The 57,671-nt window shown below is 39.8% G+C and carries 62 protein-coding genes and 3 pseudogenes (1 of these 65 running past the window's edge); 11 read left to right on the top strand and 54 right to left on the bottom strand.

Annotation, left to right across the window (positions count from 1 at the left end):
- From JCM14822_RS06630 to JCM14822_RS06465, 37 genes and pseudogenes are all read right to left on the bottom strand, one after another.
- On the bottom strand, positions 1-2,393 hold the 5' portion of the coding sequence (locus JCM14822_RS06630; protein ID WP_054740780.1) for a phage tail spike protein. 133 nt of this gene lie to the left of the window's left edge; 2,393 of the gene's 2,526 nt are visible here — the first part of the coding sequence; it begins with the start codon at positions 2,391-2,393; its stop codon lies beyond the left edge, outside the window.
- 6 nt (positions 2,394-2,399) lie between these two features.
- Positions 2,400-3,122: a distal tail protein Dit gene (locus JCM14822_RS06625; protein ID WP_330377378.1), complete on the bottom strand. Its 723-nt coding sequence runs from the start codon at positions 3,120-3,122 to the stop codon at positions 2,400-2,402.
- Between the two features lie 68 nt (positions 3,123-3,190).
- Positions 3,191-6,187 carry a phage tail tape measure protein gene (locus tag JCM14822_RS06620; protein WP_054740776.1) on the bottom strand — a complete coding sequence of 999 codons (2,997 nt, stop codon included), beginning with the start codon at positions 6,185-6,187 and terminating at the stop codon, positions 3,191-3,193.
- A 63-nt stretch (positions 6,188-6,250) separates the two neighbouring features.
- Entirely contained in the window at positions 6,251-6,418 is a 168-nt protein-coding gene (locus JCM14822_RS20930) for a hypothetical protein (protein WP_172674782.1), read from the bottom strand.
- Positions 6,415-6,792, bottom strand: a complete 378-nt coding sequence (locus JCM14822_RS06615) for a hypothetical protein (RefSeq protein WP_054740775.1) — start codon at positions 6,790-6,792, stop codon at positions 6,415-6,417. The genes JCM14822_RS20930 and JCM14822_RS06615 overlap by 4 nt, the downstream gene beginning before the upstream one ends.
- Before the next feature lie 3 nt (positions 6,793-6,795).
- Positions 6,796-7,380 (bottom strand): major tail protein, encoded by a 585-nt coding sequence (locus JCM14822_RS06610; RefSeq protein WP_054740773.1) that lies wholly within the window; start codon positions 7,378-7,380, stop codon positions 6,796-6,798.
- Positions 7,381-7,393: 13 nt separating this feature from the next.
- On the bottom strand, positions 7,394-7,711 hold the full coding sequence (locus tag JCM14822_RS06605) for a hypothetical protein (protein WP_054740771.1): 318 nt from the start codon (positions 7,709-7,711) through the stop codon (positions 7,394-7,396).
- Positions 7,711-8,091 (bottom strand): HK97 gp10 family phage protein, encoded by a 381-nt coding sequence (locus JCM14822_RS06600; protein ID WP_054740769.1) that lies wholly within the window; start codon positions 8,089-8,091, stop codon positions 7,711-7,713. Before JCM14822_RS06600 ends, JCM14822_RS06605 begins: the two co-directional genes overlap by 1 nt.
- 1 nt (position 8,092) lies before the next feature.
- Positions 8,093-8,425 (bottom strand): phage head closure protein, encoded by a 333-nt coding sequence (locus JCM14822_RS06595; protein ID WP_054740767.1) that lies wholly within the window; start codon positions 8,423-8,425, stop codon positions 8,093-8,095.
- The gene (locus JCM14822_RS06590; protein WP_054740765.1) at positions 8,425-8,706 is read right to left on the bottom strand and encodes a head-tail connector protein; all 282 of its coding nucleotides are present in this window, start codon (positions 8,704-8,706) and stop codon (positions 8,425-8,427) included. The genes JCM14822_RS06595 and JCM14822_RS06590 overlap by 1 nt, the downstream gene beginning before the upstream one ends.
- A gap of 67 nt (positions 8,707-8,773) precedes the next feature.
- Entirely contained in the window at positions 8,774-10,003 is a 1,230-nt protein-coding gene (locus tag JCM14822_RS06585; protein ID WP_054740763.1) for a phage major capsid protein, read from the bottom strand.
- A gap of 15 nt (positions 10,004-10,018) precedes the next feature.
- On the bottom strand, positions 10,019-10,819 hold the full coding sequence (locus JCM14822_RS06580; protein ID WP_054740761.1) for a head maturation protease, ClpP-related: 801 nt from the start codon (positions 10,817-10,819) through the stop codon (positions 10,019-10,021).
- Positions 10,746-12,073 (bottom strand): annotated as a pseudogene (locus tag JCM14822_RS06575) (phage portal protein). The gene JCM14822_RS06580 and the pseudogene JCM14822_RS06575 overlap by 74 nt, the downstream one beginning before the upstream one ends.
- Positions 12,074-12,150: 77 nt before the next feature.
- Positions 12,151-12,693, bottom strand: coding sequence for a hypothetical protein (locus JCM14822_RS06570; RefSeq protein WP_054740759.1), 543 nt, complete (start codon positions 12,691-12,693; stop codon positions 12,151-12,153).
- Between the two features lie 95 nt (positions 12,694-12,788).
- Positions 12,789-14,354 (bottom strand): terminase TerL endonuclease subunit, encoded by a 1,566-nt coding sequence (locus tag JCM14822_RS06565; protein WP_330377377.1) that lies wholly within the window; start codon positions 14,352-14,354, stop codon positions 12,789-12,791.
- A 106-nt stretch (positions 14,355-14,460) separates the two neighbouring features.
- Positions 14,461-14,628, bottom strand: a complete 168-nt coding sequence (locus JCM14822_RS20925; RefSeq protein WP_172674781.1) for a hypothetical protein — start codon at positions 14,626-14,628, stop codon at positions 14,461-14,463.
- Positions 14,629-14,637: 9 nt separating this feature from the next.
- The gene (locus JCM14822_RS06560; protein WP_054740757.1) at positions 14,638-14,832 is read right to left on the bottom strand and encodes a hypothetical protein; all 195 of its coding nucleotides are present in this window, start codon (positions 14,830-14,832) and stop codon (positions 14,638-14,640) included.
- A 159-nt stretch (positions 14,833-14,991) separates the two neighbouring features.
- Positions 14,992-15,216, bottom strand: coding sequence for a hypothetical protein (locus JCM14822_RS06555; RefSeq protein WP_054740755.1), 225 nt, complete (start codon positions 15,214-15,216; stop codon positions 14,992-14,994).
- Positions 15,217-15,318: 102 nt separating this feature from the next.
- Positions 15,319-15,492 (bottom strand): DUF5049 domain-containing protein, encoded by a 174-nt coding sequence (locus JCM14822_RS19185; RefSeq protein ID WP_083461305.1) that lies wholly within the window; start codon positions 15,490-15,492, stop codon positions 15,319-15,321.
- A 14-nt stretch (positions 15,493-15,506) separates the two neighbouring features.
- The gene (locus JCM14822_RS06550) at positions 15,507-15,710 is read right to left on the bottom strand and encodes a hypothetical protein (RefSeq protein ID WP_054740753.1); all 204 of its coding nucleotides are present in this window, start codon (positions 15,708-15,710) and stop codon (positions 15,507-15,509) included.
- 197 nt (positions 15,711-15,907) lie between these two features.
- Positions 15,908-16,168, bottom strand: a complete 261-nt coding sequence (locus JCM14822_RS25370) for a gamma-glutamylcyclotransferase family protein (protein ID WP_330377372.1) — start codon at positions 16,166-16,168, stop codon at positions 15,908-15,910.
- A gap of 83 nt (positions 16,169-16,251) precedes the next feature.
- Positions 16,252-17,196, bottom strand: a complete 945-nt coding sequence (locus JCM14822_RS06540) for an amidoligase family protein (protein WP_054740751.1) — start codon at positions 17,194-17,196, stop codon at positions 16,252-16,254.
- Positions 17,197-17,323: 127 nt separating this feature from the next.
- Positions 17,324-17,722 carry a DUF4314 domain-containing protein gene (locus JCM14822_RS23065; RefSeq protein ID WP_054740749.1) on the bottom strand — a complete coding sequence of 133 codons (399 nt, stop codon included), beginning with the start codon at positions 17,720-17,722 and terminating at the stop codon, positions 17,324-17,326.
- The gene (locus JCM14822_RS06530) at positions 17,722-18,423 is read right to left on the bottom strand and encodes a hypothetical protein (RefSeq protein ID WP_054740747.1); all 702 of its coding nucleotides are present in this window, start codon (positions 18,421-18,423) and stop codon (positions 17,722-17,724) included. Before JCM14822_RS06530 ends, JCM14822_RS23065 begins: the two co-directional genes overlap by 1 nt.
- Before the next feature lie 96 nt (positions 18,424-18,519).
- Positions 18,520-20,373, bottom strand: a pseudogene (locus JCM14822_RS25365) (DNA cytosine methyltransferase).
- On the bottom strand, positions 20,357-21,634 hold the full coding sequence (locus JCM14822_RS06520; protein ID WP_054740746.1) for a site-specific DNA-methyltransferase: 1,278 nt from the start codon (positions 21,632-21,634) through the stop codon (positions 20,357-20,359). The pseudogene JCM14822_RS25365 and the gene JCM14822_RS06520 overlap by 17 nt, the downstream one beginning before the upstream one ends.
- 20 nt (positions 21,635-21,654) lie before the next feature.
- The gene (locus JCM14822_RS06515) at positions 21,655-22,200 is read right to left on the bottom strand and encodes a P27 family phage terminase small subunit (protein ID WP_054740744.1); all 546 of its coding nucleotides are present in this window, start codon (positions 22,198-22,200) and stop codon (positions 21,655-21,657) included.
- Positions 22,201-22,317: 117 nt separating this feature from the next.
- Positions 22,318-23,007 carry an HNH endonuclease gene (locus JCM14822_RS06510; RefSeq protein WP_157047663.1) on the bottom strand — a complete coding sequence of 230 codons (690 nt, stop codon included), beginning with the start codon at positions 23,005-23,007 and terminating at the stop codon, positions 22,318-22,320.
- Positions 22,965-23,198 carry a hypothetical protein gene (locus JCM14822_RS20920; protein WP_172674780.1) on the bottom strand — a complete coding sequence of 78 codons (234 nt, stop codon included), beginning with the start codon at positions 23,196-23,198 and terminating at the stop codon, positions 22,965-22,967. The genes JCM14822_RS06510 and JCM14822_RS20920 overlap by 43 nt, the downstream gene beginning before the upstream one ends.
- Complete coding sequence (locus JCM14822_RS06505; RefSeq protein ID WP_054740740.1) at positions 23,134-23,511, bottom strand: HNH endonuclease signature motif containing protein; 378 nt, start codon at positions 23,509-23,511, stop codon at positions 23,134-23,136. Before JCM14822_RS06505 ends, JCM14822_RS20920 begins: the two co-directional genes overlap by 65 nt.
- A gap of 210 nt (positions 23,512-23,721) precedes the next feature.
- Positions 23,722-24,168 (bottom strand): DUF1492 domain-containing protein, encoded by a 447-nt coding sequence (locus JCM14822_RS06500; protein ID WP_054740738.1) that lies wholly within the window; start codon positions 24,166-24,168, stop codon positions 23,722-23,724.
- Positions 24,158-24,403, bottom strand: a complete 246-nt coding sequence (locus JCM14822_RS06495; RefSeq protein ID WP_054740736.1) for a hypothetical protein — start codon at positions 24,401-24,403, stop codon at positions 24,158-24,160. The genes JCM14822_RS06500 and JCM14822_RS06495 overlap by 11 nt, the downstream gene beginning before the upstream one ends.
- Positions 24,404-24,477: 74 nt before the next feature.
- Positions 24,478-25,833, bottom strand: a complete 1,356-nt coding sequence (locus tag JCM14822_RS06490) for a DEAD/DEAH box helicase (protein WP_054740734.1) — start codon at positions 25,831-25,833, stop codon at positions 24,478-24,480.
- Positions 25,834-26,320: 487 nt separating this feature from the next.
- Positions 26,321-28,609 carry a phage/plasmid primase, P4 family gene (locus JCM14822_RS06480; RefSeq protein WP_054740732.1) on the bottom strand — a complete coding sequence of 763 codons (2,289 nt, stop codon included), beginning with the start codon at positions 28,607-28,609 and terminating at the stop codon, positions 26,321-26,323.
- Between the two features lie 3 nt (positions 28,610-28,612).
- Positions 28,613-29,035 carry a DUF7768 domain-containing protein gene (locus JCM14822_RS06475; protein ID WP_054740730.1) on the bottom strand — a complete coding sequence of 141 codons (423 nt, stop codon included), beginning with the start codon at positions 29,033-29,035 and terminating at the stop codon, positions 28,613-28,615.
- 304 nt (positions 29,036-29,339) lie between these two features.
- Positions 29,340-29,990, bottom strand: a complete 651-nt coding sequence (locus tag JCM14822_RS06470) for a hypothetical protein (RefSeq protein WP_157047662.1) — start codon at positions 29,988-29,990, stop codon at positions 29,340-29,342.
- The gene (locus JCM14822_RS06465) at positions 29,954-30,535 is read right to left on the bottom strand and encodes a hypothetical protein (RefSeq protein ID WP_157047661.1); all 582 of its coding nucleotides are present in this window, start codon (positions 30,533-30,535) and stop codon (positions 29,954-29,956) included. The genes JCM14822_RS06470 and JCM14822_RS06465 overlap by 37 nt, the downstream gene beginning before the upstream one ends.
- Before the next feature lie 295 nt (positions 30,536-30,830).
- Between JCM14822_RS06465 and JCM14822_RS20100 the strand changes: the two genes are divergently transcribed.
- The 6 genes and pseudogenes from JCM14822_RS20100 (at position 30,831) to JCM14822_RS06440 (ending at position 36,315) form a co-directional block, all read left to right on the top strand.
- A complete protein-coding gene (locus tag JCM14822_RS20100; RefSeq protein ID WP_156059324.1) occupies positions 30,831-30,995 on the top strand; it encodes a hypothetical protein in 165 nt (54 codons plus the stop codon).
- Positions 30,979-31,362 carry a hypothetical protein gene (locus JCM14822_RS21690; protein WP_242861428.1) on the top strand — a complete coding sequence of 128 codons (384 nt, stop codon included), beginning with the start codon at positions 30,979-30,981 and terminating at the stop codon, positions 31,360-31,362. Before JCM14822_RS20100 ends, JCM14822_RS21690 begins: the two co-directional genes overlap by 17 nt.
- A pseudogene (locus JCM14822_RS06455) lies at positions 31,359-32,500 on the top strand (DUF2800 domain-containing protein). Before JCM14822_RS21690 ends, JCM14822_RS06455 begins: the two are co-directional and overlap by 4 nt.
- A 13-nt stretch (positions 32,501-32,513) precedes the next feature.
- On the top strand, positions 32,514-33,077 hold the full coding sequence (locus JCM14822_RS06450; protein WP_054740824.1) for a DUF2815 family protein: 564 nt from the start codon (positions 32,514-32,516) through the stop codon (positions 33,075-33,077).
- 99 nt (positions 33,078-33,176) lie between these two features.
- Positions 33,177-34,334 (top strand): methionine adenosyltransferase, encoded by a 1,158-nt coding sequence (metK, locus tag JCM14822_RS06445; RefSeq protein ID WP_083461304.1) that lies wholly within the window; start codon positions 33,177-33,179, stop codon positions 34,332-34,334.
- Position 34,335: 1 nt separating this feature from the next.
- Positions 34,336-36,315 carry a DNA polymerase gene (locus JCM14822_RS06440; protein WP_054740822.1) on the top strand — a complete coding sequence of 660 codons (1,980 nt, stop codon included), beginning with the start codon at positions 34,336-34,338 and terminating at the stop codon, positions 36,313-36,315.
- Between the two features lie 46 nt (positions 36,316-36,361).
- On the opposite strand, the gene JCM14822_RS06435 is transcribed toward JCM14822_RS06440, so the two are convergent.
- Entirely contained in the window at positions 36,362-37,006 is a 645-nt protein-coding gene (locus tag JCM14822_RS06435) for a hypothetical protein (RefSeq protein WP_054740724.1), read from the bottom strand.
- 456 nt (positions 37,007-37,462) lie between these two features.
- On the opposite strand from JCM14822_RS06435, the gene JCM14822_RS06430 reads away from it, so the two are divergent.
- The gene (locus JCM14822_RS06430; RefSeq protein ID WP_054740722.1) at positions 37,463-38,086 is read left to right on the top strand and encodes a helix-turn-helix domain-containing protein; all 624 of its coding nucleotides are present in this window, start codon (positions 37,463-37,465) and stop codon (positions 38,084-38,086) included.
- A gap of 117 nt (positions 38,087-38,203) precedes the next feature.
- On the opposite strand, the gene JCM14822_RS06425 is transcribed toward JCM14822_RS06430, so the two are convergent.
- The 10 genes from JCM14822_RS06425 to JCM14822_RS06385 form a co-directional block, all read right to left on the bottom strand.
- The gene (locus JCM14822_RS06425; RefSeq protein ID WP_054740720.1) at positions 38,204-38,389 is read right to left on the bottom strand and encodes a hypothetical protein; all 186 of its coding nucleotides are present in this window, start codon (positions 38,387-38,389) and stop codon (positions 38,204-38,206) included.
- A gap of 13 nt (positions 38,390-38,402) precedes the next feature.
- Complete coding sequence (locus JCM14822_RS06420) at positions 38,403-39,509, bottom strand: hypothetical protein (protein WP_054740718.1); 1,107 nt, start codon at positions 39,507-39,509, stop codon at positions 38,403-38,405.
- A 353-nt stretch (positions 39,510-39,862) separates the two neighbouring features.
- Positions 39,863-40,015 (bottom strand): hypothetical protein, encoded by a 153-nt coding sequence (locus JCM14822_RS20095; protein WP_157047660.1) that lies wholly within the window; start codon positions 40,013-40,015, stop codon positions 39,863-39,865.
- Positions 40,012-41,484 carry an LlaJI family restriction endonuclease gene (locus JCM14822_RS06415; protein ID WP_054740716.1) on the bottom strand — a complete coding sequence of 491 codons (1,473 nt, stop codon included), beginning with the start codon at positions 41,482-41,484 and terminating at the stop codon, positions 40,012-40,014. Before JCM14822_RS06415 ends, JCM14822_RS20095 begins: the two co-directional genes overlap by 4 nt.
- On the bottom strand, positions 41,484-44,744 hold the full coding sequence (locus JCM14822_RS06410) for an McrB family protein (protein ID WP_054740714.1): 3,261 nt from the start codon (positions 44,742-44,744) through the stop codon (positions 41,484-41,486). The genes JCM14822_RS06415 and JCM14822_RS06410 overlap by 1 nt, the downstream gene beginning before the upstream one ends.
- Positions 44,745-44,798: 54 nt before the next feature.
- Entirely contained in the window at positions 44,799-46,025 is a 1,227-nt protein-coding gene (locus JCM14822_RS06405) for a DNA cytosine methyltransferase (RefSeq protein WP_054740712.1), read from the bottom strand.
- A complete protein-coding gene (locus tag JCM14822_RS06400) occupies positions 46,015-47,115 on the bottom strand; it encodes a DNA cytosine methyltransferase (RefSeq protein WP_054740711.1) in 1,101 nt (366 codons plus the stop codon). Before JCM14822_RS06400 ends, JCM14822_RS06405 begins: the two co-directional genes overlap by 11 nt.
- A gap of 38 nt (positions 47,116-47,153) precedes the next feature.
- Positions 47,154-47,345: a MerR family transcriptional regulator gene (locus JCM14822_RS06395; protein ID WP_054740709.1), complete on the bottom strand. Its 192-nt coding sequence runs from the start codon at positions 47,343-47,345 to the stop codon at positions 47,154-47,156.
- A gap of 354 nt (positions 47,346-47,699) precedes the next feature.
- Positions 47,700-48,896: a 23S rRNA (uracil(1939)-C(5))-methyltransferase RlmD gene (gene rlmD, locus JCM14822_RS06390; RefSeq protein ID WP_054740707.1), complete on the bottom strand. Its 1,197-nt coding sequence runs from the start codon at positions 48,894-48,896 to the stop codon at positions 47,700-47,702.
- A gap of 149 nt (positions 48,897-49,045) precedes the next feature.
- Positions 49,046-49,273 (bottom strand): hypothetical protein, encoded by a 228-nt coding sequence (locus JCM14822_RS06385; protein ID WP_054740705.1) that lies wholly within the window; start codon positions 49,271-49,273, stop codon positions 49,046-49,048.
- Between the two features lie 120 nt (positions 49,274-49,393).
- Between JCM14822_RS06385 and JCM14822_RS06380 the strand changes: the two genes are divergently transcribed.
- Together JCM14822_RS06380 and JCM14822_RS06375 are read left to right on the top strand one after the other, a co-directional pair.
- On the top strand, positions 49,394-49,786 hold the full coding sequence (locus tag JCM14822_RS06380) for a hypothetical protein (protein ID WP_054740703.1): 393 nt from the start codon (positions 49,394-49,396) through the stop codon (positions 49,784-49,786).
- Between the two features lie 126 nt (positions 49,787-49,912).
- Positions 49,913-50,245, top strand: a complete 333-nt coding sequence (locus tag JCM14822_RS06375) for a hypothetical protein (RefSeq protein ID WP_054740701.1) — start codon at positions 49,913-49,915, stop codon at positions 50,243-50,245.
- A gap of 224 nt (positions 50,246-50,469) precedes the next feature.
- On the opposite strand, the gene JCM14822_RS06370 is transcribed toward JCM14822_RS06375, so the two are convergent.
- The 4 genes from JCM14822_RS06370 to JCM14822_RS20085 all read right to left on the bottom strand — a co-directional run bounded on the left by JCM14822_RS06370 (position 50,470) and on the right by JCM14822_RS20085 (position 53,767).
- The gene (locus tag JCM14822_RS06370; RefSeq protein WP_054740699.1) at positions 50,470-52,431 is read right to left on the bottom strand and encodes an endo-1,4-beta-xylanase; all 1,962 of its coding nucleotides are present in this window, start codon (positions 52,429-52,431) and stop codon (positions 50,470-50,472) included.
- A gap of 379 nt (positions 52,432-52,810) precedes the next feature.
- On the bottom strand, positions 52,811-53,143 hold the full coding sequence (locus tag JCM14822_RS19180) for a transposase (protein ID WP_278287187.1): 333 nt from the start codon (positions 53,141-53,143) through the stop codon (positions 52,811-52,813).
- Between the two features lie 87 nt (positions 53,144-53,230).
- Complete coding sequence (locus JCM14822_RS06360; RefSeq protein ID WP_054740695.1) at positions 53,231-53,587, bottom strand: hypothetical protein; 357 nt, start codon at positions 53,585-53,587, stop codon at positions 53,231-53,233.
- 39 nt (positions 53,588-53,626) lie between these two features.
- On the bottom strand, positions 53,627-53,767 hold the full coding sequence (locus tag JCM14822_RS20085) for a hypothetical protein (protein WP_157047659.1): 141 nt from the start codon (positions 53,765-53,767) through the stop codon (positions 53,627-53,629).
- A 94-nt stretch (positions 53,768-53,861) separates the two neighbouring features.
- Between JCM14822_RS20085 and JCM14822_RS06355 the strand changes: the two genes are divergently transcribed.
- A complete protein-coding gene (locus JCM14822_RS06355) occupies positions 53,862-54,137 on the top strand; it encodes a transposase (RefSeq protein ID WP_157047658.1) in 276 nt (91 codons plus the stop codon).
- A 54-nt stretch (positions 54,138-54,191) separates the two neighbouring features.
- Here JCM14822_RS06355 and JCM14822_RS06350 read toward each other — a convergent pair whose 3' ends face one another.
- A complete protein-coding gene (locus tag JCM14822_RS06350; RefSeq protein ID WP_054740691.1) occupies positions 54,192-54,965 on the bottom strand; it encodes an arginase family protein in 774 nt (257 codons plus the stop codon).
- Between the two features lie 170 nt (positions 54,966-55,135).
- Here JCM14822_RS06350 and pepT point away from each other — a divergent pair, with 170 nt between their 5' ends.
- A complete protein-coding gene (gene pepT, locus JCM14822_RS06345) occupies positions 55,136-56,365 on the top strand; it encodes a peptidase T (protein ID WP_054740688.1) in 1,230 nt (409 codons plus the stop codon).
- 61 nt (positions 56,366-56,426) lie between these two features.
- Here pepT and JCM14822_RS06340 read toward each other — a convergent pair whose 3' ends face one another.
- On the bottom strand, positions 56,427-57,296 hold the full coding sequence (locus JCM14822_RS06340; protein WP_330377375.1) for a cysteine synthase family protein: 870 nt from the start codon (positions 57,294-57,296) through the stop codon (positions 56,427-56,429).
- Positions 57,297-57,671: the final 375 nt, after the last annotated feature.

The following is a 57,671-nucleotide window of genomic DNA, read 5'->3' as shown; positions in this document are numbered from 1 at the left end:
TCTCGGTTGGCAGGATATACCGTTTGAGAAAGACTCTTTGTCATACCAGACACACCCTCTGCCTTAAAGGATGCTGTTCCACTTGCACCTGTAGTTCCATCTGCATCAAATCCAGAAGAAGTCCAATAGGCAAGACCATCATCAGCACGGGAATTACGCAATAAATTAAATGGTACAAGTTCTGCAATATCATCACTCGATACCACGCTTACACCTTCCAAGGAATCTGCAGCATTATCCCACTTACTTGTGGAGCTGCCGAGATTTTTTAGTGTGGTTGATAATTCAAGCACCGTATTCCAAGGCTCCTGCAGATTGTATTCCCTTCGCACAATTCTTGTTGTAACAGAAAGTCCTAAATCCTTATCCTCAACACGGACATAATCTCCAAGTTCCCAAGCCTCGTGTTCATATCCTGTCAGCACCGATAAATCCATAGCTTTAAGCACATACGATATTGTCGGCTTGCAATAATCTGCAAGTCGCATCTCGGCATATTCTTTCATCTGATATGGATTTGTAAATGAAGAACAATCCAAAGACGAAACTCTTATATCTGAAGAATACTTGTAATTCTCCACATAGGGCTTTCCACCATTGATATCAGCAAAAGTCATGCCTCCTGATCCGTATGCATATAACCTAGTGACAAGTCCTGTGGTATCCACAGTTCTTTCAATCTCCTTTAGGTTTTTGCCATACATAAATACAGCACCACTATTCTTACCACTTAATGTCAGAAGATGTACCTGCTTATTCGGGCAATCAAATACAAGGTCTCCACCATGAATATCTGCCACAGCCCTTAAAATGGATAAAGCATTCTTTTCGGTAGAAGTCCATGTTCGTTTCGTAGAAACATTAACCTTTCCAACAGACCACTCTGTTCCCTCTAAGGCATATGCCATAGGAACATCTGCTTTTTCAGCATCAAAGGTCTTTTCCTCTTTTCGCAAAGAATATGCCAAGTCATAGAACTCTGCCTCTGCATATACTTCTGTAACAGAATTACCCGATGCATCTTTGCTATCAACAACTGTTCGAATCGTATATACATCCTCTACTATCTGGATTTTCTTCTCATTATCGATGTACTGGCGTTTACTATCTTCAAATGGAATGGAAAAGGTAAGTGTATCTTCTCCATTGATTTCTCCAGTTACAATAATGTCATAGGCATTCTCCAAGACCGCCTCCCAAGCACCATTTCTATCCAAAACAATAGGTCTTGCATAGCCGATTTTCTCATATGGTGGCTTTGGAATATCATAAATCTTAATGTCTATGAGTCTTGGAGTCTTTGATGTATCTTCTGTGGTAAGCGTCACTCTAAAACGGATATATTTACAATTTGCATTCTTTAGTTTCCCATCAGAACCAAGAGTAGCCCAATCACTCCAATCAATCAGATTGTTGCTTGTAGATACTTCCACTAAAGATATAGCTGTAACTCCTGCCACACACTCACTTGTCACAGCAACCTTCCCTGTACCGGAAAGATTGCATTCCACAGCTTTTGAATAAAGGACTCCGCTTTCAGGATATACGCCAGAAGTCTTTCGAAGTGTAACAGCACCCTCTGTCGATAAAGCATCCACTTTTCCTGTTGTATCTCCACCATTGGCAAAAACTGTGGCACGGAAATAATCTGCCAGATCATTCGCTGTAAGGTTTGAATCACAGTCCAAAAACCAATCATCAACACCACCTGCAAACCAATATGAGTTTGAGTGCATTCCGATAACCAAATCAGCTGTGCATGAAGGATTAAGTGCACCCGAAATAGTCTCGGCTGATGAAATCCAAAACTCTCCACTACTTCTGTCCCCAAGAACCATCCAAGCCTTTTTATTATTCGGTTCAATGATTGCTGCAATAAAATACCAGCCACCATTTATCATGTTAAATGTTGGAGTGAAAGACTTATCCAAAATCAAAGACCCACCCGAAGAATAAAGCATAAGCCTTGGCTTTCCTCGAATAAGCGAAATATAAAAAATAGGCTGCCCCGGACCACTTCTGGTATTAAAAATTGGAGTGTATGTATTTCCTACAGAATAGGTTGTAGGACTAATCCATCCGCCACAAATAATACGCTCACCGATGTTTGCAAAAATGCTCCCATCATTCGTACATTTAAGATAGGTCTTTTCTGTAGCAGGGTTATTGATATTGAATCTAAAATAATTACCATCATGTCCACCACGGAGGGATGCTGTTGTACCACTCCATCCGTTAATGAACATATTTCTTCCATTTCCAGAAGAATCAGCAAGTTCTGTATTGCCGTCTGGGGCAGATTCATTAAATCTCCATAAACCATCCTTCGCAAACTCAACCGGGAACTCTCCAGTAAAATCAGTCTGCATATTTAATATGGTTTTTAAAGTCATTCATCATCACCTCCATCGGCTTTTTGCTTGTATTTCAAGCTTTGTAAATTCTGCATTTGTAACAGCTACAGAAATAAGATTATTTCCAACTTTCAAGGTTGGGAAATTCAAATCGGCTATGTATGGAAGTCCATTTTGCACTTTGTTTCCTTCCTCATCCTCAATCCAAGCTGTCATCTTACTCGTATCTACTACAAATGTTTCCGTAGGCTTAAGGTTTACATTTGAAATCTGTAATTCCTCGCCATTTGTTGTAATCGTGATATTGTTTCCTGCTCCTGATTCAAAAGTGCCGTTCACTCGATAAATAGGATATGATTCAAGATTACCAAGCACTCTTGTAGCTGTATGCTCTCCCTCTGATGTGATTAAGAACACCTCATCCTCTGTCGCATATCCAAATGGATCTGGACAGAAAAATGTAAGTTCAAAGGTAGATGAAAGTCGAACCATTCTCTCAAAGGACACACCACTTTGAAGTCTTGCATAATATACTCTCCCTGGTTCCGTATCAAGAATCAGTTCGCACAAACCTTTACTTGGATTTAGCCATTCTACAATCTCATCCTTGCGTTGCAGGAATGCCTCCTGCGACAGCATCGGAGGAATGAAACAGGTTATTTCTATCACACGCTCGGAGAACACACACCCAAGGTCAAGTAGTCCGTCTTTTCCAGCCATTGTAAGAGTGTTATTTCTTAAGTCTGGAATTCGATTTTCTGTTGTCATTCTTGTGGCAATTCCCATACTCTTGGAAGTAATACCATCAAAAGTAAATCCCACTGTCTCATCCTCCTTTATAAATATCCGTTAGCACGTCTGCCCTGCTGTAGCTGTCTGTATAGCTGTTGCGATATCTTTTTAATGTCATCATCATTTCGTACTGTCATTTCCTTAATTTCAATCAAAGGACCTGCAACAGAACCTGTATCAGATGAACTTGAAGTGCTACTTGTTTCGATAGCAAAATCAGATGGATTTACACTAGCCACAGGACTAATAACCATATCCTGCGATACCCCTTCCACAGCCTTTGCCACTACCTTCTTACTTTTTTCTATTCCCTTTGCAAGTCCGTCCATGAAATCAGGCATCCAAGACTCATAGTCTGTAAGAGGTCCTTCATCTGGCACTGAGAAGTGAAGGAATGACTTAATCTTATCTGCCACTCCCTTGACTGCATCTCCTACCGCACTCATGCAGGATTTGATACCATTTACAATTCCCATAATCATATCCTTACCCCACTGCAAAGCCTGTGAAGGAAGGCTGGTAATATAACTGACTGCCGTCTGGAATCCACTCTTAATTGCCGATGCTATATTTCCAACTGTGGTTTTAATAGCAGAAAGGATATTATTAAACACCGTGCTGACTGTGGTCTTAATGCCATTTACAATCGTGGTAATCGTGGTTTTTATGACATTCCAAAGATTACTAATTGTATTTCTGATGGTATTCATAACCGTTGATACCGTTGTACTGATTGCATTCCATACAGTGGTTATAATGGTCTTTATAGCATTGATTACTGTAGTAACCGCTGTTTGAATAGCCGTCCACACTGTAGAAAATGTTGTCTTTATGGTATTTAATATCGTGGAAAAGAATGTCGATATCGCGTTCCAAATCGTAGTGATTACGGTTTGTATCGCAGTAAATACCGTTGTAATAACCAGCTTGTACGCATTGATATAGGTTGTAATTGCTGTCTTTATCACTTCAAGTACAGTAGTGAAAATATTCTTGATACCTTCCCAAACCGTAGTAAAGAAACCCGTGATTGCTGTCCATACCGTGGTGATTCCTGTCTTTATTGCTTCCCATGCGTTTGATATCGCTGTCTTTATTGCTTCAAGCGCCCCATCAATGAAGTTCCTGAATCCTTCGCAGTTGTCATACAAAAGCTTGAATGCCCCGGCAAACGGATTCACTAACAAAAGAAGTAACCCTTGCCAGTTGTTCTTTACAAAATCAATGATTGCCATAAAGAACCCTTTGATAGCTTCAACTGCTGTAGAAATAACTGACTTGATTCCTTCCCATAAGTTAATCCAGAACTGTCTGAATCCATCACACTTGTTCCAAAGCACAACGAATATTGCTATTAGAGCAACAATAGCTGCAATAATCAGAACATATGGATTCGCGGCACATACAGCATTAAAGGCTGCCATAGCACCTTGCACAGCTTTTAAGGCTCCACCAAGTTTCGGAATAACCGTCATAATTGTTCCAACCGAAGATATGATCTTTCCAACAACAATCAGCACGGGACCAATAGCCGCAACCACAAGTGCAATCGTAACGATTACTTTCTTTGTTCCTTCATCAAGTGAATTGAGCCAATCAACAACATTCTGAACCACTCCAACGATACTTTTTATTGCAGGCATCAGTAACTGACCAAAAGAAATAGCCAGTCCTTCAAGGGCTGACTTTAAGAGTGTTAACTGACCTTGCAAATTGTCGAGTTGGGTATCTGCCATCTGCTGTGCTGCTCCGGCACTGTTTGTAATAGATCCTTGCAGACTATCCCAAGTCTCTCCTGTATTTGCTAATAAAGCATTTACAGAAGAAAGGTCTGTCTTATTAAAAATTGTGCTGATAATGTTTGCTTTTTCTTCCGAGGTCATTCCATCCATTGATGTATTAAGGTCACCCAAAATATCATTCATGGATCTCATATTACCTTCAGAATCATATACAGATACACCAAGTGCCTCCATCTGGGCTGCGGCCTTGTCGGTAGGGTTCTGCAATGACAGGATAATATTTCGAAGATGTGTACCACCTTCTGCACCCTTGATACCGTTGTTAGCCAAAATACCAAGAGCCGTATTTAGTTCTGCCGTTCCACCCTTTATCGATTTGGCTGTTGCGCCAATAGTAAGAATACCTTCTCCTAACTGTGCAACGGATGTATTGGTAGATGAAGCTGTCTTTGCCATCTGGTCAACCATTGTATCGGCTTCAGATGTTTCCATACCAAGGGCAGACATCGCATCTGTTACCATATCCGATGCAGATGCAAGGTCAATTCCACCTGCTGCCGCAAGGTTAAGTACAGTAGGAAGAGTATCTGCCATTTCCTGTGTGCTATATCCTGCAAGCGCAAGGTAATTTAATGCCTCAGCACACTCACTTGCTGAAAAGGCGGTTGATGCACCCATCTCCTTTGCAAGATCATTTAAGGCATCCATTGTATTTACGCTCTGTCCGTTAAGGGTTGACATGGAGTCTTTGGTAATACCCATAGTGGCCTGTACCTGTGACATGGAACTCTCAAAATTCGCAGCCGTTGTAATAGATGCTGTTCCAAGTGCTGTAACGGTAGCCGTAACAGGTAGCATCTTCTTTCCTGCCTCTTGCATACCATCACCGACTGTTTTCATCTTCTCTCCGGCATTTCCAATCTTCTGTAATGCCGTAGCTGACTGATTGGCGGCTGTCTCTAGCTTCTTTAGGTCAGCCTCTGTTTCTATGATTTCTCTTTGAAGTGCATCATACTGTTCCTGCGAAATATCTCCATTTTCAAGTGCTGTGTTAGCCTGCTCTGCTGCCGTTTTCAAAGTCTCAAGTTTCTGCTTGGTTTCATTAACGGCTTGTGCCAGGAGTTTTTCCTTCTGTGCAAGAAGTTCTGTATTACCTGGATCCATTTTTAAGAGTTTCTCTACATCCTTAAGCTGACTCTGTGTAGATTTAATTTCTCCATTTAAGCCTTTAAGGGCAGTCTGCAGCTTGGTAGTATCTCCACCAATCTCAACGGTAATACCCTGTATTCTACTTGCCATCGGTCTTCCTCCTCTCCTAAATAATCACAATAAAAGCACCGACATTTCTGCCGATGCTCTTCCTTAAAATCTGTCAAAATCTTGCTGTGTGGCTAATTCCTTATAGCCTTTATAATCATCATTTCCATTCTCCGCATACATATCATTCACAAGCCCAATCGTAAGAAGGTCAAGGTCACGAATGCTTATTCCAAGCTGTACGCATCTTAAAAGGAATAATGGGGTTGTCATTTCCCTGTCAGTTGGGCGAAGTTTTTTTTAGACTCCACATCCGTCTGAACATTAAGGCCCCATAACTCAATAATGCTTGGCAACACCTGGTAAATAGAAAAGGTGTTAAAATCATCCAACCACTCTTCTGGTGTGTCTGGGATTGACGGGTCTGCGTGCTTGGCCATTACATACGCAATGTTCTCAAACATCTCAAGGGAGAATAAATCAAGGTTGGAGTTTGTCTCGTCCCCATCTCCCACTGCCTTCTCCAATGAACGAAGGTCTTTATAAATATCTCTGTTGAATTTGATTCTATAAATTCTAGGGATAGCTGCAGATGCCTTAAATGGCACCTGCTTTCCATCTATCTCCACTTTCTTCATAATGCTCATGGATTATTCCTCGCTTCCTTTAGTAGTGGATGTAAGATACACCTCGTTGTACCAGTTCTGATAAACCTCATCTGTGGTATCATCTCCTGTCTTTGCCTTAACAAATCCGTTTTCAAGTGGTGTAGCTGTAAGGGTAAGTGTCTCAGTCTGAACTTCGATTTCATCCTCATTGGTCTGTGACTCAATGGAAGGACGGCTTGCCGCACACTTATAAAGGACATGACGGATTTTTCTTACATCTCCATCAAACTCAAACAAAAGTGCAAAGTTCGCTGTCTCTGCATTTGCATCCTCAATGAGGACCTTATTGTCATCGAGTTTCTCCTTAAGCACATCCACACGGAATGATTCAGGAACCATTGCAATTTCAAGGTCACCTTCATAACCCATGTTGTTGGAAATCGTGTAATACGCATATCCATCCGCATAGAAGTTACTAGGCTCTCCATTTGCATCAAGTCCAATCGATACAGCACCCGGAATAGCAACAGGCGTGCCGTATGATACATTGCCCTGCTCATCGATAGTAAGCAATGCGTAATGTACATTTTTAAGGTTGTACTTTACCTTGTTCTTCTTATTAGCCATCGTTAATTCCTCCTTATACTGGCATTTCAAACTCAAAGGCTACTTCATAGAGTTTTTCTTCCTCAATCCATACCTCGTTTTTTGCATAAAAAATACCGTGGCTATCAAGCACGGCTGTTACCTTTTCCTCTATAGCCGGATTCTTAAAATCCGTATATAGCTCAATTCTCACACCACTTACCTTGTAATATACAACTCCATCTGCAGCGAAATTATCATCTTCCGGCAACAGATAACAGATAAATGGTGGATCAGGACTTTCTCCCTCTGCGAAATGATCATACGCATAGGAAAGCCCAATCTCTTCCATAATTCTTATTACCTCTTCCATCATGAACCTCCAAGTGCTCTTTTAATGTCTGCCTCAAGGTCTTTTGCTGCTTTTTCCTCTGCAGGTGCGATGTGTGGGATTGCCTTTGTCCTTCCACCGCCTCTTTTAGCATGACCCTTTTCAAGCAGGTGTGCCAGCTGATACTTCTTTGGAGAATGTACTGTAAGTTCCAAAGATTCAGAAGTTTCTTTCGTGGTCTTTACAGTCCAGCTCTTCGAATAGGCACCTGTTTTCTTTGGAGCATTTGCTTGGATGTCCTTTTTTACCGACCTTCCAGCTTTTCTTACAGCGGTCTTCATATCGGCAGTTGCAAGGTTCTTATACTCGGTAAGTCCCTTCATGATTTCTTCCGCAAGATTATCAACTGTTACATTTGCCATGCTATCTCCTCACTTTCTGGCATCTGAATTTCAGACACTTATTTTTGAAATTCATGTGGTCAATAAAAGTTATGTTGTACAGTTCTCCGTTAAATAGCACCCGAAGTTTTGTCGGGTCAGCATCCTTTAGTGCCTTGCAATAGCGAACTGTAAATGCAATGTCCGCATCATAAAAAGTATTTGCTGCGATGTTTTTCTCCGAACCACTCTCGCCACTTACCGTGGCATAGCAGGAATAATAATCAATCCACTCATTTTTATGATTTCCTATGGCATCCTTTGTGACCTCATTCTTCTGAAAAGTAATCCTTACATTAAGCAATGCTACTTCCATTAAAATCCCACCTTTCTGATGCCGGAAAGAAGTGAGCGAAGCGTCATCTCCAGTTTGTGGTGGTCAGCATCTTCCCTATGCTCGTACTGATATGCAACCGCATACATGACCGCTACCTTTGCTGTATCCTTGCGTCTAAATACAGACCTGCACTTTATCCTTGCAATATCCATGCACAAACGCTCGGAAGAAATAATAAGATTTTCAATAAGAGCATCATCATCATCAAAATCAATACGAAGATACTGTTTCATCTCTTCTACAGATATGATAAGTTCCATAGAAAATCATTCCTCCTTCCAAAATGGAAATGGTCCTATCCTAAGATAAGACCACCTCCGTCAGATACTATTTTGTTGTAGAAGCTGTGGCAGTACCCGCCTTCTGCTGGAGAACCTTGATAGCTTCAGGAAGGATTAACTTACCATCCACTCTCTTGGATGCAAGGAAACCAACCTGGCCAAGATCTGCATATCTCTCATTAAGACGCTTGAAAGATACACCCTGTCTGTCACCAATCCAGTAGTAAGAGAAGTCACCGAACATGACTGTCTTTGCTCCGGCTGCGATTTCAGGTGCATAAGGAGATGTGATGACTCTCTTACCAAGAATAGTATCGTACTCCTTCTCTCTTAATGCAGGCTGCCATAAATACTGACCGTTTGAATCCTTAAGCTTTCTGATTGCAGCAACTGTCGAATCATTCATGAGCCATACAGCATTCTTACGGTAAGGTGACTTAAGGCTGTAGTAAAGGTCGATAAGTTCATCTGCTGTGATAGCTGTTGCACTACCTGCAGTAACACCGATATCTGCACCACCTGTAGCGTTAAGAATACCAGTAGGCTTCTTGCTACCATCACCGATAAGGAATGCTTCCTCTTCCTTGTTACCGATACGTCTTGCAAACTCTGACTGGAAATATGCCTCAAGGTCAAATGCAGAGTCATTTAAGAGTTCCTCAGATACCTTGATGATTGTACCGACCTTGTGAGCATCAATCTGCTCTGCACCAAATACATCATCACTCTCTCCGTAAGCTGCACCTTCATCAATCCAGTTCGCTACACCCTTTGTTGTAACGATAGGAATCTTGTGAAGACCGTTTGAAGTAGTAAATACGTGTGCAAGGTTACGCACAACACCATCCTCTTCAAGTGCCTGAATAAGAGTCTTTTCAAACTCGTCTGGTACAAGGTATCCACCTTCTGAATCAGTTCCTTCAGAAAGCATATTACGAACCTCGTATGAAACACCATCCTTTGCACGAACCTGATCCCAGAATGCCTTCTTGTATGCGTCAGAAGCACGACCTGTCTTTTCGTCCTTCTTCTTGTTGTCAGGCTTTTCTGTAATAGGTGTTGCTGTAGGAGCTGCCATCTCACGCTCCATTGCATCCATTCTCTCCTGACGCTCGATTTCATGACCGAGGTCTACAATCTCCTGCTCCATTCTCTCATAGGTCTGTGTGTCTTCTGCTGAAAGAATGCCCTTCTCGTTTCTGTGGGAGTCAAGAAATGCCTTTGTCTGCTCCCATGCCTTTGCACGCTGTGTGCGTAATTCATTAATCTTACTCATTGTTCAAATTCCTCCTTAAGGTTTAATTAGACTGAGTCTCTTTTCGAGTTCCTCAATTGATGTGCCAGTCTCTTCTTCATTAACTGGCATAGTTACATTGGCAGGTTTTTCTGCCGGGATTACTGCTGCCTGTGCAGGTGTTTTCTTCACTGCCTCATCCTTTGGCTTAAAGTGAGTCATCAGCTTGTTCATAAGCCTTGTCTCTGTTTCTTTGCCCGAGAATGCATATGCAGGAATGTCATCCGCACTCTTTTTCTCATCCACCAAAATGTCATCTGCAAAACCAAGTTCGATTGCTTTATTTGCATTCATCCAAGTTTCCGAATCCATAAGGTGTGACAGCTTTGCACGAGACATACTTGTTTTAATCTCGTAGGCATTGATAATGCTTTCCTTGACCTCATCAAGCATCTCGATTGCTTTCTCCATGTCCTCGTGATTTCCGTAGGCCATAGTCATTGGGTTATGAATCATCATTAAGGCTGTAGGTGCCATAAGCACTGTTGTGCCTGCCATTGCAATAACGGAGGCTGCACTGGCAGCGATTCCATCAATCTTGACCGTCACATCACCCTGATAATCCATAAGCATGGTGTAAATCTGGCTTGCCGCAATGCAGTCTCCGCCAGGGGAATTGAGCCAAACTGTTACAGGACCACTTCCGGCAAAAAGCTCATCGTGGAACATCTTAGGAGTCACATCATCGTCAAACCATGATGTTTCTGCGATTGTTCCATATAGCTCAAGAACTCTTTCCTGACCTTCGTCCGTTCCTGCTTGGTTTTTCCAATTCCAGAACTTCTTCTGTTTCTTCATCAGAATCTGTCTCCTCCTTTTCTTTATTTGCATAAGCCGCCCCCGCATCATTTAGGGGCATCATATTGCCATTAACTAAATACAGATCACCGCCGAGTTCTGAAGGAATCCTGTCCAGGTCTTCCAACTCTCTGATATCATTTGCACTCATCCATCCGTTCTGCCTTGCTGTGGCATAACCGTTCATACGGCTTGCATAATCCCCTCGAAGGAGACCTTCCACATTCAGCTTAAAGAAGTAATCTTTCTTCTCCTCTTCTGATAGAAGTGTCTTAAAAAGTGCCTGCTCCCAACGGATGACCCAAGGGTCAAGAGTGTATTTCACGAACTCAAGTGACTGCTGCTCAATATTAGAAAAGCTCGACTTCTCAAGGTCACCGACCATATGTGGCGGTACTCTGAAAATTCGAGCTATCTCATTAATCTGAAATTTTCTTGTTTCCAAAAACTGTGCTTCATTTGGAGATATGGAAATCGGAGTATATTTAAGTCCTTCTTCCAATACAGCAACCTTGTGGCTATTGGAACTACCACCGAAGGCTGCATTCCAACTATCTCTTACTTTCGCAGGGTCTTTTAATGTCCCCGGATGTTCAAGCACACCAGAAGGTGCTGCTCCATTGGCATAAAACTTTGAACCATACTCCTCTGCGGCAATTGCAAGTCCTATCGCATTCTTGGCCATTGCTATCGGAGAATATCCAACCAAACCATCAAAGCCAAGACCAGGAACATGAAGCACATCGGAAGGGTCAAGCACAACCGTACTTCCTTCCATCGTTGGCGCATCATCACTGCTTTTTGTGTATCTGTAATAAAGGTGTCCCTTCTCATCACGATCCACACTCATTCGATCTGGCATGAGCGGATACAGTGCTATGACTTCTCCTTTGCCATTCCTTATAATCTGTGCATAGGCATTGCCCCACAGTAATAGGTGCGTCATAAGCGTTTCCCTAAAAATGAATGATGTCATTTCAGGATTTGGTTCATCATGCAAGAGTCTGAACAATGGGTGGTCGTAGGCTTTTTCCTTGCCACCGTCTGCGTTGTATCTGTATACATTAAGCGGCAGACTTGCGATAGCCTCTGATAAGATACGGACACAGGAATAAACTGCCGTCATCTGCATGGCACTTCGTTCATTCACTCTTTTGCCTGATGTTGAAGTTCCCATGAAAAACTGTAGGCACTTCCTGATGTTCTGTTTGTAGGGGCATCTCGACCCTTAAAAATTCCACTAAATAATCCCATTTCAATCGTCTCCTAATTCTTGCATGAAAATACCCGGCATCTCTGCCGGGCACTCATGACTTATGTTACTGCTTCGATTAAGCCTTTCTAAGTAAGATGCTTCCTACATTTACCCAACGACCGCTTGGAGCAAGGTCGATGAATCCGCATCCCTGGAACTTATAAGTCTTACCAGCTGCAGTTGTTACGCTCTCAACGGCACAGTAGCTCATATGAGAAGCACCTCTAGTGCAACTAGAAGTAAGCACTACAGTAGAACCTGCAGGAAGGTCACAACACTTAGAGCCGTCAGCATAATATGCAGTAGTTGCATACTGAACTTTTCTCTTTCTCGTGCTAACCTTCACCCAAGAAGTACCGTTTGATGCATAATCCGCAAAATTAACAAGATTGTTATAATACTTCTTGTAAACACCCATAACCATCTTGTGATTTGGATCAAGTACTACAGCAGGAATATCATTTCCTTCCCAACCTGTTCCTGGTACGGTGCCTTCCACGAAGCACTCATTCTTTGTGATAGTAGCAATCTTGGTGTTTGTTGCAGTTCCTGCCCCATTGAAGCTGTACACAGGAATTGACTCACCTGATAAATTAATCTGCCATCCACTAACTGCCATTTCTATTTCCTCCTTAAATTAAATGATATTTATAACTAACTTGAATTGCTCCATACGATGTAGCGCTCCATCCATGTCTCATTTCAAGATTGTTATCAAAAAACAAGCAACCCTCTTGTGTCATAGACGCTTTCAGAAGTGTCATTTCCACAACGGATTGCTCTGTCGAGTGCCATGATACAGGCTATGGCACCGTCAATCTTCTCTGTACTTTTTGCTTTATCAGCCTTAATATTTCCGGCTGGGTCAGTACGAATAAAAATGTTATCCATATTCCAACGAAGAACCGGGTGTCCTCCGTGGGCAATCTTCTGTTCAAGGGTCAGCTTCATAAGTTCCTTTGTAGGTGGTGACATGGATGCAAATCCCTGTCCCATTGCCACTACATTGAAACCCATATTCTCAAGGTTCTGCACCATCTGAACTGCTCCCCATCTATCGAATGCAATCTCACGGATGTTGTATTTCTCTCCAAGCTGTTCTATGAATTTTTCAATGAATCCATAATGAACAACATTTCCTTCCGTGGTTTGGATATAGCCTTGTCTCTCCCAAAGGTCATAATTCACATGATCCCTTCGGACTCGCAAATCAAGTGTTTCTTCCGGCAACCAAAAATAAGGAAGAACATAGTATTTGTCATTCTCGCTCTGTGGTGGAAACACAAGACAAAAGGATGTAAGGTCGGTTGTACTTGAAAGGTCAAGTCCTCCGTAACATACACGCCCTTCCAGTTCTTCTGGGTCAACCGGGAATGCACAGGCATCCCACTTATCCATTGGCATCCAACGGACAGCCTGTTTTACCCACTGATTAAGCCTAAGTTGACGGAAGCTGTTCTCCTCTGCAGGATTCTGCTTTGCAGATTCACACGCAGCTACTACCTTTTCCATCTGAATGGTTTCTCCAAGAGATGGATTTGCTTTCTTCCATACAGTAGGATCTGTCCAGTCATCATCATCTGCCGCACCATATATAACTGGATAAAATGTCGGGTCAGTTTTGCGACCCTCGATAATATCAAGTGCCTTCTGATGCAATTCATAGCAGATGGAATTGGTATCATTTCCCGCTGTAGTGATAAGGAAATACAGTGGCTGTTCACGGGCATCACCAGAACCCTTGGTAAGTACGTCATATAATTTTCTGTTTGGCTGTGCGTGTACCTCATCAAGCACCAGTCCGCTAACATTAAGACCGTGCTTGGTTCCAACTTCAGCTGACAGCACTTGATAAAATCCATTGTTGTAAAGATTATCAATTCTCTTTGTTGCACCCTTTATCTTGCTTCTCTTTTCAAGGGCAGGTGTCATTTCACACATGACCCTTCCAACATCGAAAACAATGGATGCCTGCTGTCTGTCTGCAGCCGCACCATACACTTCCGGGGATGCCTCACCATCTCCAAACAGAAGGTACAAAGCAATTGCAGCCGCAAGTTCTGACTTACCATTCTTCTTTGGAATTTCAACATATGCTGTTGTGAACTGTCTCTTCCCATTCGGCTTTAATATCCCGAATAAGTTTCTTATGATTTCTTCCTGCCAGGGCATCAATATGAAAGGCTTACCCGCCCACTTGCCTTTGGTATGGCAAAGGCACTGTATGAAGTTCACAACATAATCCGCTTGCTCTTCATCGTAATATGACCCTTCGGCCATAAACTTGGTGGGAACAAACTTCTTTTTTCTCTTTGCCACACTCATCTCTCCTTCCACGAAAAAAGGACTCCGAAGAGTCCCATTCCATAATCTATGTTTTTTTTTTCTATTTTCTGATTGCTACAAATCCGAACTGATCAAATAATGCATGAGGGTCAATCTGGTAGATTTCCCACCCTTCAACCTCTCCGATGTAGCTTTCCCCGCCAAGAAGGCTTTCAACCTTCAAGGCATGGCATCTTGTTTTGTTGTAGGAAAAAATAATCTCATTCATGGCAGCCTCCTAGCACATTCCGTCAAGCGCGTTGTATTCTTCAAGTTTTCTGCTGTACTCCTGTGCAATGCACTGTCTTCTGAATGCGTTCTTTTCGCATCTGCCCTTCTTGTAAAGGTCCTCAAGCTCTGCCTTTCTTCTCTTCAAAACCTCTATCTCGTTTCCCTCTTCAATCTCGATTATGTCCTTCTCAAATCTTGTCATGGCTGTTGCCCTCCTTTGTTTTGTTGTACTATATATCACTCTAAATGCACATAATAGCAACGATTACCTGGGGCATATATTACACAAATATGTGTAAGTAAAATCCGGGAACAATTGTGTATATTTAGTATCTTGTACTTTTGTGTGCGTCAAGGTTCTTCAAAAACGCATCAACCTCTGCAAGGTCTGTAAGGAAATCCTCGTATGCACCAAGGCCGCTTTCTTTGATGATTCTGTAAGCACCCTGTCTTGTCTTAAGAACTCCCAGCTTGTTTTCTTTGGCAATCTTGCAAGCTTCTTGGTAAGTTTTCCAAGGCTTTCGATTTCCTTGTCTGCTCCCTTTTCAAATCCGCTCTTGCATCCTGTTTTATCAATGTATCTCATGTCCGTTTCCTCCGCTTTCTATGTTTCCCTTTTGGTATGTACATATATCACTCTAAACGCACATAATAGCAAGTTAATAATCGAGAAAAGTGTAACTTTTTTCTACTCCCCGGATGTTATGAAATGCACATATTCATCGGTGTTCGTATCGATAAAAGCTGCAAGTTCAGGACACTCCAGTTCCACTGCAATTGCCTTTACCATTCCAAGGTCAAACATATTGCAAAGTGCTGTATCTCTGACCTTAATAATCTGATCCTTAATATGTTCTGGCATCGTATCACTCCTTCCTACTGTCCAGTATGCTGATGGATGGTATCAAGGATTTTCTCCTGCTCCTCCACATCAATTCCTATACTCTCAAGCGCCTCTCTTGTTCCACAGTCCGGGCAGATGGCTGTTACCCCATCTGCTCTGGAAAGTGCTGAAGGCTCGGAATAAATTCTTCCACAGTGTGGACATTTCTTTGGCTGTATTCTTTCATTAATCTTCATGGCATTCCCTCCTGCTTTTTCTGATTGCCTCAAACAAAATGTTCTCATCAAATTCAAATGCCCTGTACCCTTCAAGGCAAGTCTCGACATAATGGTAACTTGGTATGCCAAGTTCTCTGTCCTCGTGCATGATGTACACATAGACCTTTCTCTGCCTTACCTTCCCGGTTCTGATTCCGACAATCGGCAGTTCCATTTCAGCTTTGTAATAAAAGCTTGGGAACTTCGTACCTGTCAAGAGCCGCCTCGTCAGCCTCTGTGGTTTCCCACACGGCCACAGGAACGCTCTCCCCTTCCTTTGGTTCGATTGTTAAATAAGATCCCGTCTTGCTCCCCTTAAAAAGGAGTTCATAATCCGGCACAACTGATGTTCCGATGATTCTTGCTCCCGGACATCGCATTTTCATTTGTCTGATGTTTAGGTTGCTGCCATAGGCAATGTAATATCTTTTCTGCATAATGCATCCATCCTTTCCGAAGGAAACACCCTTCTACCACCTTAAGACCGCCGAAGCGGTCATCCTTTTAAAGTGGCAGGAGGCTATGCCCTTGCTGTTCTGAATGCTGTGTCTCCATCAAGTCTCTTTGTAAGAATCTCTCTTGCTGTTTTGAACTCGTCCCCGATGAACCCAAGTCTAAGGAGCCAAGTTCTCATTGCGTATTTTGGATTCTCGTTCTGCTGTGGCTTTGAGCTTGCACTTCTTACTTCCTTTGCCATCTGGCTAAGTGCTAGGCAAAGCTGAATGTAGGCTTTAAGCTGTCCGGCATGGAGTCCGTTTAATTTTCCGTCTGCAGGTGCATCGAATTGGAAAAGTCTGAACTCGATTGTTCCCTTTGTGAAGGTTGCGTGGTAGTTAAGCATGTGGTATCGGCTGTCGTTGTAATGTTGGCTTCTTCCGTAGTTGCAACCCTGTGAGCCGTACCAAATGTCTGCAAGCTGGCTCATTGTCTTTGGCTTTTTCTTGTTGACCTGCTTTAAGAACTCTGGGTCAACCGTTCTGCAATATCTGCTCATTCTTCTGTGGTCAAGGTCGAGTGCCTTTGCAATTAGGTCTTCGTGGCTTGCCATGATGTTTGCAAGGTTTCTCATGGTCTGTGGTGTGTGTCCCTTGGCTCCGATGTGAATGTGTACCCCGCATCCTCTTGTGGCATCCGATTTTGCTCCGGCGTGTCTTAACTGTCTTATAAGTTCCTGCAAGGTTTCCATGTCTGCGTAGGTAAGGATTGGTGTTACCAATTCGCATTTCTCACTGTCGCATCCGGCAATGCTCACATCCTTTTGGAATTTCCATTCCCTTCCCTGCTCGTCCCAAGCGCTCCAAGTGTAGTAGCCGTTTCTTTCTGCTGTGTTCTGATATCTTCCTGTTCCGAAAAACTTCGCTGCAAGCCTTGCTGCCTTTTCTCTTGTGATGCTGTTCATTTCGACCTCAACTCCGATGGTCTGCTTTTTCATTTCCTCGATCTGGTTTGTAATTTTCTCGTTCATTGTATGTACCTCCAAAAGTGTAATTCGTTTTTTGTTGTGTACATATATCACTCTAAAGCACACTAATTGGAATACCATTACTGGACAAAGATACACACTTTATATTGTGTATCTTTCCAGATGGTTATTACTCTTCAGAATCGGTGCAGACTGCCTTTCCCATCGCAAGTTCCGATACGATTTTTGCGTACCTGCTTTGCTCACTTCCTTCAGAAGATGCCATTGCCTTAAGATAAAATTCCATCGCATCATCACGGCTGTCCCAAGTTTCCTCATCGTTGTAACAAATGACCTTGACGGTATCGAGTTTCTTGCAGGAGTCTTCTCCGTAAACAACCCCAAGGCAGCATCCGTTGTCCCAATGAACATGAATCGTTCCTGTGTCATCCACACTTGTGACCGTTCCCTTAAGTCCGGCTGTCATTTCTGTTCTGTATGGGTCTTCCATATGGATAAGTTCCACCCTTGACCCTTCTGTGTACTGCTCCTTAACTCGCTCCACTATTTTTCTGTCCGGGAAATACATTACTGCTCGCCTCCCTTCTCTTTGTTCTTGAATGCTGATGAGCCTTCAAGTTTGGAAAGAAGGATTTTTCTGTCTGCCTTGAACTCATCCCCGATAAATCCAAGTCTTAAAAGGAAACACCTGAATGCGTATTTCTCATTCTCGTTTTCCTTTGCCTTGGAAGAAATTCTCTTCTGGTTCTTACTCATCTCGCAAATGGCTGATATGAACTTGGTGTAGGCAAGTGCCTCTTCCGGCTTTGCTTCTTCAAACCAAGGGAAAGAAATGTTCTCCTCGTCAATGGAAAATCCAAGGTCTGCAATTCCAAGTGCCTTCTTTATCAAATCTCCTTTGGCATCCAGTAGGTTTGCAAGATTTCCAACCGCTACCTTTTCAAGTGGAATGGTAACCGTAAGTCCAATTGGCTCGTCTGCCCCCTTATTCGCCCCAGTTTCGGCTTCTTTTGCCCCCATTTGGTTATTCTCCCATTCTGCAGGTGAAACCCCTGTGGCCAAAACACAAGCATCAATTACCTTTGCGCTTTCGTCAATCCCGGCATCCCCAAGGAATGATAAGGTTCCGTCCTTTTCCACTCTGTATGCTCCGATTTCATAAGCTGCACTTGGCATTCCCATGTACTTTGCTTTGCAGCCAAGTTCCTTCTCAATTGCTTTGACCATTGCCTTTCGGCTGTCTCCTGTTACATTAAAATGTAGTACCATGCTATGTACCTCCTTGTTTTTTGGTATGTACATATATCACTCTAAACCCCAGTAATAGCAACAATTATGTGCAATTACTGGGATAAAATAGTGACCTTAATTTTGGCTCTCAAGTTGTGCATAATACATAATGCCTGAAAGCACAAAATAAACATTCGGAAGTGCCACACCATTGCCCCACATCTTATATTCTGCTGAATCAGCCTGTGGGTCTTTAAGCCATTTGATGATCTGTGAATCTGTCTTTGGCTTGGTTGCTTTTCCGATTGCATTAGCATGGACTTCAAAAACCTCTCTCCACTTTGCGATATCCTCTTTGGTAGGCTCTTCTATTCCTAGTTCATCACACCACCAATCCGGGAATCCCTGCAGTCTTGCACATTCAGTCGGTGTAAGCCTGCGCACGATATAATCCGTTTCGGTTTCATCATTTACAATCGGTGGATCTTTATAATCAGTAGCCACAAGTGTATTTGCACACTCCTCATTTGCCTCTGTAAAGAAGGATGCCTTTGAGGATGAGAACTTTGGATGCGCCACACCACTTGCTCCCGCTGCCACAATGGTCGGTTCGACTTCCTCTTCTATCTGAAAGCTGAACTTTGCATTGTATCCCTGGTTCATAGCAGGTCTTCCAATTCCAAATGCAGGCTCTCCCACAAAGTTCTCTTCCGGGTTCTTCATCATCTGACTGGATGGACTTGGGCCCGTCATTGGCAGAAAGCGTGGCATGAACATCTGCAAATGCAACTGCGTGCTGCTCGGTTGCATTTAATGTGTACATGACATCCGATTCCTTATATCCGTCCCCCTTATGGGAAGGTCTGCTGCCATTGCCTTCAATAGCAACAACGGCCACACCACCTTGATTGCAAGTTGGATTTCCACCATTGGCATCAAGGGTTCGTGATGTGTCTGCCTCATAAAATCCACTGTTCGGATTATCCGACTTCATGGAATTACTGTTCTTTGCACAGATACCAAATGCCCTCGGTTGGAATAAGGTCTGGTCATTATTTGTACCAAGTGTTGCTGACAGGTCATCCTGAATTAAGGCACCCTTGCCACCACCTTCACATCCGCATCTGATTTTTAGTGTCTTTGGAGTCTGAACCACAAAAGGCTGATTATTGCCACCTGTTCCAAAAGTAGAAAGAATGGTCTGCGATACCTCAAGGGGTCCTGTGTATCTGCTGTCCTGTGAGTGGTTCTCAAACATCAAACCGCCATTGCTTGTTTCTCCAAGGCTTTCTTTAGTACGACAGGTAGTTCTTTGCCACGACTTGAAGCTCTGCGCAGAATACCCTGACAAGCCTTCGGACTCAAATAATATTTTTCCGGCACTCCCTCCATCAAAATCTGCGACAAGGTAGATACGTTGTCTTCTCTGGGGAACGCCCCAATACTGAGCATCGAGGAGTCTCCATGCGATACTGAAGCCGTCTCCATGATGCGTCCTGCGTTTTCCCATTTTGAAGGTTTAGATACAGACACTTGCTCGTCTTTGATTTTGCAGATTTCAGTAAGGACTGCCTTGAAGTCCTCACCCTTGTTTGAGGAGAATGCTCCTGGGACATTTTCCCAGACAATGTATCTTGGATATTTTCCATCTGTTGCCTCCCTCATTTCCTTAATGATTCTGATTGCTTCATAAAAAAGACTTGAACGTGAACCATCCAAGCCATCTCTTTTCCCCGCCACGCTCATATCCTGACAGGGACTTCCAAAAGTGATAATATCCACAGGCTCAACTTCTGAACCCTTAAGTTTGGATATATCACCGTAGTGTTTCATATTAGGAAATCGAACCGTTGTGACCCTTACAGGAAATGGCTCAATCTCCGATGCCCATATAGGTGTGATACCAGCTAGTGTTCCACCCAATGGAAAACCCCCGGAACCATCAAAGAGGCTACCGAGGGTTAATGTCTTTTTATTCTGTTGTTCCATCTCCAAAGTCAACCTCCTTTACAAGATCTGCATACATAAGCTTCTCTCCATTTCGGATGACATACACATTGGCTGCATCATCCGTATCCTCAACATATCTACGAAGAATGACTGATGCATACTTTTCATCAAGTTCCATCGTATGGCAGATTCTGTTTGTCTGCTCACAAGTCATAAGCGTTGAACCACTACCACCAAAGGTATCAATTACAATCGCATTCTCCTGACTTGAATTGCCGATAGGATATGCAAGCAAATCAAGTGGCTTACTTGTCGGATGGTTCTTGTTCTTCTTTGGCTTATCAAAATTCCAAATGGTGGTCTGACTTCTTCCGGCATTCTTGCTCCAGTAGTGTTTTCCATTCTGAAGGAAACCATAAAGGACTGGTTCGTGCTGCCACTGATAATCACTGCGACCAAGCACCAATGAATTCTTTACCCAGATACAGCATCCTGCCAAATGAAATCCTGCATCAACAAATGCCTTTCTGAAATTCAGTCCTTCTGTATCTGCATGGAATACATAAGCTGCACCACCCTTTTCAAGATGTGCGGCCATATTCTTGAATGCCGATAAAAGGAACTCATAGAACTTTTCGTTTTCCATCTTATCGTTTTTGATTGATAATCCGTCAGAACTTTCAAAAGCTACATTATAAGGCGGGTCTGTAATAATGAGGTTGGCTTTCTTTCCATCCATAAGGGTTGCTACATCCTCTTCCGAAGTTGCATCACCGCACATAAGTCTGTGTCTGCCAACCACCCATACATCTCCCTTTTCTACAAAGGCTGCCTTCTCAAGCGCATCTGACAAATCAAAGTCATCATCCTGGGTGTCGGAAGTATCTGCACCTGCAAACAAATCCGAAATCTCATCTTCATTAAAACCTGTGAGCGAAACATCAAAGTCCATTCCTTCCAATGCTTCAATCTCAAGTCTCAAAAGTTCCTCATCCCATCCAGCATCCTGGGCATATCTGTTATCAGCAAGGATATATGCTTTCTTCTGTGCCTCGGTAAGATAATCAACAAGTACACAAGGCACTTCTGTGATTCCTTCTTCCTTTGCCGCCATCAGTCTTCCGTGTCCGGCTATTACATTTTTATCCTGATCAATGATGACAGGATTTACAAAACCGAACTCACGAAGAGACGAGCGCAGCTTATTGACCTGCTCCTGGGAATGAGTTCTTGCATTATTTACATATGGTATAAGCTCACTCACTTTTACCATCTGCATTTGTGTAGTTGTTTTACTCACTGCGTTACTCCTTCCATAAATTATTGTTTGTTCCTTGTCCTTAAGAGAATCTCCATCGGATCAGCATCAGCCAAATTGAAATCTGTCGAGCAGTTTTCCTTTACCACTTGGAAAATCTGATACCATATGGCATTGGTCTGTTTCATATACTGATTGGACATTGCTACATAAGGAGAGGCACAAGCAGCTCCTGTTGTAGGATGCTTTGCAAGGAAACCATAATCTGTGATTGCCTTTTCACACTGCTGCCATCTCGCTAAACACATAGCGAACTGTTCGAGCAGGTGATTGCTCACAAGTTTCTCGCATCCTCTTTCCTTAAGCCAGAGCCATGTTTCCTTAAACACTTCATCTGCAATAAGGACATCACCGTTTTTCTGAACGGCTGATAGGTAGTCTTTTGGATTTGGAACATCTGCTCCATCAAGATTTGCTCCCGTTGGCATTTCCATAACCTTCAGTTTTCTTCCGCCGGGATTTCCTGCTACTACCTTTTCAGTAAGAGCCTTGGATTTGCGTCCACTTCCCGGTCTCTGACCACCTCTTGCTGTACCATCTTTGGCCATTTTTTCTCACCTCGATTCTTCGGGTCCTTAATACCCCGTTTGATTTCGCAATTTTTCCACACGAAGGGGCGGCACCGTTGCCTGAATTACTACCGTAGAGATTTAGACCGGGCCAGGTCATCCTGTCCCAGCCATCAAGGATTTATAATTATCAAATATGTTTTTCCAATAATTATTCTCCTTGGCTTTCTCTTCCCAATTAATAACGTAAGGCTCTGCCGACTGACACTTGAGGGAATTGCACACTCTATGTGCAAGCTGACAGTTATCCATTGAATGGTATCCACCCAAGGACAATGGTTCGATGTGATCTATGGTTCCACCCCAGTAATCATCAACGAACTTATCTTCATGAACAGGGAGACCGCAGATTTGACAGACACCACCGTCACGCTTAAAGACAGCTTCATAGGAAACTGTACCAACAGACTTTGTAGCAATCTGCTTTTCTCTTCGTTTCTTCTGTTCCTTCTGACCTTCCTTGTGTCTTGTAGTCTGATGCTCTTTCCTTCGCTCGTATTTATCTGCACAAGATTGGCAACAAAAAACAGAGCGGGGATTTCCACACTCTGTCTTAAACTCTGTATTACATTCTTTGCAGATAAAAACTTTAGGAATAAACTCCTCCGCCCATCTCTGCCTTTGAAGTCTTTTATTTCCTTCATAGCCACACTCTTTAGAACAATACTTTTGATGTGCAACATTCGCTTCAAATGGCTTGTTGCACCATTCACATATCTTTGTAATCTTCTTTCTAGGCGGTTTTATTTTCTTTGGGTGTTCCTTTGAATAGCTGCTCGCTGACATTCCGTAGAACAGAACCTTTTTCTGAAAGCATCTGGTTTCCAGAACGGCTCTCCACAATAATCACACTTGTAATATTTTCTTTGTGGATGTTCCTCATCTATGAAATCAGCAACTCTTGAATTATCCTTATTCATAAGAATCACTTCTCCTTCCGTGCCATCTGTCTCCACGCTCGGCATGTATCTTTGCATGACATGACTTGCACAAGGAAATCAGATTGCTCCTGTCATGTGTGCCACCTTCTGCAAGAGGAATCTTGTGATGTACTTCTTCTACTTCAACAAGGACTCCCTTCTCGTAACAAACCTCACAGAAAGGATGAGTCTTAACATAACTGTCACGGATGCGTTTCCACGCACGACCATATCGTCTCCTAGTGTTAGGGTCTCGCTGGTACTTCTCGTAACGTCTGTTCTCTTCCTTCTGATGTTCCTCGCAGAACCTACTCTCGGTCAGCTTGGGACATCCGGGATGGTGGCATGGGTGTTTCGCTTTTCTTGGCATTCTTCCTGCACCTCCACTGTCTTAATTTGTAACGAAGGATGTAAAAGCACTGTTCCAAATAACCAACTTTTCTATATCCCACTATTTCCACCTCCGTCTTTGCGGCATAATAAAAGCCCTCACAGTGGGGTTGCCACCATGAAGGCTTATGCCGATTTCTCATTTTCGCTTTTCGCTGATTATACAATATCACAAAGGACACCATTGCATTTAATTGCAAACCATAGCAATTTTCAAATTTATACAATTTTTTGGAAGAACCATTCTTCCGATTGCTTTGTTATGCCATCTCTGAACTGTGGTCGCATCCACATTTAGCATATCAGCTATCCTTGGCCACGAGTAATTATGGATGTAACGGTATTTAAGAACCATCTGATATTCGTTCTTGTCCACTTGGCTGATGACCTCTCGTATCTGCTGCTTTACCTCCAACAGCAAAGACATCTCGGTCATTATCTTTTCTTCCAGCTCCATCAACTTCTCAAGGGTGCGAACATATGGGGCATCGGTGTTTCTGCTTGCATTGAAATGCTCCTCAAAGCCGGGACTTGAAATTGTCTCTGCCATAAGCCTTAACTCTTCGCATTCCAATGTGTCAGATTTAATTCTCTGATCTAATAAATAGGCTTGGTTTAAAAATTCCTTAACTGTCATGACTATCATCCTCCTCATCCAGTTTTGTGATAAGGAACTCTGGGTCAATATCAGTTAATGTAGAAAACCAACGGGAACGGAAGAAATTAAGACACTCGGATTTGGTAATCTCCGCATCCTTATTCCTTCTTCCCTTCTTCAATTTTTTATTTGCATCTCTATAATCCTTAACGGCCTGCAAAATGATTTCATTCGCAAGTCTCTCGTAAGGATCTAAGTTTGAATTACTGCTCATACCAGGTTCCTCCGATTTAATAAAGTAATTTCCCACGGATTGACTCTGATTGACTCGGTGCTGTTCGCACTCATTTACAGTTCTGCTCTGACTGCATCGATTAAGGCAGACTGTGTATTGTCCTTTTGCCTTAAAGCCTTCATGACTCTTTCATCAATGCTGTCTTTTGCAATAATGTGCTGTACCACAACGGTTTTGGAACTCTGACCCTGTCTCCATAATCTCGCATTGGTCTGTTGGTAAAGTTCCAAAGACCAAGTAAGTCCAAACCACACAAGTGTTGAACCACCACTCTGAAGATTTAAGCCATGTCCTGCTGATGCCGGATGGATTAAGCCAACGGCATACTCACCTTTGTTCCATTTCTCAATACTTTCGGCACTACCGATTTTGGAATATGGAACTTTTAACTTTTCAAGCAGCTTTACGATTCTTTCCAAATCGTGCTTATACCAATAAGCCACTAATATTGGATTTCCGTTTGCAGATTCGATAATGTCCTCCAATGCATCCAATTTTCTGTCATGGATATGCATGGTATTTTCATCATCTGTATAAACGGCTCCATTTGCCATCTGTGACAGCTTATTTGAAAGTGCTGCCGCATTAGCTGCAGTTACCTCTCCTTCTGGCATCTGAATAATAAGGTCATTTTTCAGTTCATCGTATTTCTTCCTTTCCTTCTCATCGAGATACACGGGATACTCGTTTATAATGAGTTCCGGCATAGCAAGATGGTCGATGGCTTTCATGGAAATCGTAATATCTGAAATCCTTCTGTAGATTTCTTCCTCTGCACCAGGAAGTGCTTTATAGGAATACACGATATTTCCATTAAATCTGTCTGGTCTAAAAAATGCCGTTCTGTATCTTCCAATAAACTGAAATAATCTCTCACCCATATCAAGGCATCTGAATTCATAGTGAAGATCCATGAGACCGTTTGATGATGGTGTTCCTGTAAGTCCGATTACTCTCTTAAGCCTTGGTCGAAGTTTCAGAAATGCCTTTGTTCTTTGTGATGCTGCCTTGAATGAAGAAAGCTCATCAAGGACTGCCATGTCAAAATCAAGATATTTCTTATCCTGCTGTAAAAGCCAAGGAAGATTCTCTCTGTTTATAATGTAGATATCTGCATCTGCACTTAAAGCTGCCATTCTTTCTTTTGGAGTTCCAAGAACTACCGAATATTTCAGATTCTGCAAATGATCCCATTTCTTTATCTCATTCGGCCATGTACTTCTTGCCACACGAAGGGGTGCGACCACTAGCACTTTCCTTATAAGGAACTCGTCATTTATTAACTTGTCGATTGCTGTCAGTGTAATGACTGTTTTGCCAAGACCCATATCAAGGATTGCAGCTGTGATGGGATGTTCCAAAATATAGTCAATGGCATATTGCTGATAATCATGCGGATTGAATTGCATCAAGGATACCTCCTATCTGTCTGCTTCATCAAGGACATATACCTTTAATCCAAGCGCCGATATTTGCTTATGTCTGTGGAGTTGTAATTTTCTTGGTTTCTTCCCCGGAGCCTTTACTTCCACAAAGCCGACCTTCCCATCAGCATTAAAATAATGCGGTCAGGCCACCCTGCTGTGCCGGAGTTCCACTTTTCACAAAGACCTCCACGCTTCTTTGTCTCTGTCACTAATTTTCTTTCGATGTAACTTTCACGCATCGCAAACCTCCATCAAATCTTTAAAACGTGACACCCATTTCAGTCATTTCCTAAAACCCCCTTATATAAAATTTTTTATATTTTTTTCTTATATAGGACTTTTTAGATATGACTGTAATGAGTGGCACAAAACACTAATTTCAAAATAGAAAAGTTTATGAAATGACCTTCGTGAGCGTCACTTCCTCGCATTTTCCATAAAAGTTTCTTGTATTAACTGACACCGACTGTCACGAATCCAAAAAGTCCTGTCCTTCCTTAAGCTTTAGACCCACAATCATTCTGCCTGTGTTTCTTCTCTGCTTTCTGAACCCGGCTTTTTCCAAAGCACCATAAAAATCAGAGGTACTGCGGACATATTCGCCCGTCTGCATACACGCAAAACGGTACTGCTGATAAAGGTCTCCTGACTTTTCCTCAAAGGCAGGGTCCACATCGCAGTGATCCTCAATGAACTGCCCAAGCCAGTCATTGGCCTCACGATAGCGGTCTATTGCAGACTGTACCACCTTTGGCAAATCTGTATGGAAGTTCGCATCGATAGATTTCTTTGCACCTTCAATAATCCATTTCATGATGGCGGGACCTGCCTGGTCATACAGATAATCTGCATAGTTCTTAATGTCGGACTTCCCGGTAATCTTCGCATTAAATGGAATGACGATAAGTCTTCTCCAGATACCATCATCATTGGCACCAACCCTTGGAAGGTGGTTCGTATAAAGCACGAGTGTATGCGAAGGCACGAAATGGAATGGATCCTTATACTTCTTCTCTGCCTGTATCTCATCAGTGGAGCAAAGCTGTTTTACGGTAGCAGTGTTTAATCTCACACCTTCTTCCATCTCGGATGCAATGATGAGACGTTTGCCTTTAAGCTCTGCCATTTCAGGCTTTACATTTCTCTTGCATCCCATCGTAAGAGCCTCTGCCGATATCTTTCCTGCATAGCTTCCAAGCACACGGAAGATGGTATTCCAAAAGGTAGACTTACCATTGGCACCACCGCCATAAGCAATAATCATGTGTTCCTGGTACACCTTACCGATTGCAGCCATACCGACTGTCATCTGCACATACTCGATAAGTTCTTTATCTGAACAAAAGAAGGTATCAAGTGCATCACTCCAAATCTGCTCTCCCTTATCTCCCGGCGAGCAATTCGTAATCTTCGTGATGAGGTCTTCTGGATTATGTGGCAACTCTCCTGCCATTCCTTTTTCAAGGTCAAATGTGGCATATGGTGTATTAAGGAGATTAGGGTCTTTATCTAACTCCGATACATCAATGGCGAGCATTGGCTTTGCTGCATTCTGGAAATTAACGATGTTCTTGTAATTGCGATAACGCAGTACGAATTTCAAATAAGTCTGTGCGCCCATAAGAGCAAACAACAGTCCCATCGAATTATCCGGCACAGCCTTTTCGAGTTGCTTACCACCCGACTTAACATTCTCTTCAGATACACCTGCACCAAGGAGTGCTTGTTCTGCAATCTCCACCTGTTCCCTAGCATCAGCAAGCTGAAGGTCAAGAAAATCCTCTGCCGCACCAAGTGCCATCTGTCTGTCCTCTCTCCAACACTCACCATCAAAACGAAGGTAATCGGTAGCTGTTGTGTATTTAAGTTCAGAACCATATTCCTTTGCGAGAACCTTCGCTTCTCCAATATCCGAATAATCCTCTGGCTTTAATCCGGCATCAAACTCTGCGTTGAATTCTTCTGGTGGAACATAGCCTTCCTGACTCTGTATCTTCTTTGCAAATCCAACTGCACTGTTCCATATGGTTTTAAGCTCTCTGTCATCAAGAGGTGGGTCACACTTTGCTGCTCTTTCAAGAAAGAGGTCATGTGCCTTATCTGTGATTCCGAATTTCTTTAAGACCTTACCTGCGAACAAACTTAAAGTGTTATTTCTGCTACCTTCGTGAATGACACCGCCACCAGTCTGGTACTCTTCCTTTTCCACTGCCTCTTCGATGTAATCATCCTCATCGAGAGTTTCATCGATCTGAAGAAAGCCTTCATTCCAAATGATGTCATCAGCATCACAGGATGAACCGAAAAAGAATCTCGCAGCATCCATAGCGTTATCATCAAGAAATGGGAACTTCTTCTGAATTGCTCTTTTTACTGCTGCGTACATGGTCGAATCCTTGTATGGCTGACAAGGAAAATAAATATGCTGTCTTGGTTTTGCAGGCTTGCTTCCTTTAGGGAGCATATTATGACGGCTTGGAACAATGACATGATCTACATCTGCAAGCATCTCCGATAACTTCTCCGCTGTTATAAATTCAGACGGATTATCAGTGTGGTCATTGTCGTTATCCATGAAGAAGCCGTTCGCCTCCATGAAATTTTCATTACTTCTGTAATTGTTTTTGTACTTTGCACAAACGTGGTCCTTCTCGATAGCCTCAACCATTTTCTCTTTGCTATCTACTACCACTTCATGCGGATATACACAGTTACTGGGAATGCCAGTACAATCTGCCGTATATAAAATAAGTTCCATTGTTTAGTCCTCCTCGTCTTTGCTAACTTCCTGGCATTCTTCCGTAAAATAACGAATCTTCATTTTCTTCTGCTTGGCCTTATCAATCTCTGCTGCCATTCCACTAGAGATGTTCTTTCCGAATACCCATAGCTGTTCGCATCTGCCGAGGAACACCATATCCATAAAAAGTGCCAAGTCTCTTTCTGTCTTTTCAGACATGAACTGTGGCAACAATAAATGTGGTGCTAATGGAACTGCACCCTGGTCTACAGCAAAGCGGCTATAGTCTCTCGCCCTTTGTGTGTTCCCTTCGATGTCTCCTGAAAATGGAGAACAGATATAAACAAGCGGTCTCCACTTGTGAAGTTCCTTCTCTATTTCATTTACAGCCATCTGTGGTACTGGATCATAGTAGCCTTCCGAGTTGTATTTACTTATTCCCATAGGACTTCTCTCCTTTCCTCAATTAGTAAGAACCGATGGTCTTCCGACAGCTATGTATTGGAATGACCCAAAACTGCTAATTTCAGGAGAGAAATTTTGAAAAAAGGCAAAAAAATAACACCGCCATGTTTTTTGCACATAGCGATGTCATTTTTAACATTCCAAATATTCCGTTGTTATTTTTCCACACCCGATGTTGTTCCCACATAGGGATGTGGAATTCAACATCAAATAATATGATGCTCCTTTAGTAAAGCCTCTACTGTTTCATATTTCTTTTTCTTATATGAAATCTCAATCAGCTTTATATTATTATCCTTTGCATATTTTCTTTTCTCTTCATCATTCCTTTGTTGGATAGCAAACCTTCGCTCCCCACCAAATTCCTCAACTGGCATAAAGTGTTGTTCGCCTGGCATTCAATTAAAGCTATCAGCTTTTCTTCCTTATAAATGCCAAAATCAAATCGCAGTGGTGTTTCATTGTCTATTCCATATACACCTTCAGCTTCTACTTCCACTTTATAATCAACGCCATTTTTTATAAGAAGATCATTTACAATCCATTGGAATGAAGATATCGGATGACAGTCACAAGAAACTGCACTCCAATATCCGCCGTAAGCTCTATAGCCATATTCAGTCGGAGGATAAATGCCAAACTTATCACAGGTCACGAGCTTCTCTTTTCCACATACATAACATTTACAACGATACTGCTTATAGACAGTAATATCCCTATATTTCTTTTGATGCCTCTGTGTGTAATATGGAATCGGCGCACTTTCCAAAGCATCATCCACGCACTCAAACACTTCTAAAGATTCATATGTTAATCCCACATAATCAACATCGTAGTTGTCGGCATGTCTTCTTGGAATTGCTGCAATAATCTGTGCATCCTTTTCTGCCTGCTTAATCAGTTCCTTTCTTCGCTTATCATCCAAGCATCGCAATAAGCCTCTGCCGGGATAACAGCATCCTTATCATCCACAAGACATACAGACTCATCCTTCTCGTACTTTTTCCTTTTATTATAGTTAGCATTATTAGCCCTTACAGAATAGGTAAACTTTGATGAGCAGTACACAGGCTTATAACAAACCATCGGCTTAACCTGCAGTGTTTCTTCTGAATAATATCGTATTTTGCCACATTTCTTACATCGGCATTTATAATGTTTTATTTCCTTATCTTTAAGTAATCTTGCAATTGCCTCGTCAAAGTAGTCTGGTGTAATGGAATCACTAGAAACCTTAAATGAGTATGGCTTGTAAACATAAGCTACTATTGTTTCTGATTTTCCATTTCTATTACTGAACCAATTTCTGTGTTCATATCTTCCTTCTTCAGCAGCCTTAACAAACTCTGCTTTTTCTTCTTTTATATTAGAAATTCTTTCATCCATAACCTGCAAATATTCTGCGCCTTCATCAAGGACCTGCAAGCATCCGAATTTCATACCAACTGTCGCATCTATCTTTTCAACAGGAGTATCCAAAATAAGAATCACCCTCTCTTTTATTCTTCAAAAGCCTCTCCCGGCTCTTTCTTTCATTATATCGACAAGGTCATTTTATTTCATTAAAAATATGCCCTCTCATAAAAATTCAAAAATATTTTCTCTGAAATTAGCAGTTTTCCCCTTTTTCAATACATAACCCCTGAAAGCTGATAACGAAATTGCTACTGAAAAAAATTTTTCAAAAAGTTTTCTCGAAATTAGCAGTTTTATCAATTTTCAATACATAGCTGTCAGAAAGGGCAAGACCCATTCGGAAAGGAAGGTGCTGCAGATGCAGAAAGAAATGAATGTATCTGATGAGTCTCTCGACCAGGAACTACCAGACGAGGAACTCATCGACACGCTGATAGCCATAAGCGTGGTTTCAAAAAGACTGGCTCACAAGTTAAGAGTAATAAAGGAAAAAGGAGAACAAGAAGATGGATCACATGAATGAGTTTTATGAACTTCTCGATGGCATCGTTGATTGCGCCGAGAAAATTGCAAAGCTTGGCAGACTCGTCAGAGAGTTCGTGCCACAGTTTGTTGAAGTAATCCCTCAGAAGCCTGTTGCTATTGAAGCAAAGGAAACCAAGAAGACAAAGGCTATCGAGGATAACACAAAGAAGGCTGCTCCGGCAAAGAAGGAAGAAGAACCTACCTACACATTTGAAGATGTAAGGAAAGCATTCTCCGCCAAGTCACATGCCGGATTTACCACAGAGGTAAAAGCACTTATTTCAAAATATGGTGCGGCACGACTTTCTGATATTAAAGAATCTGACTACGCAGCTCTCATGGCTGACTTGGAGGTGATTGGATGAGTTCACACGCATTTCTCTCACCGTCAGCAAGCCATCGTTGGCTGAACTGTCCACCGAGTGCAAAACTGTGTGCTGCTCTTCCAGATCAGACAAGTCCTTATGCAGCACAGGGTACGGATGCTCACGAACTGTGTGCCTACCTTGTAGAGAAAGCATTAGGCAGAGATGTTAAAGACCCTACAGAATCACTTTCATACTACGATGCAGAAATGCAGACCTGTGCTGAAGGATATGCAGAATTTGTAATGCAGGAATATGAACTTGCAAAACAGACCTGCCCGGACACGGATGTTCTTATTGAACAGAAGGTGGACTTTTCAAAATGGGTCGAGGGTGGAACCGGTACAGCCGACTGTATTCTTCTTTCGGATGGCACGGCAGAAATCATTGATTACAAGCACGGTCTTGGAGTCATGGTAAGTGCTGAATCTGAAGAGTTCGGTGGAAACCCACAGCTTATGTGCTATGCACTCGGTCTGATTGATATGTTTGATGGCATCTACAACATCGATACCATTCGCATGGCTATCTATCAGCCAAGAAGAGACAACGTCAGTATCTGCCAGATGAGTAAGGATGACCTTATGAAATGGGCAGAAGAAACTCTCGCTCCTACCGCTATTCTCGCTACCAAAGGAGAAGGCGAGTTTAAGGCAGGTGACCACTGCCAGTTCTGTAAGGTAAAGGCTACCTGCAGAAAGAGAGCCGAGTACAACTTGGAAATGGCCAAGTACGATTTTGAAGTTCCTGCTACCCTTGAAGATCATGAAATCGAGGCAATTTTAATGAAGGTCGACCAGCTGACTTCATGGGCAGAGGATGTAAAGGAGTACGCACTTAACCAGGCATTGCAGGGTAAAGAGTATGAGCATTTCAAGGTTGTAGAAGGTCGCAGCAACAGAAAATACACAGACGAGAATGCTGTCGCATTTGCAGTCAAGGATGCAGGATTTGATCCTTACGAGAAGAAACTTCTCGGCATCACAGCAATGACATCACTTCTTGGAAAGAAGAAGTTTGATGAACTGCTTGGTGGTTTAACTATGAAACCACCCGGCAAACCAACTTAGTTTCAAAGTCAGACAAGCGTCCGGCTATGAAAAATACAGCACAAGAGGATTTTAATGTTAAAGAGTAAAGGAGAAATTATCATGGGAAATTTTAAGAATCCAACAAAAGTAATCACAGGTCCAAACACAACATTCAGCTACTTAAACTGCTTCGAGCCAAAGGCTATTCAGGGAGGCACACCTAAGTATTCTGTATCACTTATCATTCCAAAGTCTGACACAAAGACTATCGAGAAGATTAAGGCTGCTATTCAGGCTGCATATGAGGAAGGTCAGTCTAAGCTTAAGGGCAACGGCAAGTCCGTACCTGCTCTCTCTGTTCTTAAGACACCACTTCGTGACGGTGACGAGGAGCGTCCTGATGATGAGGCATACAGAGACAGCTACTTCATCAACGCCAACTCTGGTACAGCACCTGGTATCGTTGATGCAGACTGCAACCCTATTCTCGACAGAAACGAGATGTATTCGGGTGTCAAGGGCAGAGCTTCAATCAACATCTATGCTTACAATGTAAACGGCAATCGTGGTATTGCGTGTGGTCTCAACAACCTTCAGAAGATTTCTGATGGCACACCTCTTGGTGGCAAGTCTCGTGCAGCTGATGACTTTGCTACAGAGGACGATGAGGACTTCTTAAACTAAGCCTCTTTTTCTGGGATTAATACCCCTGAAACTTTTGAAAGTGGGTGGTGGTAAATATTCTGCCACCACCCAAAATTTATTTATTGGAGGAATTTTCAAATGAGTAGAATTTATAGTTCAGAGCAGGTATCTCGTGGTCATGTAGATAAGATTTGCGACCAGATTGCAGATGCCATTGTTACAGATTGTTTGGCACACGATAAGGACAGCCGTGTTGCCGTAGAAGTATTAATCAAGAATGATACTGTTGTTATTGCAGGAGAAATCACAACCAAACACACTCCTGACTATGCAGCTCTTGTTATGGAAGTTATGGCTAAAATCGGAATCGATAAACTTGGCTACTCTTCCATTGATGTCAGAGGTCTCATCACAAAGCAGTCTCCCGACATTGCAATGGGTGTAGATAAAGGCGGTGCAGGTGATCAAGGCATCATGTATGGCTATGCTACCAATGAAACAGCAGAGCTTCTCCCTATGCCTTTTGCTGTAGCTACAACATTCATTCAGAAACTTGAGGAATTGGACTGTCCAATGTTTATGCCGGATGCAAAAGCACAGGTATCCTACGATTATGATACTGGAAAAATCACTACTTTCCTCTGCTCCGTTCAGCATGATGCTGACGCAGATATCAAGAGTGTACGTAAAGTAATCAGAAGTCTCATGGTGCTTGTTGCATCAGAACATGGATTAAACACAGACTTCGAAATGCTCGTAAATCCAACAGGCAGATTTGTAATCGGCGGTTCCAAGGCTGACTGTGGTGTTACTGGAAGAAAACTCGCCTGCGATACCTATGGCGGAATTGCAAGAATCGGTGGAGGTGCTTTATCTGGTAAGGATCCATCAAAGGTAGACCGTTCTGCAGCTTACATGGCTCGTAAGATTGCTGTTGATTTAGTTCGTGCCGGATACTGCGATAAGTGTGAAATTCAGATTGCTTATGCTATCGGAAAAGCCAAGCCTGTATCTGTTGTGGCAGAAACCTTCGGAACTGCGTATGTATGTCCTGAATGTATCGACAGATATATCAAGGCAAATTATGACCTTACACCAAAGGGAATCATCAAGGCTCTTCATCTTCTTGATGTGGATTACAACCTCGTATCTTCTGGTGGCCACTTCGGTAAGGATATGCTTCCTTGGGAAATGGACGATGAGATGATTGATGATGTGTATGGCAATCACGAATTTGATCCTTTGGATTTTTCAGATGACGAAACACCTAAGAACAGAAAGAGAGATGTATTTTAATATGGAATCCTTATCAATCGACTTGGAAACATATTCTGATATTGACCTTAAGAAATGCGGCGTTTACAAATATGCCGAATCATCAAACTTTGAGATACTCCTCTTCGCTTATTCAGTGGACAATGGTCCTGTGCAGGTTATTGACCTTGCACAGGGCGAGGATATCCCAACAGAGATTCTTGCAGCTTTGACGGATGAGACCATAATCAAATGGGCATACAACGCTTCCTTTGAACGCATCTGTTTGTCTGTATGGCTTAGAAGAAATCATCCTGAATACTTTCAAAGCTACAGTATTTTAGAAGATACTGTCGGTGATTACCTTGACCCTAGTGCTTGGAAATGTTCACGCATCTGGGGAGCATACATGGGACTTCCATTATCACTTGAGGGTATCGGTGCCGTGCTTAAGTTGTCGGATCAGAAAATGAAAGAAGGCAAAGACTTAATTAAATATTTCTGCGTTCCTTGTAAGGCAACAAAAGTGAATGGTGGCCGAACAAGAAACCTTCCATCAGATGCCCCGGACAAATGGGATGTATTTAAGTCCTATAACAAAAGGGATGTTGAAGTTGAACTCGCAATAAAAGAAAAACTGTCAAAGTATCCTGTTCCAGAATTTATCTGGGATGAATATCATCTCGACCAGGAAATCAATGACAGAGGCATTGGTGTTGATATGCAGCTTGTGGAAAATGCGATTGATATTGATTCCAAAACAAAGGACTACCTTATGAGCCGTCTTGTAACACTGACTGGTCTTGAAAATCCAAACAGTGTACAGCAAATGAAAACATGGCTCTCTGATTATGGAATCGAAACTGAAAGTCTTGATAAAAAGGCTGTAAAGGAACTGCTATCCGATGCTGATAAGAAAATATCTGAAGTGCTTGAGTGCCGTCAGCAGCTTGCCAAATCATCTGTTAAAAAATACACTGCCATGCAGAATATGGCTTGTGATGATAATCGTGCAAGAGGGTGTTTTATGTTTTACGGTGCCAATCGTTCAGGCAGATGGGCAGGCAGAGGCATACAGCTACAGAACCTTCCACAGAACCATATGTCAGATCTTGAAGAAGCAAGAAATCTTGTAAGAGATGGAAACTTCGAGGCATTGGAATTATTATATGATAATGTTCCTGGAGTTCTCTCTGAACTCATAAGAACTGCATTTGTACCAAAGCCGGGATACAAATACATTGTTGCCGACTTCTCTGCTATCGAAGCAAGGGTGCTTTCGTTCCTCGCAGGTGAACAATGGCGTATTGATGTATTTAAGGAAGGCAAAGATATCTACTGCGCTAGTGCCAGTCAGATGTTCAAAGTTCCCGTTGAAAAACACGGTGTTAACAGCCACCTTCGTCAAAAAGGTAAAATTGCAGAATTAGCACTTGGCTATGGTGGTTCAGTCGGCGCACTCACATCAATGGGTGCAATCGAAATGGGACTTGCTGAAGAAGAACTTCAACCACTTGTAAATGCATGGAGGGACTCCAACCAGAACATCACAAATCTGTGGTGGTCAGTTGATAGTGCAGTCAAGCAGGCTGTCATATATAAATCTGCTGCCGAGACCCACGGACTCAAGTTCTATTACAAAAGTGGTATGCTCTTCATCGACTTACCATCCGGCAGAAAGCTCTGCTATGTAAAACCTCGAATGGGTGTGAATCAGTTCGGTTCTGATTCTGTTACCTACGAAGGTATCAACAATAATAAATGGACTCGCATAGAAAGTTACGGTCCAAAATTTGTCGAGAACATCGTACAGGCTATCAGCCGTGACATTCTTGCCTATGCTATGAGAACACTATCCCACTGCTTTATCTGTGGTCATGTTCATGATGAACTGATTATTGAATGTAGTAAGGATGTTTCGCTTGAAGCAATATGTGAACAGATGGGAAGAACACCACCTTGGATCAAAGGACTTCTTCTTCGAGCAGATGGTTACGAATGTGATTTTTATAAGAAAGATTAAAATATGGCACCATAGGGATGCGCTCTTCCCTACGGTGCCATATTCATTATCTGTACATCTTTACGATCTTATCAAGTAACTGTAATGCCTCTTCACGATATACATCATTGTACTGATTCTTGTAACAAGTAAGACTTCCAACATTGAAATTTGCAAGTCCGTCACTCAAGATGCGTTCTGCCTCTTGGCGGACTCTATTAGCTGGGTTCATGCTAAGTCTCATTTTGCTGTAGAACTCCTCACCCTTAATACCTGTGTGAAGAAGTAATACTGCATATCCGATTTTAGGTGATTTATCAATTAAAGATACCACCAACTCTACAAAAGTGTTCAAAGCCTCATCAAGCTCTGCTCTTTCCATGTATTCATCTTCAACAGAACGGCTTGTCCCCATTGCCATACCATACTCATCTTCCATAGCATTCATTGACACGGAGTTTGGCACATCATAATGTCCAAGTTCCTCATTCTGAACTAAAGTAAGAGCTGATGTTCCTCTCTTTGCCCATTCTTCTGGTACAGCCTTGTAAATAACCTTAAAGTTTCTACCACCTACTGTTAATGTCTTGATGCATTCTCTGTTAGTACAATTCTCATCATCAAGCTCTGTGTACTCGAAAGGAATCATAACCTCGCCTGGCTTGATGTCCTCTCCATTAAAATTCTTCTTAAAATCATTTTTTTCTCTCATAGTCGTTTCTCCATTTCTGACCGTGCAGGTCGAAATGCAGAAAGACTGTGAGTTCCCTAGCCGAAAGATGAGCGCACTTGACTAGGGATACCTCTATCACCCAATGCACTCGACCTCACGGCCTCCTGTGTTATTAATTGGTAATAGATGTATCCAGCCTTCGGACGTCACTCCAGCTATATACATATTTTTTATTTGAGCCTTGAAGACTCATATGGAAACACAATCACTTGTGCCACCATATCGGTGTTCAAGGTACTATAACGATTTTGCTATCTACTTACTTATTCTCCATTTTTCTTTCAACTTTTTGCGTTTTATAAAATATGGAAGATTTGGAGGAAAATAATAAAATATTTTTTCGTTGTAATAAGTGTAATTGTCGTGCTATGATATATTCAAATCTTATATATTCATTCATTTTGAATATACTTATAACTGAAAGGAATGATATGTATGCAAGAACTGAATACAGATATTCTTAAATTGAATATCGAGCAACTTAGAAAGGCGGCAGGGGTATCTCAACCCGAGTTAGCAGAAGCCATAGGTATGTCTCAACCCAACCTCTCTAAAGCATTGAATCCTAAGTACAAACAAACCTTTACACTCGCCCAAATATATAAATTGGCTCAATTTTTCAATACTTCTGTAGACGCCTTAATTGGTGGAACTGCAACAACAGCTGTTGGTCCTCGCTCAATTGCAGCCTTTTTTGCAAACTTGCTAGAAACAAAAAAGATCGAACCAATAAAGGTTGATATTGAAGAAGATGTCCCTTCCACAGGAAAGAGAAAGATATTTGACAGAAAAGAAATGGTTCAATATAATGCATTTTTTCTGCCAAACTATTACAACGATGAGGACTATATGGAGTTATTTGGTGTTGGCAAAACAACCGACACAGATCATCCCAATTACAAAGTGAACTCTTTTCTTAATGAGTTCATGGCAATATTGCAAATGAAAAACAATGGCAGTCTATCAAAAGAATCATTCCAGGCATTCTATTTAGAATTGCTTAAAGCTGTTCCCGAAACCACAAATAGCGAAAAGCCGAAGCGAAAACTCAATTTTTAGGCAAAACAAAAAGAGCCGAAGTCATCTGAATGGACTATTTCTAGTCACACTAATCAGATAACTCCGGCTCTTGCTCTTGGGTTTACGCCTCAAGGCAAACTTGGTAGTTTCCTTAACTTATTTACTTACAGCCATCTCTTTGGCAACTTGCACCTGATACACTAGGTCATTCCAATTAATTGTCTCAACCTTGTCTTTATCCTGTTTAACTTCCAAAGTAACATTTTCACCCTCGACAATCACATCACAAAATCTCGGTGCTTGCTGCTTGTCACTTCGAAGATTTAATATCGATTTACGCATACCCTACACCCCCTTAATTAAATGGCAGTGAATCATCTGTAGGGTCGTCATCCAAATCATCAACAAGAAATGCGTCAATAGCACTTTTTATATCTTTATTAATCTTTGGATGCTCCATTCTGTCCTTCACTGTCTCAAACAATGATTCAAGCAAAGGAACGAGTGGGGAATTATCGTGTGTTCCAACTAATAACGAACAACCTTTGTATGGAACTGATACCCACGCTTCTTTTGCATAAGCCATAGGATCACCAACACGATGAACACTTTTCTCTATATCCATAAGATACAACGTAGTACCATTCTTCATGCGAAGGTTATAGCAATCTCCCGCAATGCAAGTTCTAGGACCAAATGTTTTAGAAGTAAATACTATTCTTGTTACCTCTTCTGGATATTCACACTCTGATTCCTCATAGAAAGTTTCCTCACTAAAGAGCGGATGATAAATCCACCCATTCATATCTGGCTCAACTCTATCAAGCACATGTTTTGTTTCTCTATTCCAGTCCAACTTGTCATCAATAGTATCGAGCTTTAATTTATCAAAAAACTTAACTAGGTATAACTCGGTAGGAGTCATTCCTGAAATATCAGCCCTTAACATTGTATCAACACCAACTCCGAGAAGCTTTGCAGCTGTTACAACAAACTCTACTGATGGTTCAGCAGTATTGTCTTCCTTCTCCAATCTAGCTGTGTATCCTAAACGGACATTAGCATCTCTCTCGATTTGGCCGACTTTAACATCAGGGTTACTTTTAAGAAGTGAACGAAGATTTTTGAAGAATATACCCTTGTCAAAATTCTTATAACTTTCAAGTGCCTCTTCAAGTTTAACGCGGCAGGCATCTAACTGACCTCTTTCATCTTCAAGTTCTTTTTTTCTCTTAATTGCTTCTTGCTTTGCATTATCAACTGCATCTTCAGGAATAATGCTTGCAAGTACATCAACATCTCCTAATTCGGAATTAATCTCATTTATTCGTTCTTCTATCTTTTCAATGCCAGATGTGATGTCTTCTTTAGTACTCAATTCCATTCCGCTTATCGATACTAATCCTTTCATCTGGGTGAGAAGATCTATATCTGAAAGCTTCGTATTCTTATCAATAGCCATAATACCATCTCCTTTTGCATTTCTGTAATATACACTATATACCATTTGCATCTAGTTGTCAATTACTTGCAAATAATTTTTATACTTTGCACCTAGTTGCATATTTTAGGTATTATTCATTGAATCACATATTTCTTTATCATCTACTTGCGAAAAAACAGCCGGACAGAAGACATGGCATACCTGTTGTACAGGATTATTCCTTATCTTCTGTCCGGCCATGAAAAGGGTTAGTCACAAGGCCGTGACAACTCTATAAACTTTTATCTGTTTAACAATCTTTTACCAGGTAGCGAAGCTGATATTTTTTGTACATTCCGTAATTTGCATTATACAGAACATTTGTTCGATTGTCAATTATCTTTTTGTTCTTTTTCAGAAGTCTCTCCTATAATTGCCCTTATTTCCTCTCCCAGCTTTTCGTTTTCTTCCGCTAACATTTTTAATAATGCTTCGCCTTCCTCTGGACTCATTTGGGCTAATTCTTTGTTTGAATATCTTCTCATAATTCTAACAATCCTATATCTATCTTCCTTTGCGTTAAATAGCATTCATATAACATCCTTGCCGGAATCTGTCTTATCTGAATATTCTCTAGTCCAAGGGCCTCAAGCATAGGCATCTTTGCTGTACCTTTCTTCACAATTTCTTCCTTCTCTGTAGGCATTAAAAAACAGTTCTTAACCACTGCAATATTATGAGCCTTGATGAACTCACGGTAAGCAAGCTGATACAGATACTGCTTTGTTACATCTCCTACTCCCGGATTACCACGAAGTGATTTTCCTTTTTCTAATTGGATGTTGTAATACTTCGCATCGAAGATGATAAAATAATCAACTCCATCGAATTTAGGAATACTGATCAAATCTGGAATCAAAGTATCAGATGCAGTTTCGGTTGTATCCGTTCCCTCCCATATTGGCTTTTCAATAATCTCGATGAGCGTTTTCTTCTGCATCGGCTTATACTGCTCTGCCAACGGAGTAGACATCTTTAACTGTCCCAATGTAGTATTCAGCTTATTATCAAATACCTCTGCACAGACTTTTTCCCAAACCGCATGATAAGCTGTTGTTCCATACATACTAATGCCATCGTTTTCCTCAAGCATTCTTCTGTCTTGCGAAACATACGCATACAAGGTCTTTAATAAAATCTGCCTTCTGGTATTAAACTGTATATTTAATTCCTTATGGATACGCTCAAGAATATAATCTCTATCTCCAAAATCCTGCAGAGTCTCTTCCGATAACTCCAATGAATCCATATCAAACAAAGTATCCAACTGTGCATCATGTAACTGCTGCGAACACTCCGTTAAAATACATTCATGCAGTCTCTTGAAGTAATCCATATCATCGTCCACAGTCTTTCCTGTGTACAGTTCCATATAATACGGACGATTATCTTCAATCAAGGCAAAGCTCTCATCTATGGTCTTTCCCCACAGAATCTCGCCTTCTCCATTAATTTCCACTATTTCTTCACTATTTGTGTAAATGCCGTATTCGTAATAATCGTTAAGCAAGAAAAGAATCACGGCCAAGATATTAAAACTACGATTTTCTCCATTGCCATTAAACACATTTATTATCTGTTCTTCTGAACGGCTATATCGTTCCAGAACCTTAACCACCTGTTTCATCTCATCAAGTGGAGCTTCCTTCTTCGATAATAAATACTTTGGAAATACCTTTATAACACGGCTGCCACAAGTGATGATTCCAACATAGGTAAAGACATATAAGCAATCACCACTCTCGGCTGTTTCATCAGTTATCTCAATGTCCTCATCCATCAAATCAGACATCTCCAACTGATCCGTATTATTCTTTACACTCTTTAGCACACCGTAGGCTTTTAAGTTCTTTATAAACTTCTCCACCCCGGATTCATCAAAGGAAAAAATGGTCTTGAGATCATTCTTGGTGTATCGTTTCTGCTCTCTAACATAACTCGATACAATCTTCATTACGCATCATTCCTTTGTTTATCATAAAATGTCTCTCTAAAGGTTGCTCCAAAAATAGCAGTTCCCATTGTATCAAAAGCCTCACAGACAGATGAATACTTGCTGCTATCACAACCATCAAAGAATCTATGCTTGCCCTGCTTAACAGCATCTTCGTAAAGATACATAATTACTTTACTCTTAAAAGCATCAATAAATCTTTCAGTATCAATAATCATGCCATTCTCATTTGATGCAATAACCTTCTTTGAAAGGAAGAAAGGTCCCATCAGCTTATCTTCATTAATCTTAAAGTCTGAAGATGACATCTTATCGTTGATAGCCTTACGGAGCATATTCCACTCGATTGGCTCATCAGATCCTGGAAGCATAATCTTTCCGATTCCTTGAATCTCTTCTTCATTCTCATTAATTCCGAGATACTCAAAGTTCCATCTTCTCTTGAAAGCTGTATCCATAGGGAATACACCCTGGTCAGCACTATTCATGGTTGCCCATATAAACATATTATTTGGAATACGGATTTTCTTATAATTATCAGCTGTTCCACCAAGCTCTGCTGCAAGGTATCTTCTGATATCCTCTGATGCCTGAATTTCGTACTCACTTACACCATCATCATCACGGTCAAGTAACTGGAATACATCTCCAAATACTGCTGCCACTTTAGCTCTGTTGATTTCTTCAATCAAAAGAAGGTGTGGCTGTGGAGCATCAGTTCTTCCACTCTTAAGGGCATCAACATAAACCCTCATAAATGGACCAGGTACAAAGTCATATCTGATACTTCTTCCATCTGCATCCATTACTGGCTTATAAGTTCCTACAAACTGTGAATATGAATAGTCTGGATGGAAAGTTACTCTCTCATATGTACCTGCAGTATCTGCCATCAACTTTTCACAGTCATCTTTCAAACCGTAGCTCTTACCTGTACCCGGCGCACCAAATACAATACGGTTTCTCTCATATTTTGTTTCTATATCTGTATTAAATATAAGTGGCATATAGTCCTCCTTCGTTGCAATCAAATACTGCAAATATTTCTTAATGGCGCTTCTTTGTGTATTGTTCTTCTTCTCCGAATTATCAAGCACTTCAATTGTTGTCTGAACCTGTGCGATTTCGGTTGTATAGAACACACTTCTTTCCGCTACCATTGGCAAAGGAGTATTCTGTATGTTACTTACATATGAATTGATGGAGTCAGTGCTGTATGGCTCTCCGGCATTAGAATCACCTTCTGGTTTAACCTGCATTGACATCCAATACTTAAATAATCTTTTATTTCTCTCTTCTGGATCTTCATCATCGTAGCTGATTTCCTCAAGCTGCATTTCCTCATCCTGATAATAATACTTCTTATAAAGGAACATGAGGTTTTCTTCATCAGTGAGTGTATAGCAAGATGTAAGTTTTCCTTCGCTCTTTGTAGGAAGGGTTTCTCCATCAGCAAAATTTAAATGCCACTGACCAGACTTAAGATGTGACATATCACTATTTCCATCATAGAAATATGAACCAATGTCATCAACAAATGCAATCAGCTTTTCTCCTGCCATTGCTACAAAGATGGTATTCTCATCAGTCTTGTAGAACCTTGCAATCTCTCCTGCCTTACGTGAAGCAGTCTTCGCATCATTAGGGTAATAATCCCCTTCAAGTTTCTCTGCAATCGCAGTTCTATCAACACCATCTCCGGCAGTATAATTTTCAAGCGAGCCAAGAGCCTTCCAACCAAGACCTATTACAGAACGCTGTTTCCATTCTGCAACATAACTCTTCTCATCATCACTTGTACCCATTCGTACAAAGCTTTTTATTCCACCAAACTTGTCAAAGAATACATGACCAAACTCTCTGTATAATAAACCACCACGATTCTCAATCATGCTAATCTGTCCACTTCGAGCATAATATTTTTCACTTGGCTTTATTCCCAAACTACGAAGGACATGACACTGCCAATCTGTGCTGTGATAATTACTTAACTTCTCTGGGAACATAATACTGTAGTATTTATGGAACCATGCCCAGTTATAAAACTGCTCCCCAACTTCTGCCTTTAAATCATCATCCAATTTTTCATAGTCAGCTAACGAATTAAGTTCTGCTTTTTCAATAATCTCTGCACCCTTAACAAGAGCATTAACTATTTCTCGGCCACGCTGAACAGCTTCTTCGTCTGTCAATTCCTGTGATTTCTGTGGACTACCTGTTGTCCACATACCTGTTTCCTTTTTCTGGAATAATCCAAATTTATATGCTGAACCACCAGAAATACTACCGAAGTAATTCTTACAGTCCTTATTCATCTCTATCCAACAACAGAGTGCTTCTGTGTTATCTCCTGTTGTATAGAAAACACGAGAGAGTAACTCCTCGTCTGACAAAGAAGAAAGAAGCTTATAATTAAAACGAGATACGAACTCTTCTCTTGCAGACTCAATCTGTTCCTTTGTTACAGGAATTTCAAAGCCGGACTCTGTTAAATGATTCTTGATGATTTTAGCAGCACGAGTATATTCGTCTGACTCATCAATAAAATCATCTGTATCATCACCGCTTTCGTATTCAGCGGCTTCTTCTATGTCCATATATTCTCTATATGATTCAATTGTGCTACCATTCCAAAATTGATCATAATTAATGATATCAAATATGTCAGCCTTATTACTTCTTGACAATCCTTCATTATCAATGACATATTTTCCATCTTTTTCAGCTATACATCCAGACCACAATAACACCTTTACCATTTCCCTTATCTGACGGTCTTCATGCTTCCATTCATGTCCACCTTCAGATGCATCAATAGAATCTGGGAGTACACCTGTTTTTCTATATTCAAAAATATCATTAATTAGTTCAGATAAGTTTGTTCTTTTTCTTTTTGCTATATTCTCATTGTAGAATAAGAAGTATAGAATCTCCTCTTTTGTCAGATAAGCAACTACCGAACCATACAGTAAATTCATAGTGTACAGTATCTTTATAATTTCTCGCATAGGTGCAAGTACGATTCCATCGTTCTTTGCATCTTGAAAAGCAGCTGTTGTTCTCATATTAGGGAATTGAAATTTCTTAATAAAATTTAAAACAACACTTCTAACATTTCCAGACGCAGCAACCTTTGCACAATTGCTATCCGTGGTTAAGTTAAAATAAAAACCAAGTGTCATCATGTTGTTGTTTGCACTTTTGTCTTCGGCAGATGTTGGCACAGTATCTGTTGCGAAACAGTGTCCTGCCTTCTTCAAAGACTCATCCAACACCGATATTCTCAAATCGTTTGTAAACAAATAATGATACAATTACTGCACCTCCATTCTTTCTAATAAATCTGCCACTGCAAGACTAACTGCCTTTGCCAATTTAGGTGGCACTGCATTTCCTATCATCTGATATGCGTTTCCTTGCGAGCCTACAAAATCAAAATCGTCATCAAATGACTGTAATCTAGCAGCCTCTCTTACTGTAATAGATCTACTTTGTTTAGAATCATAATGAATAAATCTATTACCGTCTTTGTATAAATGAGCAATGATAGTCGTGCTTGGAAGATCTGGTTCTAACACATGATATCTATGAATTGGTGATTTTGAACCGACTTTCTCCTCATATAATTCGCTAATTTTCTTGCTATCATATTCTCTTTTACCTGATTCAATATCCCGTGCAAGTAAACGAAATGTATCCATATCACGCACATTGTGATATCTTGGTTTATGCCATGTATACTCACTTTCCGGGGTCTCGTGAGACTTCTTCTTGCTATGATGTTCCTCATCCCAAAATGCTGTACATTCTGGCAAATCTCCAATTGCATCTCGAACTGTAAGAACTTTCTTGCCTTTGTACTTTGGAAGAATCTCACTATAGAATTCATTTAAATATTCCTGAATGTTACTGTATCTTTGAGTATCAACTCCAACAATTATCATTCTCTCTCTATTTTGTGGTACGGAATAATCACTGGCATTTACTTTTGCAACTCTCAGATCTTCAATAATCTCATATCCTATTTCCTCAAATCCCTTTCTAATTAAATCGGTAATTGGAGTTCCGTCTGGTGCTGCGCTTAATATACCTGGCACATTTTCAAAAACAAATAATTTAGGTCTATATCTATTTACTACATTCAGATAATGTTCAAACAGATAGTTCCTATAATCATCACGCATTCCATTCTCATCTCTAACTCTACCTGCTACAGAATATGCCTGACATGGTGGCCCCCCGATGATGATATCTATTCCATTTGCTTTATTCACAAAATAATCTAATCCCTTACTCTGGCCAAACTCATCATCTTGCCATCCTTCGAATAACTCGTCTTCTCTCTGAATGTCAAAATGCATAACCCTTTCAGCTGCATCTTTTACCTTCCACTTTGTTTCAAGTCTGTGGATTAATGTATTTACTTGTGGTTTCAGCCATTCAACTGCTGCCACATCTTCAAATTTGCCACTCTGTAAAAAGCCATCTTCCAACCCTCCACATCCGGCAAATAAATCTATCATTTTGTACTTATTCGGCATCTTGTTGTCCTTTCAAGTATTGTTTTAACTGTTCTGCCACAACCTGTCCTAGCATAGGTGGTACAGCATTTCCCACCTGACGATATTGCTGTGACTTGTTCCCATAGAAAATAAAATCATCTGGGAAACTCTGCAATCTTGCACTCTCTCTTACTGTTGGAATTCTATTCCACTTATAATGAAAGTGTGATCTATGACCTGTATTAATAGTATTTGAAGGTTTCTTACTGTGATATCTTGTAAGGGCTTCATGATACTTATAAATACCTTGATATTCTTCTGGTAAAGCTTTATAGTTCTTTCCTTCTGGAACCAAAGCAATCATCTTCTTTGTTTTTTCAATAGGCACACTACCAATATGATTTTGAACCTTTTGAGAATTTTTTCTCATCTTCTTCTGATATTCATTTGCAGGAGCCATTGTGTAGTCCTGGATTTCATCCCCATAAATAATCTCTCCAGCATCAGTTTGAAGAGAAGGCAAATCTCCTATTGCATCCTCACAAGTCACATAATGCTGCTTATCAACGATTGCATCTGGGAACTGAAACTCTGAATCTCCATCTCTCAATCCGACAAAAAATACTCTTTTTCGTATCTGTGGAATTCCATAATCAGGAGCATATAACAACTTCGGTGTCATAACATATCCGATTTCTTTGAAATCCTCAATAATTCGTTTTGCACCAATACCACCATTGGTTTGTAGCATTCCCGGAACATTCTCTAAAACCACAGCTTGTGGTTTCAATCTATCTGCCAACTTAACCATTGCAAGATATAATGAATTTCTCTTATCATTCATATCTCTTGGTCCAGCAATCGAGAATCCTTGGCAAGGTGGTCCCCCAACAAGAACATCCAATTTGATATCTCTTTTTTCGAGAAAATCAACTATTACATCAATGTTGTCATGATTAAATAAATCCAACTTCATAGCTTCAGCAGTACCATGATTTTCCTTAAATGTTTTTAAGGCAGCCTCGTCAAAATCAACACCAAGAACTACATCATATCCTGCATCATAAAAACCACGGGATAATCCGCCCGCGCCTGAAAACAAATCCACACAAGTAAACTTCTTACTCATTATCTTTTCCTCGATTCTATATTATTTTGAGCAGCCGTCTACTCTGCCTCTTTATCTGCTTTATTAGACTTCATCCTAAAATCCAACGGTTTAGGTGCATCATCGGGTATTGCCCATACCTCACCGACCTTAAAGGCACCTTCTATTCGATTTTCTGAACATAGGACTTGAACTCGTCTCTGTGAAATATTCCATTTTTTTGCCGCTTGGCTCGCACTTAAATAGCCCATAATACACCTCACTTTACCATATCATTATATTCCACGGGACGAATAAAAGCAATCAAATTCTACATTCACACCTCAATTTTATTATACTCACAAGGTGTACCAAAATACGGACTCTTACCCATTAACCATAGTGTTCCACAACCCACCCCTTTAACCATAGTGTTTCTACAACCTACCCCTTTAACAATAGTGTATTCACAACCTACCCCTATATCAAAAGTGTAGCCACAACCCTACCATTTTCAGCCTTTCGATAGGTTTCCACCGACAAGAAAAAGAAAGACCAAAAGCAACACTCAAAAATGCTACCTTTGGTCTTAAAACCCTTTATTTCAAGCCTTTTGACGGCTATTCCTATTTTACCTTTGACATCAACACGACAGTCTCAACGTGGCTAGTATGAGGAAACATGTCTACTGGGCATATTTCTTTCACCCTATACCCTCTTCCACATAAGTATTTTAAATCCCTTGCTAATGTTTTAGGATTGCATGATATGTATACTACTCTTTTTGGTCCTAATTTAATCACAGAGTCCATAAACTGCTCTGTGCTGCCGGCTCTTGGTGGGTCCATGAAGACCACGTCTATTGGTTTGGTATTTTCTTTAGCTAAGCTGACCATAAATTTGCTAGCATCTTGATTGTAAAATTGAATATTGTGGCGTTTGTTATATTTGGCATTGAGTTTGGCGTCTTTAATGGCATCGTTATTGAGTTCTACGCCGATAACTTCTTTGGCATATTTGCTGGCGATAATACCTATTGTTCCTGTGCCGCAGTAGGCATCAATGACATTTTCTTTGCCTGTTAAATGGGCTAGGCTAATGGCTTTTTCATAGAGGATTTTAGTCTGCACTGGATTTACTTGATAAAAGGATTTTGGTGAAATGCGGAAGGTGTAGTCACATAATTGATCTTCGATATAGCCTTTGCCATAAATGACTTTTTCTTTATCGCCCAGTACCATACTTGTTTTTTTATCATTGAGATTTAAAACAATGGTTGTAATCTCTGGATGGAGTTTTCGTAGGGCTTTGATGAAGTTTTGTTTAGATGGAAACATAAAGGAGCTCACGACGAGTACCACCATGATTTGACCACTTTGATGACCTGTGCGGATAAGGATATGACGCATAAGTCCCGTTCTTGTATCTTCGTTATAAACTTGTAATTTAAAGGATGGCAACAAACTACAAATCGTTTGAATGATGGCATCAGCTTTTTGATCTTCTAAGTAACAGTTTTTAACGGGAATAACTTGATGGGTTCCTTCCTTATATGTACCTGAAATCACTTGGCCGTTTTTCATGCGGTCTAAAACGGCATGTACTTTATTACGATAATAAATCGGTTGCTGCATCACTTTTATTGGGGCCACATAACCATAATGCTTAAGTAACTTTGTGATTTGTGCTTGTTTCATTTCAAGCTGTTTTTCATATGGGATACTTAGCATTTGGCAGCCACCACATTTTTGATTGGCACTGCATTTAAATGTTTGTTCTTGCTTTACACGAGTCTCTTTTAATTTTGTAGCTTGTTGATTCATTATTACTCACCTTTTTAAATTATTTTATAATATATCAATTATATACTACAATTATACAACATTCACTTATTTATACAAATAAAAAGGAATTACGTCATGAAAAATGTAATTCCTCTTAATTAGTGTAAGAAATGCTTTTTAAAACTTGTTTAAAAGATACCTTTAATAATCATACAGATACCCATTAAAATCAAAATAATACCTAACGGTATGACAATAATGGTCACGCATAAGATAATGCCTGTTATCAAAATAAGTGTCCCTATTGCGATAGTAATTAATTTACCTGTTAATTTAAATACAAGACCAACTAATGCCCATATTAATAAAATTGGCCAAAAGATTAATTTTCCAAAAAAATGTAATATTATACTCATCTCCCTTTCATTACTACTATTATCATACGCGTTAATTTATAAATAAAATTTTCCAGTAATCAAAATAATAAAAATGGGAAACCTCTAAGTCTAATATCACTTAAACAAAAGAGGTTTCCCATGCATATTACAAAGTTAGTATCTAGACTTTTTAAACTTTTTATACCATCTATTATCGAAGAAATTGCAAAATCATCTGGTTTTATGAAACGCCATTCTAAACTTCTACCTGAAATTTTTGCAAAAGCAATGTCTTTAGGCTTGTTAGACTGTAAAAGTATTACTGAAGAAGTGATTGCTGAAAAGTGTGCTTCTATTCAAAATGGTGTGTCTCTAAATAAACAAGCTATTGCAAATAGATTAAATGAAAGCGTTCCATTTCTTAAGAAATTACTGCAAAGAGCCTTTTCTTTTATCTATGTCAATGCTTTAGAAAGTCACTCATCTTTATTACTAAACTACTTTTCAGACATTAAACTTATTGACTCATATAAACATCGACTTTTACATTAGAATCTTATGATTACTAACATCAGCAAAGAAACCCTTAATACATCTATTATTACAGAAATTTATCGTATAAGATGACAAATAGAACTACTTTTTAAGGTTCTAAAAAGCACATTTTCGCTAGACAAAATGCATGTAGGTAAAACTAAATATGTAGAAGCAATTCTTTATGTGAAATTTCTAGAAGCATTACTTACAATGCCACTTTATGATAGTGTAGATCAAAGCATGCTTAAGAGTCAGGGGAGAGACGTAAGCATCCAAAGATTTTACACATTACTGCTTGTAGATTTATATCAGTTTTATACACTAAAAAGAATTACTCTACATATTTATGAGACGTTCTCTAACTTAGTTCAAAGAATAGGAAAGTTGGCTTTGCATGAAAAACGCTTAAGACAAACCACCTATTCTAAAATAGAATGTTATCTAGAGCAACTAACTGTTACTGGAAAAACTTAGGCTTAAGTTAACGACTATGATACTATTATATTTTATACAGGTATGATTTTAACGAGAGAAAGATTAAAATTTGATTAAAAATTTAAATTATTTAATTAATACGCCATCATAGTATACAGCTACGCTTTCATTTGAAAGTGCTGGATATGTAGACCAATCTTCTTTCGCAAAACGTACCTCTAAAATTAATTTGCCTGTTTCAGGTACAAGTTCTGCACTATCCCCTAAAGTAATTGTAAGGCACCATTTTCAAATTTACCTTCAATACTATGATTTACAGAAACATACCAAGGTGCTGTATTGTATTGAATTGCGCCATTATCACACCAGAAGTTTTGTTTTTCTGCTGGCATACTATCTGCTGTATAAACAATCTTAAGTTTTGAAACATCAATTGTTTCTTTATTAGATGTAATTGTATAACGTTGGCTTGCTGAATTGCCATTAACAGTTGTCTTAACGTCCACGCCAATGCTTACATTTGCTGGATCTTTGCCTGGTGTCTTACTATCTTTATAATCTTCAATTAATGAATAGTAAGCTGGTTTTGCTTTATATTCACCATCGAAGAGTAATGGATAACCACCAAGCCAGCTTGTTATATCTGTTACACCCCAAAGAACTACAGCTGTAATGTTAGCTCCGCCTTTTTTAAGTTCCATTACTTTATTCATAATTTGTTTGTAACGTTTAGCTTGTTCATTAAGTGCATAACTTGTGTTATCTGGATTTTTAATATCTAATTCTGTGAGCTGAATTTCAAGGCCTAATTGGCTATATTTCTTAACAGCTTTTTCAAACATATCAATGCTTGGATATTGCATAATCCAGTGAGATTGCATACCCATACCATCGATTAAGTCTTTTTCTTTTAAGTCTTTAAGAATATCGTAGATATAGTTCATTTTCTTATCTTCGTATTCATTGTAGTCATTGTAGAATAACTTACAACCTTCTGGTGCATATTTTCTTGCATATTCAAAAGCTCTTACGATATAATCTTTTCCGATTGTCTTCATCCATGCTGACTCGCCATTGCTTACATTATTAGAACCAGGTCTTCTCATACCATCTGATGTATCAGGATCAACTGCTTCGTTGACAACGTCCCATGTATAGAATTTAACTGTTGGATATTGATTAGCTAATGCTTCCATGAGATTTTTAATGTAGTTTTCCATTCTTTGAAGCATGACTTCTTTAGATACCCATTTTGCATTGGCATCATCTGAATAACCTTCTTTGAAGAACCAGTCTGGTGTTTGGCTATGCCATACAAGTGTATGTCCTCTTACTGGTAAGTTATTGTCTCTTGCAAACTCAAGTAATGTTCTTGCAGAACGTAGGCTAATTTGTGGATTTGTTTCATCGCCGCCGCTTTCTTCCATATAAGCTAAAGTTGCATTACGGTCAAGTGTAGAATCTGGTTTAAGCTCATTTCCAAATGTGATACTATTGTAGTGTTTTAAGAATAATTCTTTACCTGGTTTTGGTGCAATTTCTTTTGCTTCTGCTGCACCGCCAAGGATTAAATCATATGGTGCAAAAACATCTTTAAGTCCAGGAATGTCTTGTTCAATTTCTGGAATACTTGCTGGTTTTGCTTCGAAAGCATCAATATAGAAGTCCATTAAATCTTGTGGTGATGGATTAGATGTCCATTGTGTTTCAACATATACAGAAACATTTGTTGCATCTGTTGGGATTGTATATTCCCCTTTTAAGATTGTCCATTGTCCTTTATTAACAGCTTGAGATTTAATTGTTCTATACTGATCATCTACACCATCATTGTATTGTAATTGAAGACTGAAGTTTTGTGTATTAGAATAATTGCCTGTGTATTTGATTGCTACAGAGAATTCATATGTTTCGCCTAATGTTAATTCTTTTGATTTGTCACAAGTTGCGCCATGCCATGTTTCGCTACGATTGCTTACTTTAATACAGCTTGAACCTGTATAATGCTCGTCTATAGAAAGTTCTACAATTTCTTGAGTGTCGCCTGTACCACGATTTCCCCAGCCGTTTAACTCTTCTGTTTCAAAGTCATCGTAAATATAAGCGCCATATTCTGCCTTTGCTTCTGCTGCAAGTAATGGTGTCATACTTGTACAAATAGATGATACCATTATACATGCTGTAAGTACTGCAAATAACTTCTTAGTAAAATATCTTACTTTCATATACATCCTCCTTCTCATTCCCCTTGCTAGGTAACTCTGTAGGTTCAGTATAGCATTTTAAGTTGTACGTACAAGTTAATTTGCTTACTATGTAGCATCTTTCTACATATAGTGATTTGTTTTATATTCTCCTTAAATACTTTGATTTTTAGAAAATATTTTTGTTGAAATTATACATTCACAATCGTAAACTTAGTCCTAATCTTTTCCAGTAATAATGAGTTGTTCTAAATAATATTCGATTTTAGCGTAAGTTGTTTGTCGTAAACGTTTTCATGTAAAGACAGCTTTCCTATTCTATAGATAACATTAGAAAGCCTTTCGTAAGTATGTAGTGTTATTCTTTTGAATGTGTAAAACTAATATAAGTCAACTATAATCAATGTGTAGAATCTTTGGATACTAACGCCTTTCCCCTTTGTTTGATTGATACAATCATAAAGTGGCATTGAAGTAGTGCACCTAGCAATTTTCCATACAGAATAGCTTCTACATATTTAGTTTTTCCGACATGCATTTTATCTATAGAAAGTGTACTTTTTAAAACCTTAAAAAGTACCTCTATTTGCCATCTCATACGATAAAGTTCTGTAATAATTGAAGCATTAAACGTTTCTCTATTGATGTTAGTAATCATAAGATTCCAGTGTAAAAACTGACATTTGTATGCATCGATATCGGCACCATTATTTTGTATAATAGCCTTTCTGATACGTTTAGTTGCAATGTCATCAGAAAGTTTTACACCTACTAAGCGGACTTTAAGCTTGTTATATTTTTCGATTCCAATATAAATATCTCAATCAATAGAATCTTTACTTTGGCTAAGAAGTTCTTCTAACTCCAGTTGTTCATAGATAGCATATCTTTCTGAAATTGATTTGTAACACTTTAAAGCTGATTTTGCATTGCGACCACCCATACCAGTATAATCATCTGCAACTTGATTTGGTAATAAAATAGTTGTTACATCTAAAAGTTTCACATCTGAAAAATAGTTGAGTAATAATGATTGATGATTTTCTAAAGCATTCACATAGATTAAAGAAAAAGCTTGTTTCAATAGTTCTTGTAAAAAAGGTATACATTCATTGAGTCTTTTAGAAATAGCTTGTTTACTTAAGGATACACCATTTTGAAACAGCACATTTTTCAACAATCACTTCTTCGGTGATATTCTTTGAATCTAAAAGTCCTAAAGACATTGCTTTTGCAAATATGTCTCAGGTAGAAGTTTAGAATGACATTTCATAAAACCAGTTGATTTTGCAACTTTTTCTATAAAAGATGGTATAAAAAGTTTAAAAAGTCTAGATACTAATCTTGTGATATGCATGGGAAACCTCCTAATCTGAGTGCTATTAGACTATAGAGGTTTCCCATTTTTATTGAATTTATTACTGGAAAATTTTATTTATAAGTTAACGCTTATGAGTAATAAATCAAATGCAATGAATCTGTTAAAAAAGTGGATTCAATATGGTGAATCTTTAAGTATTCCTGAAGTAAGTGAAGCTTTAAAGACCTTTAAAAACTGGAAGATTGAGATAGCAAACTACCATCAATGTCGTTTTACAAATGCTGCTGTTGAAGGTAAAAATAATAAAATCAAGGCACTTCAACGCAGGAGTTATTTTTTAAGAAATAGACAAAGCTATGAGTATCGTATTTATCTAGAATGCAATAGTGAATTTTTGCCAGCCTAACAATTAGGCTGGCAAGCACATATTTTGGTGATGATCCTAAATTAATGCTTATGATTATACATTTCTTTCTTCTTCTGCCACAGCGACTTCCTCAATAAGTTCTAAAATCTGACCATTAGCCGCATTGTTGAGTAGTTGGGCTGTTTTCGTAATTTGCGCCACATTTGGGGCATACTCTCCGCAAATATCTACACCTAATATTTTATGATTTTTTACGATACACTCATAAATTTCTCCCAGTTCTTGCAGGGTTAAAATCCCTTGATCCCAATTAGTGCATACCTCTTTTTGGTCAATCACATCTTTATCTACTGAAACATATACATTATAGTGAATATATTTTTGCGCAAAGACCTCCCAATTGGGATGTCCCTTTAACATCTTTTCCCCATAAGCTACAACTTTTTCACGATAAGCCTCTGGAATCTCTTCAATAAGCTGGTCAGCTACACCAATAATAATAACTTCCCTCAAAAATGGGTTGTCATCTAACGCTCTCTTTACCCAACAACCACATGACATGAGATTTTCAAAAAGTGATGGCTGCATATCTGTATGATGATCAAATAGTACTAAAGTAAAAGGCTCCTTAATATACGCCATTAATAAATAGGTAATATAGTGATAGTTCCCTGAATCAATATAATTAATGCGCGTTCTCTCATGATGTACTAAGCGCTCACGAATCGCCTTTAAGCCTTCTTCATCACAGTAACCATTAACACCTTCTAAATCTGTGAAGTTAAGCCATTCATATATTTCATTTTTATAAAAGTCTTGATATGTATAGGCATTGTCAAAATTAAATAATGTAATCCTTTCATGCATCCTTATTCCCCCTTAAGCTAATGCCTGTTTAAATTAATAATCCTCATTATACATTTTATATTTTTTTATTATTAAAATAAACTTATTTTTCAAAAAACGAAGTTTTATGCTTTTTCTTTACAATATTATGGTAAAATAAATAATAAATATATTTAGGAGGCTAAATCTTTATGAAAGACAAATTATTAAACCGCTTTTTAACTTATGTTAAAACAAATACACAAGCTGATGATAGAAGTACTACTTACCCAAGTAGTACTGTTCAAATAGAATTTGCTAAAAAACTGGTAGACGAATGTATTCAAATGGGCTTACACGATGTTGCTTTAGATGAAAATGGTTACGTTTTTGCCACTCTTCCAAGTAACATTCAAAAAGAAGTACCTACAATCGGCTTTATTGCACATATGGATACTATCCCAGACTATCCAGGTAATAATGTAAAACCTCAAATCATTGAAAACTACCAAGGCGGTGATATCTCTTTAAATCCAGAAGTTGCTTTAACTCCTTCTCAATTCTCTGTACTTAATGGTTTAATCGGTGAAACACTTATCACAACAGATGGTACTACAATTTTAGGTGGCGATGATAAAGCTGGTATTGCTGAAATCTTAACAGCTATGGAATACCTCTTTGCTCATCCTGAAATTCCACATGGCCCAATCCGTATTGGCTTCACACCTGATGAAGAAATCGGTCACGGTGTAGATTACTTTGATGTTCAAAAATTCAATGCAGACTTTGCTTATACAATCGATGGCTGTGCTTTAGGTGAAATCCAATGTGAAAACTTCAACGCCGCTTCAGCAACAATTGAAGTCAAAGGCTTAAGTGTTCACCCTGGTTCTGCTAAAGGTAAAATGAAAAATGCCCTTACTATTGCCTGTGAATTCCAAAATGCGCTTCCTACCAATGAAGTACCAGAATGTACTGAAGGTCATGAAGGTTTCTATCATTTACACGGTTTTGAAGGACATCTTGAAAATGCAAAATTATATTATATTTTAAGAGATCACGATAAAGCGAAATTCAATACACAAAAAGAAACAATCTTAACGATTGCTGAAAGCCTAAATAAAAAATATGGTTCAGATACTGTAAGTGTACAAATTACAGATAGCTACTACAATATGAAAGAGGTCATTGATAAGTATCCAGAAGTTATGGATCTTGCTGAAAAAGCTTTTGCCAAAGCGGGTATTACACCAGTTCATGAACCAATTCGTGGTGGTACTGATGGTGCAAGACTTTCATTCATGGGACTTCCTTGCCCTAACATCTTTACAGGTGCTTATAATTGTCATGGCAAATTTGAATTTACAGTTGTTTCACATATGGAGCTTGCTGTTAAAGCAATCTTAGCGATTTGTGAACTTGGCAGTGAACTTGAAAAATAATTTATAACCTAAAAAATGTGCCCACAACTTCATATTGCAGGCACATTTTTTATGTTAGAAACTATGTGGAATCACATCTAATAATACAATTATCTTTTGAAAGATAATGATCTTTCATAGGTTCTTCATTGGCATAATCTGTTGATAAGTACTTTTTATTATCATCTGCAAAAGTCGTTACAATCACTGCATCTTTACCTAACTTCTCTTGAGCAATTAAACAGCCTAATAAGTTGGCACCTGATGAAATCCCTACACCTATGCCTAACTTCTTAGAAAGTATTTGTGCCATAATGATAGCATCCCCATCTTCTATTCCAATGACATCATCTAATTCATTAAGTTTCACAATGCTTGAAATAAACTCATCTGAAATACCTTGAATACGATGATTTCCCACCTTATAGCCTGTAGATAATGTTGGCAATCTACTTGGTTCAGGAGGATAAGCCTTACAATTTGGATTAACTGCTTTAAGGCGTTTACCGATTCCTATAATTGTGCCACCTGTTCCTACACCAGCTACTACTGCATCTGCTTTAAGCCCTAAACGTTCTAATTGCTCTTCGATTTCTTTACCCATTAATTCATAATGTGCACATACATTATCCTCATTAGAAAATTGACAAGGTAAGAATACACCACCCTTTGTAGCTAATTCTTCTGTATTCTGAATAGACCCTAAAAATCCCCCCTCTGCTCTCGAAACAAGACGTACATCTACTCCATAGCCCTTCATTAAATTAATACGCTCTTTACTCATCCAATCTGGCATATAAATCACCACTTGATGGTCTAAGTAACTACCTAAAGCTGAAAATGAAATTCCTGTATTACCACTTGTTGCTTCTGCAATCATATCTCCTTCTTGAATCGTTCCTTTTTCATAGGCTTTTTGTAAAATATATAAAGCAACACGGGTCTTTAATATTACCTGTTAAATTATAATACTCTGCTTTTACAAAAATTGTATGTGTTTATTCTTTATAGCTTAATTTAATTTCTAATAAAGAGGTGTTCCCTATCATTTGAGAAATTTGCTTAAATTTTTCTTTCATCTACCTACTCCTTATCTTTTCATTTTTCTAATCCGTCTACTTAAGATGTATTCAATATATAATCAATATATCCTATCATTACTATATCAGACTTAGGTGAAAATTAATGTTTTTCATGCAAAGCCAACCTTCCTATCCTCTGAATTAAGTTAGAAAACGTCTCGTAAGTATGTAGTGTGATTCTTTTTAGTGTATAAAACCGATATAAATCTACAAGCAGTAATGTGTAAAATCTTTGGATACTTACG

The sequence above is a fragment of the Cellulosilyticum ruminicola JCM 14822 genome (assembly GCF_001311925.1).
GTDB classification, from domain to species: Bacteria; Bacillota; Clostridia; order Lachnospirales; family Cellulosilyticaceae; genus Cellulosilyticum; species Cellulosilyticum ruminicola.
Note: the sequence above shows the minus strand (reverse complement) of the source record. Positions and strands in the feature narration are given on the sequence as shown.

Bases quoted from the DNA above. Each gene is read 5' to 3' on its own strand.
- JCM14822_RS06625 (WP_330377378.1), bottom strand. From the start codon at position 3,122: ATGACAACAGAAAATCGAATTCCAGACTTAAGAAATAACACTCTTACA.
- JCM14822_RS06620 (WP_054740776.1), bottom strand. From the start codon at position 6,187: ATGGCAAGTAGAATACAGGGTATTACCGTTGAGATTGGTGGAGATACT.
- JCM14822_RS20930 (WP_172674782.1), bottom strand. From the start codon at position 6,418: ATGACAACCCCATTATTCCTTTTAAGATGCGTACAGCTTGGAATAAGC.
- JCM14822_RS06615 (WP_054740775.1), bottom strand. From the start codon at position 6,792: ATGAGCATTATGAAGAAAGTGGAGATAGATGGAAAGCAGGTGCCATTT.
- JCM14822_RS06610 (WP_054740773.1), bottom strand. From the start codon at position 7,380: ATGGCTAATAAGAAGAACAAGGTAAAGTACAACCTTAAAAATGTACAT.
- JCM14822_RS06605 (WP_054740771.1), bottom strand. From the start codon at position 7,711: ATGGAAGAGGTAATAAGAATTATGGAAGAGATTGGGCTTTCCTATGCG.
- JCM14822_RS06600 (WP_054740769.1), bottom strand. From the start codon at position 8,091: ATGGCAAATGTAACAGTTGATAATCTTGCGGAAGAAATCATGAAGGGA.
- JCM14822_RS06595 (WP_054740767.1), bottom strand. From the start codon at position 8,425: ATGGAAGTAGCATTGCTTAATGTAAGGATTACTTTTCAGAAGAATGAG.
- JCM14822_RS06590 (WP_054740765.1), bottom strand. From the start codon at position 8,706: ATGGAACTTATCATATCTGTAGAAGAGATGAAACAGTATCTTCGTATT.
- JCM14822_RS06585 (WP_054740763.1), bottom strand. From the start codon at position 10,003: ATGAGTAAGATTAATGAATTACGCACACAGCGTGCAAAGGCATGGGAG.
- JCM14822_RS06580 (WP_054740761.1), bottom strand. From the start codon at position 10,819: ATGAAGAAACAGAAGAAGTTCTGGAATTGGAAAAACCAAGCAGGAACG.
- JCM14822_RS06570 (WP_054740759.1), bottom strand. From the start codon at position 12,693: ATGGCAGTTAGTGGATGGCAGATTAATTTATCAGGTGAGTCAATTCCT.
- JCM14822_RS06565 (WP_330377377.1), bottom strand. From the start codon at position 14,354: ATGGCCGAAGGGTCATATTACGATGAAGAGCAAGCGGATTATGTTGTG.
- JCM14822_RS20925 (WP_172674781.1), bottom strand. From the start codon at position 14,628: ATGAATGAGATTATTTTTTCCTACAACAAAACAAGATGCCATGCCTTG.
- JCM14822_RS06560 (WP_054740757.1), bottom strand. From the start codon at position 14,832: ATGACAAGATTTGAGAAGGACATAATCGAGATTGAAGAGGGAAACGAG.
- JCM14822_RS06555 (WP_054740755.1), bottom strand. From the start codon at position 15,216: ATGAGATACATTGATAAAACAGGATGCAAGAGCGGATTTGAAAAGGGA.
- JCM14822_RS19185 (WP_083461305.1), bottom strand. From the start codon at position 15,492: ATGCCAGAACATATTAAGGATCAGATTATTAAGGTCAGAGATACAGCA.
- JCM14822_RS06550 (WP_054740753.1), bottom strand. From the start codon at position 15,710: ATGAAGATTAATGAAAGAATACAGCCAAAGAAATGTCCACACTGTGGA.
- JCM14822_RS25370 (WP_330377372.1), bottom strand. From the start codon at position 16,168: ATGCAGAAAAGATATTACATTGCCTATGGCAGCAACCTAAACATCAGA.
- JCM14822_RS06540 (WP_054740751.1), bottom strand. From the start codon at position 17,196: ATGAACGAGAAAATTACAAACCAGATCGAGGAAATGAAAAAGCAGACC.
- JCM14822_RS23065 (WP_054740749.1), bottom strand. From the start codon at position 17,722: ATGTATTTCCCGGACAGAAAAATAGTGGAGCGAGTTAAGGAGCAGTAC.
- JCM14822_RS06530 (WP_054740747.1), bottom strand. From the start codon at position 18,423: ATGGTACTACATTTTAATGTAACAGGAGACAGCCGAAAGGCAATGGTC.
- JCM14822_RS06515 (WP_054740744.1), bottom strand. From the start codon at position 22,200: ATGGCCAAAGATGGTACAGCAAGAGGTGGTCAGAGACCGGGAAGTGGA.
- JCM14822_RS06510 (WP_157047663.1), bottom strand. From the start codon at position 23,007: ATGTCAGCGAGCAGCTATTCAAAGGAACACCCAAAGAAAATAAAACCG.
- JCM14822_RS20920 (WP_172674780.1), bottom strand. From the start codon at position 23,198: ATGCAAAGATACATGCCGAGCGTGGAGACAGATGGCACGGAAGGAGAA.
- JCM14822_RS06505 (WP_054740740.1), bottom strand. From the start codon at position 23,511: ATGCCAAGAAAAGCGAAACACCCATGCCACCATCCCGGATGTCCCAAG.
- JCM14822_RS06500 (WP_054740738.1), bottom strand. From the start codon at position 24,168: ATGACAGTTAAGGAATTTTTAAACCAAGCCTATTTATTAGATCAGAGA.
- JCM14822_RS06495 (WP_054740736.1), bottom strand. From the start codon at position 24,403: ATGAGCAGTAATTCAAACTTAGATCCTTACGAGAGACTTGCGAATGAA.
- JCM14822_RS06490 (WP_054740734.1), bottom strand. From the start codon at position 25,833: ATGCAATTCAATCCGCATGATTATCAGCAATATGCCATTGACTATATT.
- JCM14822_RS06480 (WP_054740732.1), bottom strand. From the start codon at position 28,609: ATGGAACTTATTTTATATACGGCAGATTGTACTGGCATTCCCAGTAAC.
- JCM14822_RS06475 (WP_054740730.1), bottom strand. From the start codon at position 29,035: ATGGGAATAAGTAAATACAACTCGGAAGGCTACTATGATCCAGTACCA.
- JCM14822_RS20100 (WP_156059324.1), top strand. From the start codon at position 30,831: ATGCAGAAAGAAATGAATGTATCTGATGAGTCTCTCGACCAGGAACTA.
- JCM14822_RS21690 (WP_242861428.1), top strand. From the start codon at position 30,979: ATGGATCACATGAATGAGTTTTATGAACTTCTCGATGGCATCGTTGAT.
- JCM14822_RS06450 (WP_054740824.1), top strand. From the start codon at position 32,514: ATGGGAAATTTTAAGAATCCAACAAAAGTAATCACAGGTCCAAACACA.
- metK (WP_083461304.1), top strand. From the start codon at position 33,177: ATGAGTAGAATTTATAGTTCAGAGCAGGTATCTCGTGGTCATGTAGAT.
- JCM14822_RS06440 (WP_054740822.1), top strand. From the start codon at position 34,336: ATGGAATCCTTATCAATCGACTTGGAAACATATTCTGATATTGACCTT.
- JCM14822_RS06435 (WP_054740724.1), bottom strand. From the start codon at position 37,006: ATGAGAGAAAAAAATGATTTTAAGAAGAATTTTAATGGAGAGGACATC.
- JCM14822_RS06430 (WP_054740722.1), top strand. From the start codon at position 37,463: ATGCAAGAACTGAATACAGATATTCTTAAATTGAATATCGAGCAACTT.
- JCM14822_RS06425 (WP_054740720.1), bottom strand. From the start codon at position 38,389: ATGCGTAAATCGATATTAAATCTTCGAAGTGACAAGCAGCAAGCACCG.
- JCM14822_RS06420 (WP_054740718.1), bottom strand. From the start codon at position 39,509: ATGGCTATTGATAAGAATACGAAGCTTTCAGATATAGATCTTCTCACC.
- JCM14822_RS20095 (WP_157047660.1), bottom strand. From the start codon at position 40,015: ATGAGAAGATATTCAAACAAAGAATTAGCCCAAATGAGTCCAGAGGAA.
- JCM14822_RS06415 (WP_054740716.1), bottom strand. From the start codon at position 41,484: ATGAAGATTGTATCGAGTTATGTTAGAGAGCAGAAACGATACACCAAG.
- JCM14822_RS06405 (WP_054740712.1), bottom strand. From the start codon at position 46,025: ATGCCGAATAAGTACAAAATGATAGATTTATTTGCCGGATGTGGAGGG.
- JCM14822_RS06400 (WP_054740711.1), bottom strand. From the start codon at position 47,115: ATGAGTAAGAAGTTTACTTGTGTGGATTTGTTTTCAGGCGCGGGCGGA.
- JCM14822_RS06395 (WP_054740709.1), bottom strand. From the start codon at position 47,345: ATGGGCTATTTAAGTGCGAGCCAAGCGGCAAAAAAATGGAATATTTCA.
- rlmD (WP_054740707.1), bottom strand. From the start codon at position 48,896: ATGAATCAACAAGCTACAAAATTAAAAGAGACTCGTGTAAAGCAAGAA.
- JCM14822_RS06385 (WP_054740705.1), bottom strand. From the start codon at position 49,273: ATGAGTATAATATTACATTTTTTTGGAAAATTAATCTTTTGGCCAATT.
- JCM14822_RS06380 (WP_054740703.1), top strand. From the start codon at position 49,394: ATGCATATTACAAAGTTAGTATCTAGACTTTTTAAACTTTTTATACCA.
- JCM14822_RS06375 (WP_054740701.1), top strand. From the start codon at position 49,913: ATGCATGTAGGTAAAACTAAATATGTAGAAGCAATTCTTTATGTGAAA.
- JCM14822_RS06370 (WP_054740699.1), bottom strand. From the start codon at position 52,431: ATGAAAGTAAGATATTTTACTAAGAAGTTATTTGCAGTACTTACAGCA.
- JCM14822_RS20085 (WP_157047659.1), bottom strand. From the start codon at position 53,767: ATGCATATCACAAGATTAGTATCTAGACTTTTTAAACTTTTTATACCA.
- JCM14822_RS06355 (WP_157047658.1), top strand. From the start codon at position 53,862: ATGAGTAATAAATCAAATGCAATGAATCTGTTAAAAAAGTGGATTCAA.
- JCM14822_RS06350 (WP_054740691.1), bottom strand. From the start codon at position 54,965: ATGCATGAAAGGATTACATTATTTAATTTTGACAATGCCTATACATAT.
- pepT (WP_054740688.1), top strand. From the start codon at position 55,136: ATGAAAGACAAATTATTAAACCGCTTTTTAACTTATGTTAAAACAAAT.